Origin of the sequence: Phocaeicola faecium, from assembly GCF_014837055.1 — a bacterium.
Lineage (GTDB): Bacteria > Bacteroidota > Bacteroidia > Bacteroidales > Bacteroidaceae > Phocaeicola > Phocaeicola gallinarum.
Window position 1 is genome coordinate 57,672 of the sequence record NZ_JACSPQ010000017.1, and the last position, 57,671, is coordinate 115,342.

The 57,671-nt window shown below is 45.4% G+C and carries 44 protein-coding genes, 1 tRNA gene and 1 other RNA gene (1 of these 46 only partly in view); 20 read left to right on the forward strand and 26 right to left on the reverse strand.

Going from position 1 to position 57,671, the window contains the following annotated elements; translation table 11 throughout:
- The first annotated feature begins 48 nt into the window (after positions 1-48).
- The 5 genes from H9626_RS11470 (at position 49) to ssrA (ending at position 6,929) form a co-directional block, all read left to right on the forward strand.
- Positions 49-1,494: a CCA tRNA nucleotidyltransferase gene (locus tag H9626_RS11470; protein ID WP_191710546.1), complete on the forward strand. Its 1,446-nt coding sequence runs from the start codon at positions 49-51 to the stop codon at positions 1,492-1,494.
- 313 nt (positions 1,495-1,807) lie between these two features.
- The gene (locus H9626_RS11475) at positions 1,808-4,195 is read left to right on the forward strand and encodes an anaerobic ribonucleoside triphosphate reductase (protein WP_191710547.1); all 2,388 of its coding nucleotides are present in this window, start codon (positions 1,808-1,810) and stop codon (positions 4,193-4,195) included.
- A 17-nt stretch (positions 4,196-4,212) separates the two neighbouring features.
- Complete coding sequence (gene nrdG / locus H9626_RS11480) at positions 4,213-4,722, forward strand: anaerobic ribonucleoside-triphosphate reductase activating protein (protein ID WP_191710548.1); 510 nt, start codon at positions 4,213-4,215, stop codon at positions 4,720-4,722.
- A gap of 761 nt (positions 4,723-5,483) precedes the next feature.
- Positions 5,484-6,455 (forward strand): type I phosphomannose isomerase catalytic subunit, encoded by a 972-nt coding sequence (locus H9626_RS11485; RefSeq protein ID WP_178255511.1) that lies wholly within the window; start codon positions 5,484-5,486, stop codon positions 6,453-6,455.
- 77 nt (positions 6,456-6,532) lie between these two features.
- Positions 6,533-6,929, forward strand: a transfer-messenger RNA (tmRNA) gene (ssrA, locus tag H9626_RS11490).
- Positions 6,930-6,993: 64 nt separating this feature from the next.
- On the opposite strand, the gene H9626_RS11495 is transcribed toward ssrA, so the two are convergent.
- The 16 genes from H9626_RS11495 to H9626_RS11570 all read right to left on the reverse strand — a co-directional run bounded on the left by H9626_RS11495 (position 6,994) and on the right by H9626_RS11570 (position 25,903).
- Positions 6,994-8,217, reverse strand: coding sequence for a 3-deoxy-D-manno-octulosonic acid transferase (locus H9626_RS11495; protein ID WP_191710549.1), 1,224 nt, complete (start codon positions 8,215-8,217; stop codon positions 6,994-6,996).
- 18 nt (positions 8,218-8,235) lie between these two features.
- Entirely contained in the window at positions 8,236-9,753 is a 1,518-nt protein-coding gene (gene gltX, locus H9626_RS11500) for a glutamate--tRNA ligase (protein ID WP_191710550.1), read from the reverse strand.
- Positions 9,754-10,199: 446 nt separating this feature from the next.
- On the reverse strand, positions 10,200-11,621 hold the full coding sequence (locus H9626_RS11505; protein ID WP_178255514.1) for an NADH-quinone oxidoreductase subunit N: 1,422 nt from the start codon (positions 11,619-11,621) through the stop codon (positions 10,200-10,202).
- 14 nt (positions 11,622-11,635) lie between these two features.
- Positions 11,636-13,117, reverse strand: coding sequence for a complex I subunit 4 family protein (locus H9626_RS11510; RefSeq protein WP_178255515.1), 1,482 nt, complete (start codon positions 13,115-13,117; stop codon positions 11,636-11,638).
- 4 nt (positions 13,118-13,121) lie between these two features.
- Positions 13,122-15,011, reverse strand: coding sequence for an NADH-quinone oxidoreductase subunit L (gene nuoL, locus H9626_RS11515; RefSeq protein ID WP_191710551.1), 1,890 nt, complete (start codon positions 15,009-15,011; stop codon positions 13,122-13,124).
- Positions 15,012-15,030: 19 nt separating this feature from the next.
- Positions 15,031-15,342, reverse strand: coding sequence for an NADH-quinone oxidoreductase subunit NuoK (gene nuoK, locus H9626_RS11520; RefSeq protein WP_178255517.1), 312 nt, complete (start codon positions 15,340-15,342; stop codon positions 15,031-15,033).
- A 10-nt stretch (positions 15,343-15,352) separates the two neighbouring features.
- Positions 15,353-15,874, reverse strand: coding sequence for an NADH-quinone oxidoreductase subunit J family protein (locus tag H9626_RS11525; RefSeq protein ID WP_178255518.1), 522 nt, complete (start codon positions 15,872-15,874; stop codon positions 15,353-15,355).
- 8 nt (positions 15,875-15,882) lie between these two features.
- Positions 15,883-16,335, reverse strand: a complete 453-nt coding sequence (locus H9626_RS11530; protein ID WP_178255519.1) for a NuoI/complex I 23 kDa subunit family protein — start codon at positions 16,333-16,335, stop codon at positions 15,883-15,885.
- A gap of 61 nt (positions 16,336-16,396) precedes the next feature.
- Positions 16,397-17,497 (reverse strand): NADH-quinone oxidoreductase subunit NuoH, encoded by a 1,101-nt coding sequence (gene nuoH, locus H9626_RS11535; RefSeq protein WP_178255520.1) that lies wholly within the window; start codon positions 17,495-17,497, stop codon positions 16,397-16,399.
- Between the two features lie 35 nt (positions 17,498-17,532).
- Complete coding sequence (locus H9626_RS11540; protein WP_225230981.1) at positions 17,533-19,152, reverse strand: NADH-quinone oxidoreductase subunit D-related protein; 1,620 nt, start codon at positions 19,150-19,152, stop codon at positions 17,533-17,535.
- A complete protein-coding gene (locus H9626_RS11545; RefSeq protein ID WP_178255521.1) occupies positions 19,149-19,772 on the reverse strand; it encodes an NADH-quinone oxidoreductase subunit B in 624 nt (207 codons plus the stop codon). Before H9626_RS11545 ends, H9626_RS11540 begins: the two co-directional genes overlap by 4 nt.
- Positions 19,763-20,113, reverse strand: coding sequence for an NADH-quinone oxidoreductase subunit A (locus H9626_RS11550; RefSeq protein ID WP_178255522.1), 351 nt, complete (start codon positions 20,111-20,113; stop codon positions 19,763-19,765). Before H9626_RS11550 ends, H9626_RS11545 begins: the two co-directional genes overlap by 10 nt.
- Positions 20,114-20,842: 729 nt before the next feature.
- A complete protein-coding gene (locus tag H9626_RS11555; protein ID WP_191710552.1) occupies positions 20,843-21,763 on the reverse strand; it encodes a DMT family transporter in 921 nt (306 codons plus the stop codon).
- Positions 21,760-23,133: an aminopeptidase P family protein gene (locus tag H9626_RS11560; protein WP_191710553.1), complete on the reverse strand. Its 1,374-nt coding sequence runs from the start codon at positions 23,131-23,133 to the stop codon at positions 21,760-21,762. Before H9626_RS11560 ends, H9626_RS11555 begins: the two co-directional genes overlap by 4 nt.
- Positions 23,134-23,175: 42 nt before the next feature.
- A complete protein-coding gene (locus H9626_RS11565; RefSeq protein WP_191710554.1) occupies positions 23,176-24,531 on the reverse strand; it encodes a DUF6055 domain-containing protein in 1,356 nt (451 codons plus the stop codon).
- 193 nt (positions 24,532-24,724) lie between these two features.
- Positions 24,725-25,903 carry a phosphoribosylaminoimidazolecarboxamide formyltransferase gene (locus H9626_RS11570; protein ID WP_191710555.1) on the reverse strand — a complete coding sequence of 393 codons (1,179 nt, stop codon included), beginning with the start codon at positions 25,901-25,903 and terminating at the stop codon, positions 24,725-24,727.
- A gap of 103 nt (positions 25,904-26,006) precedes the next feature.
- Here H9626_RS11570 and H9626_RS11575 point away from each other — a divergent pair, with 103 nt between their 5' ends.
- Complete coding sequence (locus H9626_RS11575) at positions 26,007-26,561, forward strand: beta-class carbonic anhydrase (protein ID WP_191710556.1); 555 nt, start codon at positions 26,007-26,009, stop codon at positions 26,559-26,561.
- A 16-nt stretch (positions 26,562-26,577) separates the two neighbouring features.
- A complete protein-coding gene (gene lgt / locus H9626_RS11580; RefSeq protein ID WP_178255528.1) occupies positions 26,578-27,405 on the forward strand; it encodes a prolipoprotein diacylglyceryl transferase in 828 nt (275 codons plus the stop codon).
- A gap of 174 nt (positions 27,406-27,579) precedes the next feature.
- On the opposite strand, the gene H9626_RS11585 is transcribed toward lgt, so the two are convergent.
- Positions 27,580-28,164, reverse strand: coding sequence for a superoxide dismutase (locus H9626_RS11585; RefSeq protein ID WP_191710557.1), 585 nt, complete (start codon positions 28,162-28,164; stop codon positions 27,580-27,582).
- A 245-nt stretch (positions 28,165-28,409) separates the two neighbouring features.
- Here H9626_RS11585 and glmS point away from each other — a divergent pair, with 245 nt between their 5' ends.
- Entirely contained in the window at positions 28,410-30,254 is a 1,845-nt protein-coding gene (glmS, locus tag H9626_RS11590; protein ID WP_191710558.1) for a glutamine--fructose-6-phosphate transaminase (isomerizing), read from the forward strand.
- 120 nt (positions 30,255-30,374) lie between these two features.
- On the forward strand, positions 30,375-31,214 hold the full coding sequence (locus H9626_RS11595) for an outer membrane protein assembly factor BamD (RefSeq protein ID WP_178255531.1): 840 nt from the start codon (positions 30,375-30,377) through the stop codon (positions 31,212-31,214).
- Positions 31,215-31,511: 297 nt separating this feature from the next.
- Here H9626_RS11595 and H9626_RS11600 read toward each other — a convergent pair whose 3' ends face one another.
- The 4 genes from H9626_RS11600 to proB form a co-directional block, all read right to left on the reverse strand.
- Positions 31,512-33,173: an AMP-binding protein gene (locus H9626_RS11600; protein WP_191710559.1), complete on the reverse strand. Its 1,662-nt coding sequence runs from the start codon at positions 33,171-33,173 to the stop codon at positions 31,512-31,514.
- 19 nt (positions 33,174-33,192) lie between these two features.
- Positions 33,193-33,750: a helix-turn-helix domain-containing protein gene (locus H9626_RS11605; protein ID WP_178255533.1), complete on the reverse strand. Its 558-nt coding sequence runs from the start codon at positions 33,748-33,750 to the stop codon at positions 33,193-33,195.
- A gap of 175 nt (positions 33,751-33,925) precedes the next feature.
- The gene (locus tag H9626_RS11610) at positions 33,926-35,185 is read right to left on the reverse strand and encodes a PepSY-like domain-containing protein (protein ID WP_191710560.1); all 1,260 of its coding nucleotides are present in this window, start codon (positions 35,183-35,185) and stop codon (positions 33,926-33,928) included.
- Positions 35,186-35,350: 165 nt separating this feature from the next.
- Positions 35,351-36,433: a glutamate 5-kinase gene (gene proB / locus H9626_RS11615; RefSeq protein ID WP_191710561.1), complete on the reverse strand. Its 1,083-nt coding sequence runs from the start codon at positions 36,431-36,433 to the stop codon at positions 35,351-35,353.
- Between the two features lie 292 nt (positions 36,434-36,725).
- Here proB and H9626_RS11620 point away from each other — a divergent pair, with 292 nt between their 5' ends.
- The 3 genes from H9626_RS11620 (at position 36,726) to rpsT (ending at position 38,040) form a co-directional block, all read left to right on the forward strand.
- Entirely contained in the window at positions 36,726-37,508 is a 783-nt protein-coding gene (locus H9626_RS11620; protein WP_178255537.1) for a Cof-type HAD-IIB family hydrolase, read from the forward strand.
- A gap of 163 nt (positions 37,509-37,671) precedes the next feature.
- Positions 37,672-37,743, forward strand: a tRNA-Glu gene (locus H9626_RS11625).
- Positions 37,744-37,785: 42 nt separating this feature from the next.
- Positions 37,786-38,040 (forward strand): 30S ribosomal protein S20, encoded by a 255-nt coding sequence (gene rpsT, locus H9626_RS11630; protein WP_178256762.1) that lies wholly within the window; start codon positions 37,786-37,788, stop codon positions 38,038-38,040.
- Positions 38,041-38,128: 88 nt separating this feature from the next.
- On the opposite strand, the gene folE is transcribed toward rpsT, so the two are convergent.
- The 5 genes from folE to H9626_RS11655 form a co-directional block, all read right to left on the reverse strand.
- Positions 38,129-38,707, reverse strand: coding sequence for a GTP cyclohydrolase I FolE (gene folE, locus H9626_RS11635; protein ID WP_410553936.1), 579 nt, complete (start codon positions 38,705-38,707; stop codon positions 38,129-38,131).
- A 23-nt stretch (positions 38,708-38,730) separates the two neighbouring features.
- Entirely contained in the window at positions 38,731-39,189 is a 459-nt protein-coding gene (locus H9626_RS11640; protein ID WP_178256763.1) for an SPOR domain-containing protein, read from the reverse strand.
- A 118-nt stretch (positions 39,190-39,307) separates the two neighbouring features.
- Positions 39,308-40,063, reverse strand: coding sequence for a triose-phosphate isomerase (tpiA, locus tag H9626_RS11645; RefSeq protein WP_178256760.1), 756 nt, complete (start codon positions 40,061-40,063; stop codon positions 39,308-39,310).
- 34 nt (positions 40,064-40,097) lie between these two features.
- Positions 40,098-41,405, reverse strand: a complete 1,308-nt coding sequence (locus H9626_RS11650; RefSeq protein ID WP_191710562.1) for a BT_3928 family protein — start codon at positions 41,403-41,405, stop codon at positions 40,098-40,100.
- Positions 41,395-41,937 (reverse strand): DUF1599 domain-containing protein, encoded by a 543-nt coding sequence (locus H9626_RS11655; protein ID WP_178256758.1) that lies wholly within the window; start codon positions 41,935-41,937, stop codon positions 41,395-41,397. The genes H9626_RS11650 and H9626_RS11655 overlap by 11 nt, the downstream gene beginning before the upstream one ends.
- Before the next feature lie 350 nt (positions 41,938-42,287).
- Between H9626_RS11655 and H9626_RS11660 the strand changes: the two genes are divergently transcribed.
- The 8 genes from H9626_RS11660 to lacZ form a co-directional block, all read left to right on the forward strand.
- On the forward strand, positions 42,288-44,204 hold the full coding sequence (locus H9626_RS11660; protein ID WP_191710563.1) for a glycoside hydrolase family 43 protein: 1,917 nt from the start codon (positions 42,288-42,290) through the stop codon (positions 44,202-44,204).
- A 21-nt stretch (positions 44,205-44,225) separates the two neighbouring features.
- Positions 44,226-46,715: an alpha-L-arabinofuranosidase family protein gene (locus H9626_RS11665; RefSeq protein ID WP_191710564.1), complete on the forward strand. Its 2,490-nt coding sequence runs from the start codon at positions 44,226-44,228 to the stop codon at positions 46,713-46,715.
- A 13-nt stretch (positions 46,716-46,728) separates the two neighbouring features.
- Positions 46,729-49,071, forward strand: coding sequence for a beta-galactosidase (locus H9626_RS11670; RefSeq protein ID WP_191710565.1), 2,343 nt, complete (start codon positions 46,729-46,731; stop codon positions 49,069-49,071).
- A gap of 582 nt (positions 49,072-49,653) precedes the next feature.
- The gene (locus H9626_RS11675; protein WP_191710566.1) at positions 49,654-52,776 is read left to right on the forward strand and encodes a SusC/RagA family TonB-linked outer membrane protein; all 3,123 of its coding nucleotides are present in this window, start codon (positions 49,654-49,656) and stop codon (positions 52,774-52,776) included.
- A 21-nt stretch (positions 52,777-52,797) separates the two neighbouring features.
- Complete coding sequence (locus H9626_RS11680) at positions 52,798-54,309, forward strand: RagB/SusD family nutrient uptake outer membrane protein (protein WP_178256753.1); 1,512 nt, start codon at positions 52,798-52,800, stop codon at positions 54,307-54,309.
- A 105-nt stretch (positions 54,310-54,414) separates the two neighbouring features.
- Positions 54,415-54,693 carry a LysO family transporter gene (locus H9626_RS11685; RefSeq protein WP_178256752.1) on the forward strand — a complete coding sequence of 93 codons (279 nt, stop codon included), beginning with the start codon at positions 54,415-54,417 and terminating at the stop codon, positions 54,691-54,693.
- Positions 54,690-55,292: a LysO family transporter gene (locus H9626_RS11690; protein WP_191710567.1), complete on the forward strand. Its 603-nt coding sequence runs from the start codon at positions 54,690-54,692 to the stop codon at positions 55,290-55,292. The genes H9626_RS11685 and H9626_RS11690 overlap by 4 nt, the downstream gene beginning before the upstream one ends.
- A 12-nt stretch (positions 55,293-55,304) precedes the next feature.
- Positions 55,305-57,671, forward strand: partial view of a beta-galactosidase, LacZ type gene (gene lacZ, locus H9626_RS11695; protein WP_191710568.1) — the 5' portion only. Its footprint extends 804 nt past the window's final position; 2,367 of the gene's 3,171 nt are visible here — the first part of the coding sequence; the start codon lies at positions 55,305-55,307; its stop codon lies beyond the right edge, outside the window.

Here is a 57,671-nt window from a genome sequence, read left to right on the forward strand (position 1 = left end):
CGTTTTTTTGTAATTTTGTCGCCTCATATAATAAAGTTGAATATATACATGGAATTAAAGGAACACTTCAGCAGCAAGATATTCAGTTTAATCTCTCAGACGGCAGACGAACTCGGATTGGAATGTTACGCCGTAGGCGGATACGTTCGTGATATATTTCTGAATCGTCCTTCGAAAGACATTGATATCGTTGTTGTGGGGAGCGGAATCGAAATAGCGGAGGCATTCGGCAAAAAGTTAGGTAAAGGTGCGCGGGTGTCGGTTTTTAAAAATTTTGGAACGGCTCAGGTTAAGTATCATGATACGGAGGTGGAGTTCGTGGGAGCGCGCAGGGAATCGTACAGTCACGACAGCCGGAAGCCGGTGGTGGAAGATGGTACTTTGGAGGATGACCAGAACCGGCGAGACTTTACGGTAAACGCCATGGCGGTGTGTCTGAACAGTGAGCGCTTCGGAGAGCTGGTAGACCCGTTTGGCGGACTGGAGGACTTGAAAGAACGCACGTTGCGTACGCCGCTCGACCCCGATATAACCTTTAGCGACGACCCGCTGCGTATGATGCGTTGCGTACGTTTCTCGGCGCAGCTTAACTTTTACATCGACGATGAAACCTTTGCCGCGCTGGAGCGTAACCGCGAGCGCATTAAAATTATCTCGCGTGAACGTATTGCAGATGAGTTGAACAAGATTCTTTTGTCTCGTACGCCCTCAAAAGGCTTTGTGGAACTCGACCGCTGCGGATTGCTGGAATTGATATTCCCCGAACTGGTGGCGCTGCAAGGTGTGGAAGTGCGTAACGGACGCGGGCATAAGGACAATTTCTATCATACGCTGGAGGTAGTAGATAATATCTCGAAAGTAACCGATAATCTTTGGTTGCGCTGGGCGGCATTGCTTCATGATATCGGAAAGCCACGCACCAAACGTTGGGAGCAACGCGCCGGGTGGACGTTCCATAACCATAACTTCGTGGGCGAAAAGATGATTCCCGACCTGTTTCGCCGCATGAAGTTGCCGATGAATGAAAAGATGAAATACGTACAGAAGTTGGTAGGGCTTCACATGCGTCCCATTGTGATAGCAGACGATGTGGTAACCGATTCGGCGGTGCGCCGTTTGCTTTTTGAAGCCGGCGATGACATCGACGACCTCATGACCCTGTGTGAAGCAGACATTACTTCGAAGAACGAAACCCGCAAACAGCGTTTTTTGGATAACTTCCGTCTCGTACGTCAGAAACTGAAAGACTTGGAGGAAAAAGACCGTATCCGGAATTTCCAGCCGCCCGTAGACGGAGGAGAAATCATGCACGTATTTCAGCTTCAGCCTTGTCGGGAAATCGGAAAACTGAAAAGCAGTATTAAGGATGCAATTCTGGACGGGGTAATCCCTAACGAACACGATGCCGCTTTTGCCTATATGCTTGAGCAGGCTCGCGGTATGGGGTTGCAACCCGTGAATCTGCCCGAAAATTTCAGTAGTGGACAAGGATGACTGTTGATGCCCGGCCATGTATGGTGAAAATAGTTTGGGATAATTAGGCTCGGATTTGTTATATAAAACTTTTCTGTTTTTGCAAGATTAAAATGTAATATAAATAACAAGTTGTCCGTTTATCGCTCTCAGTGTACCTTAAAAGGTGTTTTTACTATTTGAAGTTGTCTAATTTAGATAATCCGATAAAAACTCTGTTTTATTTTCAGGAAAACTTGATTTATCTTTGTCTTGCCTTCCAGACGATGAATGTCCGTCATTAGGCAGGCAGAGATAAACCAATGTTTTACCCTTTCAGAGTAAGAAACGGATTATGAACCTATCAGAGATTTGCATCATCAAGCGCGACGGAAAACAGGAACGTTTTTCGGCAAGTAAAATAACAGGAGCCATCGGTAAAGCGTTCGAAGCGACCGGGTTGGACAAACACGATGAGTCCATCGAAGAAATCACCCGCCGGGTTATTGCTCACTTTACGGGGAATACCGTAGGAGTGGAGGAGATACAAGACCTTGTGGAAACCGAACTGATGAAGGTACAGCCCGAGGTGGCGAAGAAGTACATCATCTATCGCCAATGGCGAAATACCGAGCGCGAACGCAAAACTCACATCAAGCATGTGATGGATGGCATCGTGGCGATTGACCGTAACGATATCAACCTGAGCAATGCCAACATGTCGAGCCATACGCCTGCCGGACAGATGATGACTTTTGCTTCGGAAATAACCAAAGATTATACGTATAAATACCTTCTGCCCAAACCTTACGCCGAAGCACATCAGTTGGGCGACATCCATATCCACGATTTGGATTATTACCCCACGAAAACCACTACCTGCATCCAGTATGATTTGGACGATCTGTTCGAGCGCGGGTTTCATACCAAGAACGGAAGCATCCGTACCCCGCAGTCCATCCAAAGTTATGCTACGCTGGCTACCATTATTTTTCAGACCAATCAGAATGAGCAACACGGCGGGCAGGCAATCCCTGCTTTCGACTTCTTCATGGCGAAAGGTGTGCTGAAAAGTTTCCAAAAGATAGTTGCCTCCATGCTTTCGTTCTGCATCGAGATGAAAGGGCAGGCGGTAGACGAACGCACGTTGCTTGAGGTGGTAAGGCTTCACGTTGCTACCATCCTGCTTGGTGAGTCGGAAAAGTCGGCGTTAGTCTCCGTTCTGAACGGGCAGGGTTTCGACGTAACCACCGATGAACTGACACATATATTATATAAGGCGTATGCCCAAACGCGCAAAGATACTCATCAGGCAATGGAAGGGTTTATCCATAACCTGAATACGATGCACTCGCGCGGTGGCAATCAGGTGGTGTTCAGCTCCATCAATTACGGTACGGATACTTCGGCGGAGGGACGCATGGTTATCCAAGAATTGCTGCGTGCCACGGTAGAAGGACTTGGCACGCGCGGCGAAGTTCCCGTGTTCCCCATCCAGATATTCAAGGTAAAAGACGGTGTATCGTATTCGGATGCCGATTATGAACGTGCGATGAAAGACTTCGATGCGGCACTCGCAGGAGAAATGACGTTCGAAGCCCCGAACTTCGACCTTTTCTTGCAAGCCTGCCAAACAACGGCTAAAGCTCTTTTCCCGAACTTCATGTTTCTCGACACTCCCTTTAACCGGCATGAGAAATGGCGTGCCGACGACCCGAAACGTTACCGCTACGAGTTGGCTACGATGGGATGCCGTACGCGCGTATTCGAGAACCTGAATGGCGAGAAAACCTCTTTAGGCCGGGGAAATCTCTCGTTTACCACCATGAATCTGCCGCGCCTTGCCATCGAAGCACGTATCAAGGCAGAAAGTATGGCAGACAACCATACCCCCGACGCCGTGGAGCGTGAGGCGAAAGCAATCTTCCTTGACGCAGTGCGAGAAATGTCGGGCTTCATTGCCGAACAACTCTATACCCGCTACCGGTATCAGCGCACGGCGTTGGCACGACAGTTTCCGTTCATGATGGGTAACAACGTATGGAAAGGCGGCGGACAGCTCAACCCGAACGATGAAGTGGGCGACGTGTTGGATCAGGGTACGCTGGGCATCGGCTTTATAGGCGGGCATAACGCAATGGTGGCACTTTACGGGAAAGGACACGGACACAGCCGCAAGGCGTGGAATACGTTATACGAGGCCGTAGAGGTGATGAACGAAGTGGCGGATGCCTATAAGCAGAAGTACCGTTTGAACTATTCGGTTCTTGCTACGCCGGCAGAAGGACTGTCGGGACGCTTTACGCGGATGGACAAACGGAAGTATGGTATCATCGAAGGTGTGAACGACCGCGATTATTATGTCAACTCCTTCCACGTAGATGTGAAAGAGCCTATCAGTATTATCGAAAAGATAAAATGCGAGGCACCGTTTCATGCTTTGACGCGCGGCGGACATATCACCTATGTTGAACTGGATGGCGAAGCGCAGAAGAACGTGCGTTCCATCGCTAAAATCGTGAAAGTGATGCACGACGAAAACATCGGCTACGGCTCGATTAACCATCCGGTGGATACTTGTCATCATTGTGGCTATAAGGGTGTTATCTACGATAAGTGCCCGATTTGCCGTAGTGAAAACATCCTTCGTATGCGCCGCATCACCGGTTATCTGACGGGCGACCTGAATAGCTGGAACTCGGCGAAGCGTGCCGAAGAGCATGACCGCGTAAAACATGCCTGACTTTGTAGATAGCCGTTATGCTTCATTATTTATATACCTATCCTGAAACCATTGTCGATGGCGACGGCATCCGTTATTCCATTTATCTTGCCGGATGCAGTCACCGTTGCAGGGGATGCCACAATCCGGAATCGTGGAATCCGCAGGCAGGAAAACCGTTGACCACCGACGTGTTAGATGGAATGATAGCTGAAATCAAGGCTAATCCGCTGCTCGACGGCGTAACTTTTTCGGGCGGAGACCCTTTCTTTAATCCCGAAGAATTTCTCGTCGTGCTGCGCCGGGTGAAAGAACATACGGGGATGAACATCTGGTGTTATACGGGCTACGTGTACGAAGACCTGCTGGCAGACGCCTCGCGGCGTCCGCTGTTGGATTATATCGACGTGTTGGTAGACGGGAAATTCATCGCCGAGCTGTATTCTCCTTATTTGGAATTCCGGGGAAGCAGTAATCAGCGCATTTTGAAACTTGCCGGTTTGCTCCGGAAAAACGCTACCGTTAGCGTTACTCATCCCATGCGGTAGCGTTGCCCGGTTCTTCCCATAGCGTCAGACTGTTCTATGGGTAGCGTTTTTAGAGCCATCCCAAGAGCTTGTTCAAGCCTTCTTAAAATTAGGATAATTAACATTACCGCCCGATTGCGGCAAACGAGGTTGTTTTTTCGTTAACTTCGTTTGCCGCATTTTTATGTTGTAGCGCATCTTTTTTGTTTTTGCCCCTTCAGCAGGCAGATAGAAGGCATAGATAGGCGTCTCTTCTTGATATAAATCATGAAAACGCTATATTATCTAAAAAACAAGTACCTGCTTATTGCTATATACAAATAAATCCCTACCTTTGTATCGTGGTTGTGAAACCAGAAGATATAAAAGATACAAAAAGGTATTAGACTTTGATATTAAGGTAAATTAAGGTATTAGGTTTAAGGTAAAAAAGAAGATTTGTTTAGTATTAGCTTAAGGTTAGTAAAAGGTATTAGTTAAAAGAAAAAGGTAAAAGTTTTCAGGTATTAAGTTGAAAATAGGTTTTTAAGATTGTTTTTTAAGGTAGAAGAGAAAAGGATAACAAAACCTTTAATGATCAAATCTAAGATGAAAAAAGAACCCATTAATGGGGGTTCTTTTAAGAAGTCGGCGGGTCTCGATACGGTAGACACGCCTTTTTATTTTCCCTTATTTCCAAGAAGATGCTGTGCCGGTCGCTAAAAATTGTGACTGAAAACATCCGTTTTTACGGCGAAATGCTTACTTTTGTAACAGTTCTAACCCTAAAAACTATAAATAGTATGTATCCATTAAAATTTAATCCGATTTTAAAATCTACCATTTGGGGCGGAGATAAGATTATTCCTTTCAAACACCTTGATTGCCAGCAGGCACAAGTGGGAGAAAGCTGGGAAATATCGGATGTTCCGGGCGACGAATCAGTAGTAGCCAATGGAGCAGATGCCGGTAAAAACCTCACTCAGATGGTCGATGAATATAAGGGAGCATTGGTAGGAGAAGCAAATTACAAACGTTTCAACGGAAAATTCCCTTTGTTGATTAAGTTTATTGATGCGCAAGACGATCTTTCTATTCAGGTTCATCCTAATGATGAATTGGCTATGAAACGCCATAACTCAATGGGTAAAACCGAAATGTGGTACGTTATCGACAATGCCAACGGCAAGGCTCACTTGCGTTCGGGACTGAGCAAGCAAATCACGCCCGACGAATATGCAGCCATGATTGCCGACAATACCATCTGCGACGCATTGGCAGATTATGCTGTGAAGCCGGGTGATGTGTTCTTCCTTCCCGCCGGACGTATTCATAGCATCGGTGCCGGATGTTTCATTGCTGAAATCCAGCAAACCTCAAACATCACTTACCGTATCTACGACTTTAACCGTAAGGATAAAAACGGCAACACCCGCGAACTGCATACGGAACTGTCGAAAGATGCTATTGATTACAGCGTGGAAGCCGATTACCGTACACACTACGAGCCGAAGCAGAACGAGCCGGTAGAATTGGTAACCTGTCCGTATTTCACCACATCGGTATACGACCTGAGCGAAAACATGACGATGGATTACAGCGAGTTAGATTCGTTTGTTATCTATATCTGCATGGAAGGAGCTTGTTCGATAACCGATAACGAAGGCAATACGGTAGAGCTGCAGGCAGGAGAATCAGTACTTTTCCCGGCAACAACGAAGACACTCGAAGTAGTTCCGCAAGGAAAAGTAAAATTCTTGGAAACTTACGTATAAATGAATAATTCAGGCGCAAATTTTGGAGAATCGGAATAAAACTCTTAGCTTTGCGCCTGATATATACAAAAACATCCGGGGTTGTTTGGTTTTGACAGCGAGAGATGTGGTATGTAAGCATGCAGTGCGTCGGTGATTTGCACTATAATCTCAGTTACTCAACAATTATCTGGCAACGAAAATTACGCTCTCGCTGCTTAATCGAAGTACAGTAGATTAGCTTTATTTCCGTCACAGTGATGGAAACGAGACATCGCTCAAAAGCTCTTGTTCCGAAGCGTTTGATCCAGCGGTGCAGCAAATTCGGGAATAGTTCCGGCATAGTCCCGCAGTCGGAATGAAGTTTTAGGGACTAAGGTACAGGTTGGTGGCTCTGGTCTTGCCTGTACACGAAAACCGAAGGCAGAGATAAGCATGTAGAAAGCATATGGCTTCCTTGTTTGGACGAGGGTTCGACTCCCTCCAGCTCCACGGAAAATAAAATCCGCTTCATTCTATCAAGATGGAGCGGATTTTATTGTAAAATTAACTTGTCTCATTAAAACCTCAACCGATTCATGATTCTTGTTAAAGCGCCGGCATTATCTCTTACATAATTACCGGCTCGTTTTCCGGATTTGTCGAGAAAACTGTAATTGGAAAGTAGCTTATCCATCAGTTCGTTGAAGTCTTTTTTTCCATGTATTTCAAGTCCTCCGCCGCAGGATTTTAATCCTTGAGCCTCGCTGAACTTCTGATTGTTCGGTCCGAAAATAACGGGAATGCCATAAACGGCAGCTTCGAGCGTGTTGTGGATGCCTACGCCGAATCCTCCTCCGATGTAAGCTATTTCTCCGTAGCGGTAGATGGAAGACAGTAACCCGAAACAGTCGATGATGAGGCAGTCTGCCTGACGGATGTTTTCTGCCGTGGCGTGTGTGTAGCGTACGGCAGGGCGGTGCAGTTTGCTCATTATTTCTTTCAGATGACTTTCATCGATTACGTGCGGAGCGATGATAAGTTTCATTTCGGGGTGGGCATTGAAGTAGGGGATGAAAATATCCTCGTCCGGAGCCCACGAACTGCCGGCAACGAATGTTTTTTCGTTCGTTCCTTTAAATGCTTCTACCAAAGGAAGTTCTTTGGCTTGCCGACAGATGTCTATCACGCGGTCGAAGCGAGTATCGCCGGAGATGGTTACGTCGGTCACTCCGATGCTTTTCAGCAGGCGTACCGATTCTTCATTCTGAACGAACAGGTGGGTGAATGTTTTAAGCACTTTGCGATAACCCGTTCCGTACCAACGGAAAAAGATTTGTCCGGGACGGAATATGGATGATACGCTATATGTGGGGATATTTCGCCGATGCAGTTCATTCAGGTAGTTCTGCCAAAATTCATATTTGATGAAGAACGCCATGCAGGGCTGTGCAAGCTCGATAAAGCGTTTGGCGTTACGGGGCGTATCGAGCGGCAGGTAGCACACCACATCGGCACCTTTATAATCTTTACGTACTTCGTAGCCGGAAGGCGAGAAGAATGTTTGCAGGATGCGGTATTGCGGATATTGTTTGCGGATGGCTTCGATAAGCGGACGTCCTTGTTCAAACTCTCCGAGCGAGGCAGCATGAAACCAGATGTATTTTTCTCCCGTCTTGATTTGGCTTTTCAGGATAGAGAACGTTTCTTTTTCTCCTTTCACCATCCGGGATACTTTTTTATTGAAAAGTGCTGCCACGCGGACAGCACTTATATATAAGGTAATGATGAGATTATAAATCATAGTAGTTTCTGCTGAAGTTTATTTAAGCACTTCTATCGCACGGCGCATACGTCTTACGGTTTCTTCTTTGCCCAATACGGCAGAGATGTCGAACATGTGCGGCCCTTTTCCTTCGCCTACCAACGTCAGACGGAAAGCGTTCATGATATTTCCCAAATGATAGCCTTTGTCTTCAATCCATTTCATAACCACTTCTTCTTGGTGTGCCAGTGAGAAGTCATCAAGCGATTCCAGTAAGTCGGCAAGTTCGGTCATACGTTCTGCCGAATCCTCTTTCCAGCGTTTTTTTACTGTTTTCTCGTCGTATTCGGTTGGAGCCACGAAGAAGAATTTGCAGGTATCCCACAGCTCTTTGATGAAACTTACACGGCCTTTCATCAGTCCTACCACCGTTACCACGGTTTCCATCGGAGCTTCGATGCCGTGTTCGCGCAGAATCGGCATAAAGAGTGTAGCGATTTCTTCATCGCTCTTCATCAGAATGTATTCGTGGTTGAACCATTTCCCTTTTTCGTAGTCGAACTTAGCTCCTGCCTTGCTGCAACGATGCAGGTCGAACAGCTTGATTAGTTCGTCCATCGACATGATTTCTTGGTCGTTTCCCGGATTCCAACCCAACAGCGCGAGGAAGTTAATCACTGCTTCGGGCAAGTAGCCGGATTCGCGGTATCCTGAAGACACTTCACCTGTTTTGGGGTCGTGCCATTCCAGCGGGAATACGGGGAATCCCAGACGGTCTCCGTCGCGTTTGCTCAATTTCCCGTTTCCGTCGGGCTTCAGCAACAAAGGCAAGTGGGCAAATTGCGGCATTGTGTCTTCCCAGCCGAATGCACGGTATAACAATACGTGCAGCGGGGCAGACGGCAACCATTCTTCGCCACGGATTACGTGAGATACTTCCATCAAATGGTCGTCTACGATGTTTGCCAAGTGGTAAGTAGGCAGTTCGTCTGCCGATTTATATAATACCTTATCGTCGAGGATGGAAGAGTTTATAACCACTTCGCCGCGAATTAAGTCGTGTACGTGTACGTCTTCGTTCGGCTCTATCTTGAACCGCACTACGTATTGTTTGCCTTCGGCTATCAGTTGGTCGACTTCTCCTTTGCTCATCGTCAGTGAGTTGCGCATCGAAGTACGTGTCGAAGCATCGTATTGGAAGTTAGGGATTTCCTTGCGTTTTGCGTCCAGTTCTTCGGGCGTGTCGAAAGCGATGTAGGCTTTGCCGTTATCCAGTAATACCTGTACATATTTCTTATAGATGTCCCGGCGTTCCGATTGGCGGTACGGACCGTAATTACCTCCGAAACTTACCCCTTCATCGAACTTGATACCCAGCCATTTGAACGATTCGATGATATACTCTTCTGCTCCCGGTACGAAGCGGTTTGAGTCGGTATCCTCGATGCGGAATATCAGATCGCCTCCATGTTGGCGTGCAAACAGGTAATTATACAGGGCAGTGCGTACACCGCCGATATGCAATGCTCCGGTCGGGCTCGGAGCAAAACGAACTCTAACTTTTCTTTCAGACATAGTGGAGATTTTATCTAATTTCTTAAAATTCAAAATTGGTTGTTCCTTTAATTGCCACAAAGATAGATATTTCTTTTTTAATTCTTTACATATTTTAGGACAGGCTTTGTTTTCGGGTAGCAATTTGTCGGAATTTAAGATTTTATAGGCTGATTCGATGACTTCCGGATAGCTTCTTTATACTTTTATCCGGTTTTGTCAAGACCTGAAAACGCTTCCCATAGTGTAAGGTCGTTCTATGGGAAGAACAGGCAAACTCTACCGCATGGGATGAGTAACGCTAACGGTAGCGTTTTCGGAGGTGTTTCCTGAGAATTTTTTCTTTTGTTTTTGCAGGGGACGGGATAGTTTGAATGGCTTCACTGCGCAAAAAAATACCCGCACCTTATCGGGGTGATAAAGTGCGGGTATTTTTTAGTGTACCCAAACTAAACAACGGCAGCTGCTTAGAATGTAGCCACGTCGCTAAGCAACTGGTAAATGCTGCTGAACAAACCTAACACGATGATACCTGCCACGCACAGCAAGAGGCTGGTGCGCATCAGGGCAGAACTGCGGAAAGTGGGTACCGGATTGTCGTTCGGCGTGATATACATTGCTTTTACTATCAGCAGGTAGTAGAACAATGAGATGATGGTGTTAATCAACGCCAAGAACACAACTAACCAGTGACCGTCGTGGAAAGCGGCAGCAAACACGAAGAATTTAGAGAAGAATCCGGCAAACGGCGGGATACCTCCCAAAGAGAACAGTGCAAGTGTCATTACCAGCGTCAGGTGTGGATTCGTGCGATACAAACCTGCGTATGCCGAACGTTCTACACATCCGTTGGTACGCTGCTCTACGGCACTGATAACACCGAAGATGGCGAGGTTTGCCACAATGTAAACCACGATGTAATATACCAGTGAAGACATTCCCTGACCGTCTCCTGCCAGTGCGGCAAGCATGATGTAACCTGCCTGCGAGATACTACTGTACGCCATGAAGCGCTTCAGGTCGGTTTGCAGGATGGCAAAGATGTTTGCTATGGTAATAGTCACTACGATAACGATGCTAAGCAGCAGGCTCCACTGTTCGCACATTCCGCCGAATACTTTAACCAAGATGCTCATCAGCGCAAAAGCGGCTGCACCTTTCGAGATAACCGACAGATAACCGGTAACGGCAGTCGGCGCACCTTGATAAACGTCGGGCGTCCACATGTGGAACGGAACGAGGCTGAGCTTGAATCCCAGTCCGGAGAAGAAGAATACCATCGCCAAGATTTGGAGCGGTGTACCTGTCAGAGCCGAAGTAAGGTCGGCGAAATATACCGTTCCGCATGTTCCGTAAACCATTGAGATACCATAAAGCATCAGGGCAGACGAGAACATGGCGTTCAAGATGAACTTGGCTCCGGCTTCGGCGCTGTGGTGACGGTATTTGTCGAGTGCAACAAGACATGCCATCGGGATACTTGCCAATTCCAGACCTATGTAGAAAAGGATAAAGCTTCCAGAGCTTACCATGAAGTACATACCTAAAAGCGTGCTCAGTGTGAGCAGGTAAAATTCGCCCGATTTGCGGCGTGAGTCTTCACGTTCCAGCCATTCGCCTGACTGCAGGAAAACGAGCAACGTTCCGGCCGTCAGGATTGTTTTAACTACAGATGCCATTTCAGTGCTGTGATACATGCCTCCGAAAGCTTCTCCGGCGGTGGGCACGATATTCAACGCCAACTGTACTACCAGCAGGATGCAAGACACGGACTGCATCATCCGCGGATTCGATTCTTTCAGAAACAAATCCGTGAGAAGTACGATTATCAATATTGCCACGAGGCTGACTTCAGCCTGCATGGAAAGTAATGCTGTTGTTATATCCATAAGTTATGCTTTATCTAAAAACTTAATTGCGAAATAATCGGTTCTACGCTGCTGCTGATAACATTGCTTACCCAGTACGGCGCAAGTCCTAATCCGGCTACGGCTACGATTAAGCAGATAACGGCGAAACGTTCGTCCCACGTAGCGTCGGTCAGCTTCAAGTGTTCTGGATTCTTGCAAGTTCCGTAAAGAATCTTGCCCACAACACGAAGAATATAAACGGCTGTAATCACAATACTTGTAGTAGCGATAATGGTACAGATGCGGTGGAACGAATCTGTGTGTTGGAATGAACCTACGAATACCGTCATTTCTGCGATAAATCCGCTCAAGCCCGGAAGTCCGAGGTTGGCAAGACCGGCAATCACGTAACCTACTGCCAAGAAAGGCATAATCTTCATCAAACCGGAAAGTTGGCGGATGTCACGTGTATGTGTACGTCCGTAAATCATACCGATTAAAGCAAAGAAGAGGGCTGTCATCAATCCGTGGCTCAGCATCTGGAGGATAGCTCCGGTTGCGCTGACACGGGTCATCATCAATAAAGCAAACAATACAAGTCCGCAGTGGCTAACAGAAGAGTATGCGTTGATGTACTTCAAGTCGGTTTGTACAACGGCGCTGAAAGCTCCGTAAACTACCGAAATCGTAGTCAGAATCAGGAAGAGGTCTCCCCAAATTGCAGCTCCGGTAGGCATCAGATACATCGCAACGCGGAAACATCCGTAACCTCCCAGCTTCATCAATACGCCGGCGTGGAGCATACTTACCGCCGTGGGGGCAGAAGCGTGACCGTCGGGGCTCCATGTATGGAACGGGAACAAAGCTCCCAGTACGCCGAATCCGAGGAATACAGCCGGGAAGAAAATACGTTGGATTTCTGTCGGGATGTATTTGTTTGCTATTTCGAGAACGTTCATCGTTTCAGCTCCGGCTCCGTAATAGATACCCAAGATACCGATAAGCAAGAAAGCCGAACCACCCATCAACATCAGTGTAAGTTTCATTGCGGCATATTCCTTGCGTCCGCTACCCCAAACGCCGATAAGCAGATACATCGGGATAAGGGCAACCTCGTAGAACATGAACATGGTGAACAGGTCGGTCGAAATAAAGAAACCGAACACACCGGTACTCAATAATGTAAACCACAAGAAGTATTCTTTAGTAAGCGGCTGGAGCTTCCAAGATGCAAATGTTCCGGTAAATACGATAATGGCACTCAACAGAAGCATTACAACTGAAATACCGTCGACGCCGACCGAATAGCAGATATGGAGCGGAGCATACCACGAGATGCTGTCGGTGAAAAGCATTTCGTCGGTAGCGCCCGCGTTACGCAGACCAATATATGATACCGTGAGGTAGGCAGAAAGAATCAAAAGCAAGGTTGAGCCTGCCACCATCACTCCCCGTACCTGATTCAGGTTCCGGGCAATCCACAGCCCGAGGAGCATCAGCAACGGGATTAATACGAAAAGACTCAGTATATTCATTTTTTTAGAAAATTAATAAGATAATAGTGAGTACGACGATTCCTCCTAAGAACCATTGTGTATAACTCTGAATGCGGCCGTTCTGGATGGGCTGTGCACTTTCGCCTGCCGCATTTGTACTCCATGCCATGAAGTTCATGAACTGGTCTACCACGTGGCGGTCGAACCATGCCAGCGGTGTAGAGATGCAGCGGAAGATGATTCTCTTTGTTACGAACATCCAGATTTCATCCATATAGAAGCGGCGGTATGCGGCACGATGCAGGGTGCTGAAACGTTTTGCAAGCATTTCGGCAACAGGCTGCTTTTCGCGGGCGTACATCCATGTTGCAAGTGCAATGGCGATTACGGCAACCACGATGCTTGTACCCGCCACGCTCCAGTCGAGGTGAATGTCGTAAGCATGACCGTTAGAAGAAACGTAATGTCCGAACGGAATAAATCCGGCAACAAGCGTAATCAGAGCCAAGAACATCAGCGGGAAAGTCATAGACAGCGGACTTTCGTGCGGGGTATGATGTTCGTGCAATTCTTTGTTTTCTTTTCCCCAGAATATACCGTAGTACAAACGGAACATATAGAAAGCCGTCATTCCGGCAATGATGGTCATCACCCATCCGATAACCGGGCTGAACTGGAAACATGCAGTCAGAATTTCGTCTTTAGAGAAGAAACCTGAGAACGGAGGAATACCTGCGATGGCCAAACATGCGATAAGGAAAGTAATATGAGTAATAGGCATGTATTTCCGAAGTCCGCCCATTGTTTCCATCTCGTTGCTGTGGACTGCGTGGATAATACAACCGGCTCCCAAGAACAAGAGGGCTTTGAACATGGCGTGAGTAAAGAGGTGGAACATACCTGCCATATATCCCAAACCACCTTCATGCGGGTCGGCAGCAGTACAAACGCCTAAGGCTACCATCATGAAACCTATCTGAGAGATGGTAGAGAATGCCAACACACGTTTGATATCGCTTTGCGCACATGCAACGGCTGCGGCGTAGAATGCTGTGAAAGCTCCCACGTATGCAACCATGTGTAAAGCGTTCGGAGCAAATCCGATGAACAGCGGGAACATGCGCGCTACCAAGTATACACCGGCAACCACCATCGTGGCAGCATGAATCAATGCAGAAACCGGGGTAGGGCCTTCCATTGCATCCGGTAACCAGATGTGTAACGGGAACATGGCACTTTTACCTGCTCCACCTACGAACATCAATCCCAATGCCCACGGCAGAACCATGCCGGCGTGCATTAATTGTTCTTCGGTAGGAGTGAATGTAAACGTGTTCATGTAGTATCCGTAGATTAATATACCGATCAAGAAGCCCAAATCGGCAAAGCGGGTAACGATAAATGCTTTCTTGCTGGCTGCAATCGCTTCGGGTTTGGTATAGTAGAAGCCGATAAGCAGGTAAGAAGAAACACCCACCAATTCCCAGAATACATACATTTGGAAAATGTTCGTAGCTACAACAAGTCCCAACATTGAGAATGTAAAAAGAGAAAGGAAAGCATAGTAACGTTGGAAACCTACTTCTCCCTTCATGTAGCCGAATGAATAAATGTGTACCATCAAGCTGACGGTAGATATTACCACTAACATCATAACCGAAATCGGGTCAAGCAAAATGCCCATGTCGATATGAAGTGATGAAGTGAACGGAAGCCATTCAAAGTTCCACGGTTCAAGCGTGGGGTAGACGCCTTCGGATGTGCGCTCAGCAGTAAAGTAGCTGAAAGCCGTCATATAACTTAGTACAGCCACGATACCCAATGATAGCGTACCGAGCATACCAGCTACGCGGTGCGACATCTTCATGCCGGCCAAAGCCAGTACTAAGAAACTTAGTGCGGGCAATGCTAGTATCAGAATTGTATAGTCCATAATTTTTTCACTTTAATAGTTATCCTTTCAGATCAGTTATATCGTCAGTAAGCACTTGCTTAACGTTACGATATACGTTAATAATAATGGCGATGGCAACGGCTGTTTCGGCAGCGGCGATAGCGATACCGAACAGGCTGAAGAAATGTCCTTCTAATTGGTCAGGGAAAAGATAACGGTTGAAAACGGCAAAGTTTATGTTTGTCGCGTTCAGCATCAGTTCCACCGAAATCAGAAGGGCGAGTAAGTTTCTGCGTGTGAAGAATCCGTAGATTCCGCAGAACATCATCACCGTACTGATAATCAGGTAGTGTATTACATGTATTTCCATAATTCTCTTTTTAATTGTTTTTTTCTTTTCGGGCTATAAGAAGAGCACCTACCATACATGCCAGCAACAATACACTGACTACCTCGAAAGGCAGGATGAACTCATATTTATCTGTACCGATTAGCGCATGGCCGACTGTTTCCATCGGAAGTTCTACACCCTGCGGAATTGTATTTAAAACAAATCCGTTTGATAGAGTCAAGAATAAAACCAAAACAGCACCCACAATTACGGTTGCTAAGACACTAATCAGTTTAGCACGGTTTTGTCGATATTTCATATCCTTATCAGAACGTGTTAAAAGGATAGAGAACACGTACAGAACTACGATACCTCCGGCATAAACCATCAACTGGACTGCACCGAGGAAAGTATAGCCTAAAATTCCGTAAATGGCTCCTGTTCCGAACAACACGAACAACAGGTAAGTTGCTGCACGCAGTATTCGTCCCGTAGTTACCGCAAGTATCGAACACAAGGCGATACATGCACCTACGACATAGAATGCGATTTCTTGAAGTGATATACTCATAATCTTACTTATTTTATTTTATTCAATGTCAGTACGAGCTTTTCTTTCTGGAACACGGCATTTTCGAAGTCATTCGTGAAACGGATGGCGTCATGCGGACACGCGTTCACACACAGTTGGCAGAACATACATGAACCCAAGTTATATTCATATTTCACAAGGAATTTCTTTTTCTTTCCTTCTTCCGTTTCGCGCATTTCGGTTGTCAGGCGGATGGTTCCGTTCGGACAAGCCATTTGACACAATCCGCAGGCGATGCAACGGTTGTTTCCTTCTTCGTCATGAGGCATGACGAGCATGGCGCGATGGCGTTCCGGGATATGGAGGGTAGTGTGGCGGTTTTCCGGATACTGTTCCGTCACTTTCTTCTGGCAGAAAACCTTCATAGAAGTACGCATACCCACCAAAAGCGTCTTCGTACCCCAGAAGTATCCTTTTATATATTCGCTAAATTTACTCATCTTTTTTATTTTTTAGGCCACCGAGATGGTTATGTTTACCAATCGGTTTCCTGTCAACTGATTAAAACGTTAACCCTGCTACCTTGCATACAGTCATCAGTATCAATACTACTAAAGATGTAGGCATGAGGTATTTCCATTCGAATGTTAATACTTGATCGATACGCAGACGGGGGAATGTCCAGCGAATCCACATCAGCAGGAATACCACGAAGAATGTTTTTCCTAAGAACCATACGATTCCCGGAATGTAATCCATGACGGCGTTAAATCCGTCCAGACCTGATATGTGGAATGGCATCCATCCTCCGAGGAACAGTGTAGTGGCGATACCGGCTACGATGAACAAGTTCAGATATTCTGCCAGATAGAAGAAGCCGAAATGGATACCCGAATACTCGGTATGATAACCGGCTGTCAACTCTTGTTCTGCTTCTGCAAGGTCGAACGGACCGCGGTTGGCTTCAGCGTTACCTGCAATCAAATAGATGATAAAGCATAAAATGGCAGGGATATGTCCTTTGAATATATACCAACCGTTTGCTTGGTTTTCAACGATTGCCTGAATATCGGTGGTTCCGCTTAACACAACCATAGTCAGCACAGATATACCCACTGAGAGTTCGTAGCTGATAATCATGGCTCCGCTTCGTACCGCACCGATGAGCGTATACTTGCTGTTACTACTCCATCCGGCGAGCAGGATACCTAAAATACCGATGCTCGAAGCGGCAATAACGAAGAAGATACCGATATTCATGTGAAGGATTTCTCCGCCTTTGTGCCACGGTAAGCAAGAGAAAGTCAGGATAGAAGCTAAAATCACCAAGAAAGGAGCCAAATTATAAAGGAAACGGTCGGCATCTTTCAGTTTGATGACCTCTTTTATCAGAATCTTGATTACGTCGGCAGGTACTTGGAGCAAACCTCCTTTTCCTCCTACACGATTCGGACCGAGACGGCATTGGAAAGCTGCGCAGACCTTACGTTCCATGTAGATAAGGATGATGGCAAGCACGGCATACAATACCAAAATAATGACACCTACAACAACGCACTCAAGGAAAATGGCAAGGCCTTCGGGCATGATGCCGCACAACCACGAGTGGATGGCTGTCAAGAGCGGTTGTAGGTTATAATAATCTAAAAATGCTTGGTTCATATTTGTAATAATTGGTTTTGAACGTTGTGTTTATCTTATCGGTCGATGTCTGGAATCACAAAGTCTGCCGAAGCACCGATGGCAATCAGGTCGGCAAATTTCCATCCGCGACACAGGGTGTCCATTGCTTGTACCAATGGCAGACCGGTAGACCGGAAGTGCATACGGTACGGCGTTTTGTCTCCGTGACTTTCTATCATCACGCCGAATTCTCCACGGCTTGATTCTACTGCCGATGTCCAGATACCTTCGGGTAACTTGATGATGGGTTTAGTCTTCACGCGGAATTCACCTTCCGGAATGTTATCAATCAATTGTTCGATGATGCGGCATGATTCCATGATTTCGTTCATACGAACCATGTAGCGTGCGAATGTGTCACATTCAGTCAGGGTGATTTCCTTGAAGTCCACTTTATCATACAGTCCGTACGGATGACGTTTACGTACGTCGTTAGCCCAGCCTGTGGCACGTCCTGTACCTCCGGTACATCCTAACGAGATGGCTTCTTCTTTCGTCAGTATGCCCACGCCTTTCATACGGGTGTCGGCGATGACATTGTCTGTGAAAATAGCATGGTAATCTTTGATGACACTACGCAAGTGCTTGATGAATTCTTTCACTTTCTGGCAGAAAGTGGGGTGAATGTCATCCTGTACGCCACCTATCACGTTATAATGCTGGATGAGTCGTCCGCCGGTGGTTTCTTCGAAGATGTCAAGTATCATCTCTCTTTCACGGAATCCGTAGAAGAACGGTGTCATGGCACCCATATCCAATACCAAACAAGAATAGAAAAGCAAGTGCGAATCAATTCGTTGCAATTCGTCCATGATGGTACGGATATATTTGGCACGTTCGGAGATTTCGATACCGGCAGCTTGTTCGATACACATACACAGGGCATGACGGCTTTGGTGTGCGCTCAGGTAATCCAAACGGTCGGTCATACCGAGAGTCTGCGGATAAGTCAGGCTTTCGTTCATTTTTTCGATACCGCGGTGGATGTATCCCAATATCGGATCTACTTTTTTCACAATTTCTCCGTTCAGGGCAATACGCATACGCAATGCACCGTGGGTAGACGGGTGTTGAGGACCCATGCTCACTACGAAGTCATTCTCGCCGAATACTCTGTGGTCAATGCCTTTTAATGTTCCGTCGGGCAGCAGGCGGTATTCTTTTGTAATATCGCTGTTGTATTCATTGTCCAAACGCAGCGGGTTCGAATTCATGTCGTAATCCTTACGCAGCGGCCATCCTATCCAGTCTTCGCGCAAGAAGATGCGGCGCATGTCGGGATGTCCTTCGAACAGGATTCCGAAGAAATCGTATGCTTCACGTTCTTTGATGATAGCAGTTTTCCACAGGTCGCTCACCGTGGGCAGTACGGGTTGTTCGCGGTCGGTCGTTGCAGTACGGATGGCAACGGTGTCGCCCGTCACAGTCGATTCCATGAAATAAACAGCTCCCAAACCTTCTTCTCCCCAGTCCATACCTACTACGTCGCGCAGGAAATCCATAGGGCTTTGTGGGTCATTTCTCAGTCCTTCGGCAACCTTGCGGAAAGCGCTCAAAGGTACTTTGATTACTCCGGCGTTTCCCGGGCAAACTTCAGCTCCTTGTATGTTTTTTATTATATCGTCACGTTTCATTGGTTACCTCCTTTCGCCTTTTCGGTATCGTTGCCTTCTTCGTCGTGTGCATGGCTGCGGTTCAAGCCTCCCAAGTAGCGTTCTACCTTCATCTTGCGTTGTAACTGCATCAGTCCGTAATAGAATGCTTCAGGACGCGGTGGACAACCGGGGATAAAAACATCGACCGGAATTACCTTGTCGATACCGTTTACTACGTTGTAAGACTTGATGAACGGACCGCCCGAAATGGTACATCCTCCTACGGCTACCACATATTTCGGTTCTGCCATCTGGTCGTACAAACGTTTCATTACGGGAGCTGTACGATAGTTGATGGTTCCCATAACCACCAGAACGTCTGACTGGCGAGGAGAGTTACGTGTTACTTCGAAACCGAAGCGTGCCATGTCATAACGTGCAGCACCCAGCGCCATAAATTCGATGGCACAGCAACTGGTTCCCAACAACAAACTCCATACCGAGTTGCTTCGTCCCCAGTTAATCAGTTCGTCGAAAGTAGTCAGAATAACGCCTGCTCCGTCTTGGTTCACCTGTTCTACGAGTTGTTCCAAGTAGTCGTTGTTCTTAAATTCGTCGTATTTCATCGAACGAATCTTCGTACCTTTTTCTACTTCCATTCCAATGCTCCTTTCCGCCAAGCATAAGCAAGGCCTAAAATTAATACTACAAGGAAGAAACTGACGCTGACAAGTGCGTAAGTTCCAATCTGACTTGCCACTACTGCCCACGGAAACAAGAATACTGTTTCGATGTCGAACATCAGGAACAGAATGGCGAACAAGTAATATCCCACCTTAAACTGAACCCAAGAGTTACCGCGGGTAGGGATACCACATTCATACGGCTCGCCTTTTTGCGGGTTAGACGAACGCGGAGATATAAGCTCTGCAATCGCCAACGCTGCAACCACAAGGGTTATTGCCGTCAGAATTACTACTATGATAAATGTGAAAAACATATATAGAAAGATTTATAATAATGACATTTTCGGGTGTGTCTGATGCGGGTCTCATCGTTTTGTCCGGACGGCTAAATCTGAATTTTCTGAAGCCGGTAAAGATAATTGACCGAACTGTGAGTATGGTGAGACTGAATAAGACGTATCGCTGTTCTTATTTGTCTGAATAGAAAACGGTATATTCGGAAAACGCTGTTTTCTATTCGCTTTTGGCTGGTAAACTGTTGTGATTCAGCTGCTGATGGCGAAGTGAAAAGGAATGAAACAAGGGCATAGATGAACCTGACTCTTATTGAAACGACAAGAGCTACCCTAAACGTTAAAAGTTGTTTTATCCCTTTTACCATCCTCGAAATATTAAAAAGCGTGGCAAATTTAGGCATTTATTTTTATTCTTTACCATAAAATTAGTTCAAAAAATAAGCAATCATGTAGATTTTAAAGCAGACGGCAAAAGCTATAAAAACGGGCAGGGTGATACATTAATAATAAAGAGAAAGAGCAGACGGGAGTGTAAGTTTTTATGAATATCGAAGTAGAAGATTCCGGTTTTTGTAAGAGCTTGAAAATGTGTGTGTAACGACTTTCGGCGGATGCTGCCGGAATTTATCCGCATGTGTTGCTGAAAATTAGCCGTAGTGTTGGTTAACGCTACCCATAGCATACCGCTGTGCTATGGGTAGCGTTTTTTATGTATGTTTATATTGAAAAAACGGCGGTAATATTGTTTTATTTTTGAGAGGTGGAATTACTCGTCGTCTGAGCGTTTCCTTTTACGAAATATTGGTTGAATATGATGCCGACCACAATCAGTATCAAACCGATATAGGTAGTGAATACGATTTTTTCGCCCAATACCACTGCGATGAAAAACAGCGACATGAACGGCGAGAGGTAACACAGTTGGTTCACCAAAGCAGGGTTGCTGGTTTTCCGCATTGCCAGCCCGAAGAAAATAAACGGAATACCCATTTCGAACCCTCCCACGTAGATTCCTGAAAGGATGCCCGGAAGTGTGTTTAGGTCAACCCCGACAAAAGCGGCTCCTATTACCAAGTAGACCGACCCGAACAGGAATGTCATAAATAAAACCACACTGCTGTCTGTCTCATTTTTTTGCTTGTTGTTAATCAGCCAGTAACTTGCCCATAACACGGCACTGAGTGCGGCAAGCAGCAATCCGACGGGGGCTATATTCATTCCGCTTGCATTGCCTGTTCCGAGTGAAATCAGAACAACACCTGCCAAAGAAACAAACATGCCGATGTATTTCTTTTTCGGAATGGGTTGTCCGTCGAATAGAGCCAGCAAGATGAGCAGTACGATGGGCCATGCGTAGTTGATGGGCTGGGCCACCTGTGCCGGTAGGAAGGAATACGCGCTGAACAGCGTAAGGTAATAGGACACCGGGTTAAGCAGTCCCATTCCCGCAAAATATCCCCATTGTTTGCGGGTGAGCCGGGAAACGAGCCGCCATTTCCGCTGAACGGTGAGCAAAATGGTAAATATGACGAGCGAGGTAAGGCTTGCCACCAACAGTAATTCAAAGTAAGTAAGATTCTTTAAAGCTATCTTAAAGGCGGTAGCTACGGTCGACCAGCTCAATACGGCGAGACAGGCGTATACAATCGCTTTGTTGTCGTTTTTCATCGCAGTGCCTCCACTTCTTCGGTTGTCAACGGAATTTTCTTACCCAAGCGGCGTGCTCCGGTTTCGGTTATCAGATAATCTTCCTCGTTACGCAGTCCGGTGAAATCGCGGTAACTTTCCAGCTTATCGTAGTTAATGAAATCGGTGAAGCGTTTCTCTGCTTTCCAGTAATCTATCAGTTCGGGGATGAAATAAATGCCCGGTTCGATGGTCAGAACGAATCCCGGTTCGAGCGGGCGTGCCAAACGCAGTGATTTGCGTCCGAACTGTGTGCTTTTAGGTTCTCCGTTGTAGCCTACCCATACTTCGCCGAGGTTTTCCATGTCGTGAACATCAAGCCCCATCATGTGTCCCAGTCCGCAAGGGAAGAACATGGCGTGCGCTCCGGCAGCCACCGCTTCGGCTGGGTCTCCCTTCATCAGTCCTAACGCCTTCAGTCCCTCGCAGATTACGCGGCATGACAATTCGTAAACCTCTTTAAACGGTACGCCCGGCTTTAACGCATCGACGGCAGCCCGGTGAGACGCTACCTGTATATCGTAAATTTCTTTTTGGCGCGATGTAAATTTCTTACCCGCGCAAATCGTAGACGACATGTCGCCGGCGTAACCCATAGCGGTTTCTGCTCCCGCATCTACCAATAACATATCGCCCTCTTTCACGGTATGTCCGTGATAATGGTTGTGTAAAGTCTGTCCGCATACCGTTGCAATCGTGGGGAAAGACAAAGAGCAACCGTGTGCCTGAGCCACTGCTTCGAGGGCGGCAGACACTTCGCATTCTTTCATCCCGACGCGCAGCGTACGCATGGCGGCAAGGTGCATTTCGGCGGTAACGTCGCAAGCCCGCTCGATTTCAACGATTTCTTCGGCTGTTTTATAGTTTCGTAAGTTTACGATTGCTTTGATGAACGTAACCGAAGGCTGTTCGGTGCCCGGTTTGATACCCAACAGGTCGAGTAGCTTCAAGCGATGTTCGGCGCGATAAACGGGCAGGTAATGAATCGCCTGTCCCTTTTTCCGTGCTTTTTCAAGATACGTTTTCAGGTCGGCAGAGGGGCGTGTCTCGCCGATGCCCACCCGTTGCGCCTTTTCGTGCAAAGTAGGTTGCGTTCCCATCCACACGATGTGGTCGATGGTCAACTCGTCACCGAATATAATTTCACGGTCTTCATCAATGTCAATGATGGCATTTAATCCGGCATACGGAAGTCCGAAAAAGTATAAAAAAGAAGAATCTTGACGATACGGATAGGTGTTGTCTTCATAATTCATTCCGCTTTCATCGTTTCCTAAAAACAGTAAAAGTCCGGAGCCGACACTCTTTTTGAGCGTATTTCGGCGGTTCATATAAGTTTCTTTTGCAAACATGGTTATAATAATAAAAAGTGATGCGACAAAAATAGTGAAAAATCAATTCTTGGGCGTAGTGCCTTTCAGTTTTATACGATAAGGCCATTGGGCATCTTTCTCTTTGCTCTCAGGAGACGGGTTCATCCAATGTTCGGTAGGCGCGCCCATAACCACCAGCCAGAGGTAAGACAGTTGGGCGTTATCGGGTGTTTGGAAACTTAGTTTCCCGCTTGGAGCTGACTCCATGTCTCCGTAAATGCTTTTCCCCTCGGCAGTCACTGCTACGAATCCGTATCTCCATCCTGCTTTGTCAGAATTGACGGCGGTGTACCCCTCAATGGGTTGGCTTATTCCTTCGAAAGTGACTTCCACTTTTTTACCGCTTTCGGGCACAACAAGCGGGATGGCATTGAAACCATAATTCTCCGGACAATTTTCAGCGGCTACCTGATACCATCCTTCAGGTTGCGCTATCAGTCGGCAAGTGTACTGATTCGCATACGGCCGGCTGTTTTTCCATACCCGGTCGAAGTCCCAGTTGATGAAATGCCGGCAAGCATCAAACATCTCATCACAGAAGTCGCCTTGTGAGAGTTTAGTCATGCGCTTGTAAGTAATCACGGGGTCTTCTCCACGTTTTCCCTGACGAAACATTTCAGCTATAAACGGCTTGCCGTGTTTGGTACTCCAGTATTCAAGTACGTAAGGAGAGTGGTAAATATTCTCCAAATGCAAGAAAGCCTTGTGGGATAGTTTGGTGAATGCTTCCCAATGGTAACGCTCATCGGTCTGCCAGTCGGGGTTTACTTGCCAAAGCATCCATTGCGATGCCATTTCAAAAAATCCGCATCCTCCCCATGCTTCTCCCGCACCGTCGCAGGTAATTTGCGACTGGAAACTATGCCCCAACTCATGTGCCACACAGTTCAGTTTTTCATCCTGAATACGGTTTGGTGCTACCCATAAGCCCCCGATAACCCCGTCATAGTCTCCGCCGTACGCTGTTCCTTCGAGCGAATAATTCAGCATCACCATCATCCGGTACCGGTCGCTGTTTGAACCGGGCTTGGTAAATTGAAGGGTATCTCGGAAGAACGTGTAGAAATGCTCCAACTTCTCGGTAAGGTTTTTCATGTCTACTTTCATTTCCTGCCCTTCTAAGCGGGGAGGGTTGGATAAATCATTGCCGAAGCCTTTTTGCCAGAATATAGCCAGATTATCTGTACAGCACAAGCGGTGGTAACTCCATACCGAAGCCGTGTCTGTTAAATCCATTCCCTGCAAGTCTTTTGGAATGTATATTTCTTTGCCTTTGAAGTTTGCACACGCTTCTTTCGGGCAAACATGCTGCGCTGCTGCCGGCAAGGTGAGCGCCGCGCATAAGAATGACGATAATAATAGTGAGGGTGTTTTCATAGAACCTATGCTTTTTTAAGGCAAAAGTAGGCGAAATGAAACGGAAGGAATGAAAGAAAAGTCTAAAAAGATGACACTATGGTATATTTTAGGCAAGCAGATATGCCGGGGAGGGTTTGGGGGATAAAAAAGACACGGAACCAACAACGTGTCTGAGCTATGGTTGTCTGTTGGTTCCGTGTCCGGATTACTATTAATGATGGAACAAGCGGATTCCTGTAAATGCCATCGCAATTCCGTACTTGTCACAGGTTTCGATAACATTGTCATCGCGTACCGAACCTCCGGCTTGCGCTATATATTCTACACCGCTTTTGTGTGCACGTTCGATGTTGTCGCCAAATGGGAAAAATGCATCCGACCCCAGCGATACACCCTTCAGTGTGTCCAGCCATGCTCTTTTTTCTTCGCGAGTTAAAACTTCGGGTTTCTCGGTGAAGAATTGCTGCCAAACGCCGTCAGACAATACGTCGTCGTGGTCATCGCTGATGTAAACATCAATAGTGTTGTCGCGGTCGGCACGGCGGATTTTCTCTACCCACGGCAGGTTTAATACCTTCGGATGCTGGCGTAAATACCAGATATCGGCTTTGTTTCCGGCGAGGCGCGTACAGTGGATGCGGCTTTGCTGACCTGCACCGATACCGATAGCCTGTCCGTCTTTAACGTAGCAAACCGAGTTCGATTGTGTATATTTCAGCGTGATGAGAGCAATCATCAAGTCGCGCTTGGCTGCATCGGTAAAATTCTTGTTTTGTGTAGGGATGTTTGCAAACAATTCCGGCGTATTCAGCTTGATATCGTTTCTTCCCTGCTCGAAGGTTACACCGAATACGTCTTTGTGTTCGATGGGAGCCGGTTTATATTCCGGATCTATCTTGATAACGTTATAAGTCCCTTTACGTTTGTTTTTCAAGATAGCCAGTGCTTCGTCGGTATATCCCGGAGCGATAACTCCGTCAGACACTTCGCGGTTGATAAAGCGGGCGGTTGCTTCGTCGCATACATCGCTAAGTGCTATAAAGTCGCCATAAGAAGACATACGGTCCGCTCCGCGGGCACGTACGTATGCGTTGGCAAGCGGGGAAAGCGGCAGACCGTCGACGAAATAAATCTGTTTCATCGTATCATCCAGTTCAAGACCGATAGCAGCTCCCGCCGGACTAACATGTTTAAAAGAAGTAGCAGCAGGCATTCCCGTAGCTTCTTTCAGTTCTTTCACTAACTGCCATCCGTTTAAAGCATCCAGAAAATTAATATACCCCGGACGTCCGTTTAATACTTCAATAGGCAGTTCGCCTTCTTGCATAAAAATGCGTGCCGGCTTTTGGTTAGGATTACAGCCGTACTTAAGTTCTAATTCTTTTGACATAATTCGCTTGTTTGGTTTGAATTTTCTACAAAAATACAGATTATTTGTTTTTTGTCAAATAAAGTATGTACTTTTGCCAAAAACAGGAAAGAAAGGAGCAATTATGATAGACGATTTGTTGGAATACAATAACGCATTTGTCTCTCAAAAAGGATATGAAAAGTATATCACCAATAAATATCCGGATAAGAAAATAGCTATCGTAACGTGTATGGATACACGCCTTACGGAATTGCTTCCGGCTTCGTTAGGGATAAAAAACGGCGATGTGAAGATGATAAAGAATGCCGGTGGGACGATAACTCACCCTTTTGGCAGTGCAATGCGGAGTCTGTTGGTTGCCATTTATGAACTGGGGGTGAAAGAGGTGATGATTATCGGGCATTCCGACTGCGGAGCACAACACATGGACAGCGAAACCATGCTGAACCACATGCGCGAGAGAGGCGTTTCGCAAGATCATATTGACATGATGGAATATTGTGGGGTGGATTTGCGGGCATGGCTGAGCGGTTTTGACGATGGCTGCGAGGCTGTTCGCCGCAGTATGCACATTGTTGAACATCATCCGCTTATCCCGAATGATATTGTGGTGCGTGGTTTTATTATAAATTCTACCACCGGAAAATTGACAGAAGTAGAACATTCAGACAAGTAATTTATAGAATAAAGTTATGACATTGGCAAGCATTGTATGGGATGTAGACCCTGTATTGGTTCATTTAGGCTCTTTGGAAATCCGCTGGTATGGACTGATGTGGGGATTGGGATTTATCTTTGCGTACGAAATGGTATCGCGCCTGTTTAAAAAGGAAGGTTATCCCGATAATTGGGCAGACAAACTTTTTATTTATTGTATTGTGAGCAGTGTGATTGGTGCCCGATTAGGACACTGCCTGTTTTACGAATGGGATTACTATGGCGCACATCCCGCCGAGATCTTCAAAATATGGAAAGGTGGACTTGCCAGCCATGGCGGAGTATTTGCATTGATTCTGGCACTTGTCTGGTATTCGAAGAAAGTCACGAGGAAAAGCGTGTGGTGGCTGTTCGACCGCATGATACCTGCCGTAGCTGTGGTATGTATGTGTATTCGGTTTGGTAATCTGATGAACTCTGAAATATTCGGTTATCCTACTTCATTGCCGTGGGGATTTGAGTTTGTCCGTTCGCGTGAGTGGCAGGAGCTATATAACCAGAACGGAGCATCGTTACCCTGCCATCCTACTCAAATTTACGAAATGCTTTATTGTTTCGTTGCCCTGATTGTTTCGTGGGTGATGTATCATAAGTACAGTTTACAGCGGCACGTGGGATTGATAACGGGCGTTTCGTTATTGATTTTCTTCGGTGCACGTTTCGGATTGGAATTCATGAAAAATCCGCAAGTGGCAGAAGAAGTAGGCATGACCTTGAATATTGGTCAGTGGTTGAGCGTGCCACTTATTGTTTTAGGTCTTTATCTGATACTGACAAGCAAAAAGCGCAAAGAGGCTTTCTGAGAAGATAATCATCTGTTTTTCTGAAAAAAAATAACGCAGGGGCTTTCCTAAACTGATGTTAGGATAAGTTCCTGCGTATTCACTCTCTCATTTATTACCCAATAGAATAAAATTTTTAGCCGACAAGCTATTCGTTGCTATGAGTAGAGTTGACCTGTTTGTCGGGTAGAATTTTTATAGTACCGCTTGTAATTTTGCGGCGATATATTCCCAGTTAACCAGTTCCCAGAATGTTTTAACAAAATCGGCGCGTCGGTTGCGATAATCAATGTAGTAAGCATGTTCCCAAACGTCGATAGTCATTATAGGAGTCAAGCCGCGTTTCAATGGATTACCGGCATTGGATTCGCTGATAATTGATAAATGTCCGTCTTTATCTGCCACCAGCCATGTCCAGCCCGAGCCGAACAGTCCGATTGCAGCTTTTGTAAATTCTTCTTTAAAAGCATCTACCGAACCGAAATCGCGTGTAAGCGCATCTTTTAGTGCAGCAGGCATTTGAGGCTGATGAGGCGTCAGGCTTAAGAAGAAAAATGTATGATTCCACGTTTGAGCCGCATTGTTGAAAATGCCTCCATCGGCTTGCCGGATGATATCTTCCAGTGTCGAATTTTCAAAAGGAGTACCTGCGATAAGTTTGTTCAGGTTGTCTACGTAAGTCTGTAAATGTTTTCCATAATGGAAATCAAAAGTTTCTTTGCTCATTTTCGGAGCAAGTTCTTCCGTCTTATACGGAAGTTCCGGCATTTTATGTAACATAATTGTATGGTTTTAAGTGATTATTACTAAAAATAAAACACGCTATGCTATCGGAAAGTTTTCCTTATCTGCCTATATTTTCCTAAAGTTATAAAAAATAGTTCAGATAGCCTCTTATATTGGGAAATAAATTAATTTTGCAGCAGGATGGTTTGTTTCTTTTTGATACAAAATAAATAGATAACCAGAATATATGATGCTATTATGTAATTATTTATAATATTTGGTTAAATAAACAGCGTATTATGTGTGGAATTGTAGGTTATATAGGAAGGCGGAAGGCTTATCCGGTATTGATTGACGGATTACGCCGGTTGGAGTACAGAGGTTATGACAGTGCAGGCGTGGCATTGATAAATGAGAAAGACGAGTTGAATGTTTATAAATCGGTAGGAAAAGTAGCCGATTTGGAACGGGAGACAGAAGGTAAAGACGTGTCAGGGCATGTGGGAATCGCACATACGAGATGGGCTACCCACGGCGAACCGAGTACAGCGAATGCGCATCCACATTGTTCTTGTCATGGTAATCTGGCTTTGGTGCATAATGGGATTATAGAAAATTATGCTACGCTAAAAGAGAAACTCTGCGCAAAAGGTTATGTGTTTAAGAGTAACACCGACACAGAGGTGTTGGTACAGCTTATTGATTACATTCAAACCCACGGCGCACCCGATTTGTTGACCGCAGTACAGTTGGCTTTGCGTGAAGTCGTAGGGGCATACGCCATTGCGGTTATCGACCGTAACCGCCCCGACGAGATAGTTGCCGCACGCAAAGGCAGTCCTTTGGTAGTAGGCATAGGCGAGGGGGAATACTTTTTGGCATCCGATGCCACTCCGATGGTGTCTTATATTAATAAGGTGGTTTATCTGGAAGATGGCGAGATAGCTGTGCTTCGGGCAGGCGAAATTTTGAAGATTGTCGATTTAAATAATGTTGAGTGTGCTCACGAAGCACAAACCGTAGCCATGAATTTAGGGCAGTTGGAAAAAGGAGGATATGCTCATTTCATGCTGAAGGAAATCTTCGACCAGCCTGATTGCATCAGCGATTGTATGCGCGGAAGGATTAACCCGAATACGTGCGAAGTTCTATTGTCGGCGGTAGATACGCACAAAGAAAAACTGGCTGAGGCCAAGCGTTTTGTGATAGTGGGCTGCGGAACTTCATGGCACGCCGGACTGATAGGAAAGCAGTTGATTGAAGCATTCTGCCGTGTCCCGGTAGAGGTAGAATATGCTTCAGAGTTCCGTTATTGCAATCCGGTTATCTCGTCGGATGATGTGGTGATAGCCATTTCGCAAAGTGGGGAAACAGCCGACACGCTTGCTGCCATCGAACTTGCCAAACAGCGTGGGGCTTTTATATATGGCATCTGCAACGTAGTGGGTTCTTCTATCGCACGTGCCACTGATACAGGCTCTTATATTCACGTAGGTCCGGAAATCGGGGTGGCTTCTACAAAAGCCTTCACAGGTCAGGTAGTAGTACTGGCTTTGCTGGCACTCGCTCTCGGTAAAGTAAAAGGTACGCTTCCTGAAAAAGAATACCACGATACGGTTGCTGCCCTGATGGAAATCCCCGGTAAAATGAAACAGGTGTTATCGGAAAATGCTTTCATTGCCGACTTGTCTAAAATGTTTACTTATGCGCGTAATTTTATTTACTTGGGACGTGGTTATGCTTATCCGGTGGCATTGGAAGGAGCCTTGAAACTGAAAGAAATATCTTATATTCATGCCGAAGGATATCCTGCCGCCGAAATGAAACACGGCCCGATTGCGCTGATAGATGCGGAAATGCCGGTGGTGGTAATCGCTACTCAATCGGCACTTTATGAAAAAATAGTCAGCAATATTCAAGAAATCAAGGCACGTAAGGGGAGGGTAGTGGCCATTGTTACGCAGGGCGATACCGTGATTCGCAGCCTTGCCGATTACAGTATCGAACTTCCGCCGACGCTGGAGTGTTTGAATCCGCTGATAGCCGCTATTCCGTTACAGTTGTTGGCATATCATATTGCAGTTTGTAGGGGCATGAATGTTGACCAGCCTCGTAATTTGGCAAAATCCGTGACCGTAGAATAAAAAGTGTCTGGTGTTTGCGTTTTTTTATAACTTAAAACCTGATTACGTATGAAGTTCTGCGTGAATCTTATTACCTTTGTCCGGTACTCATTTATATAATGTATTCTATTTTATTCCGTTATGAGAAAAAATATCTTGTTTGGAGTCTTGGCGTTAACTGCGGTGCTGACGGGTTGTAACAGCGATGAGCAGAAAGCGGGACAGTTATTTCAACGTGCCGAAATAGCTTATGCTACCGGAGATTATAATTTGGTAAAACTTCAGATAGACAGCATTCGTACGCTCTATCCGAAAGCATTTGAAGTTCGTAAGGCAGGAATTGCATTGATGCAGCGTGCCGAACTGGAAGAACAGAAGAAAACATTGGCGTATTTAGACAGCATGATGGCAGTCAAGCAGGCATCGCTCGACTCGATTAAAGGAAATTTTGTTTTGGAAAAAGATACGGCTTATCAGGAAACGGGTAATTATTTTTATCCTACTCAGGTCGTTGAACGGAATATCGGGCGTTCGTTCTTGCGCGGACAAGTAAGCGAAGCGGGTGAAATGTCTGTTACTTCTATATATTGCGCTGGAGGAAGTATCCATCATACGGCGGTGAAAGTCAGTGTTGGCGACATGTTTGCCCAGACTCCTGATTCGCCGGACAGCTATGAAACTACCGATTTGGGGCGGAATATCGAAAAGGCTGACTATAAATTGGGTAATGACGGTGGCGTAATTGCCTTTATAACAGCAAACCGTGATAAGAAGAATATACGTTTGGAGTTTATTGGCGACCGTAACTATACCACTTATATGCAGCCGAATGATGTGAAAGCAATAGCTGAATTAAGTAATCTCGCACGTATTTTGTCGGGTATTGAAGAAATAAAGAAAGAACAGAAAGAAGCCAATCTGAAAATTCAGTTTGTAACCCGTAAAATGGAAGAGCAAGAAAAAAATGAGGCAAACGAGTAACCGAAAATGGATAAGCGGAGAGTGAACCTGCTTAAACGTTCTTGTCTTGCACGGTCACAGGAAGAAATACTTGGTCTGTATATCTCCCTAAAAAACGCAACCGTTAGTTTGGCATATCTCATGCGGATGCGTTAACCATTTCTATTCGGAGAGTTACTGGGTTTTACCGTTAGTGTTTTTCAATGTTCCTGACTAAACCGGAAAGCGCTGAAAACAAGTCTGTTAAAAGTTGGAGTCACTTCAATAAAAAAACGGGATGTAGAACAAATGCTGCATCCCGTTTTTTTATGTATCAAGTTATTCGCTTCTCTCGTCTTTTTGGCGAATTTCTACGCGGCGGATTTTTCCGCTGATGGTTTTCGGAAGTTCGTCGACAAACTCAATCACCCTCGGATATTTGTAAGGAGCCGTTACGCGCTTAACGTGGTCTTGAAGCTCTTTTATCAGTTCGGGGCTTGCCTTGTCTTTATAATCCTTAGCCAAAACGATGGTTGCTTTAACCACCTGACCGCGTATTTCGTCGGGCACTCCCGTGATGGCACATTCAACAACTGCCGGATGAGTCATCAGTGCGCTCTCTACTTCAAACGGTCCAATCCGGTAGCCCGAACTTTTAATCACATCATCCGCACGTCCCACAAACCAATAATAACCGTCTTCATCGCGCCAAGCCACGTCGCCCGTATAATAAACATTATCGTGCCAAGCCTCGTGAGTAAGTTCAGGGTCGCGATAGTATTCTTTAAACAAGCCTAACGGTTTTCCTTTATCGGTGCGAATCACAATCTGTCCCTGCTCGCCGTCTTCTGCCGGACGTCCGTCGGGTTTCAGCAAATCAATGTCGTATTGCGGATTAGGTACGCCCATGCTTCCCGGTTTCGGTTCCATCCACGGGAAAGTAGCCAGTGTCAGTGTCGTTTCTGTCTGTCCGAAGCCTTCCATCAGGCGTATGCCCGTTATCTTTTTAAAAGTCTCGTAAACCGAATAGTTCAATGCCTCTCCTGCCGTAGTACAATACTCTAATGATGATAAATCATACTTCGATAAGTCTTCACGTATCAGGAAGCGATAGATGGTTGGAGGCGCACAAAGCGATGTAATACGATAATCATGTATTTTTTTCAGAATATCTGCCGGGGTAAACTTCTCATGGTCGTACACGAAGATGTTGGCTCCGGCTATCATCTGACCGTAAAGTTTTCCCCATACAGCCTTGCCCCATCCCGTGTCGGCAATGGTGAAATGCAGGCTGTCTTCATGCAGGTTATGCCAGAAGCATCCCGTAGAAATATGTCCTAACGGGTAAGTAAAGTCATGAGCCACCATTTTAGGCTCACCCGTAGTGCCGGATGTGAAATACATCAGCGAGATGTCATCGTTTGTGTTTACTTGAGCCGGACGTGTGAAAGGAGCAGCATGTTCGATGCCCGTGTGGAAATTCTCGAATCCTTCCGGATATTCCGGTCCTACGCTTACCAGTTTCTCTACCGAAGGAGAGTCCGCCATTGCGTCTGAGATATGTCCCGTGATGACCGGTTCTCCGGCTGCGACGATTACTTTTATATCGGCAGCATTACAGCGGTATACGATGTCTTTCTTTGTAAGCAAGTGAGTGGCAGGTATTGTTACCGCCCCCAGTTTATGTAAGGCGATGATGGAAAACCAGAACTCATAGCGACGCTTCAGGATAAGCATTACCTTGTCACCACGTCCGATGCCGAGGCTTTGAAAGTAAGAAGCCGTCATGTCACTATACTTCTTCAAGTCGGCAAAAGTGAATTGGATATGTTCTCCTTTATCGTTTGTCCAAAGCAATGCTTTCTTATCCGGACATTCTGCTGCCCATGCGTCTACTACATCGTATCCGAAATTGAAGTTTTCGGGTACTTTTATTTTAAAGTTCTTTATGAAATCCTCTTGTGAGGTGAAATGGGTCTGTTCTAAGAATCTTTCTAACATGGATGTATCAAGTTGTTTGTTATTGCATAACGATAGCTAAAAATTTAACCGTTTTCCCGTCTAATGCTTTCATGCCGTGGGGAAGGGAAGAGTTGAAGTAAAGGCTGTCGCCGGGATTTAAGACCAATTCTTTTCCGTTGATGCTGAGTAACAGCCGTCCTTCTATAACTAAGTTAAATTCCTGTCCGCTATGCGTATTGTAATACATTGGTGTATCATCGGGTTTAGGCTCTACTGTAACGATAAACGGGTCGGCTTTCCGGTTGCGGAATCCCGAAGCCAGCGACTCGTATTTGTAGGCTTTGGTGCGTTCTACAGAGATGCCTGTTCCTTTGCGTGTGAGGAAATACGAACTCATTTTCGGTTCTTCACCGAACATCAGTACATCAAGGGGAATGTCAAACCGGTGAGCTATGCGCTGCAAGGTACTTACCGAGATGTCACTTTCGCCCGACTCGATTTGCTGATATTGTTTCAAATCAAGCTGACAATCTGCTGCCATTTCTTCGATGCTCAAGTCTAAAGCGTCACGCAATCCGCGTACTCGTTCGCCTATTTGTTTTATTTGTTCGTCCATGGTGTGATTTAGTTTGTTTCGTCAAAAATACGAAAGATTTCGATAAATACCACAAAACAGGCACGGATTTCACTCTAAATACATTCGCTTTTGTAAAAAAAACGTGTATCTCAGTAATCCGTGCCTGAATGATTTGAGGTATCAACCTCGTATGTCAGTAATGACTTTTCAATCGTTAATCGTCAATGCGAAGGATTTCGCCGGTTTCATCAAGAAGGACATCCATCTCATCCCATACTTCTACTTCATAGTAAGTTCCTTTGGGTGTTTCGTAACATTCGGCATCTTCGTCAAGGTAAGAATGTGTGCCGTACTTGTTGTTCAACGTTGACTTAACTGCTTCCGGAAGCTGGCTTGAACGAATGTCGTAGTTGGTATATACCCAAGTTTCATCGCTGTGGGTAAAGTATACATCTTTTTCTTTACCGTCATGGCGGATTTCTATTTCAATCAGTCCGTCGTCGAAATCTCTGTCTGTGATGCGGTAGCCCGGATACTTTTCATTCAGTACATTCTCAATGCCTTTGAGCGTACCTTGCGAGTCTCCGCCATCGGTGGGGATGTCGCTTACCGGACGTTGGATTTCATTGCCGGCTGCATCCATATAAACCTTATGTTCGCGGTCGCCTTGCTCTAATTCGATACAGTAATATCCTTCCGTGTTGTCTGGTGTGAAGTATTGGTCCACATCATCGATTCGGTAGTTCGGATAATTAGTATTGACAAACGTCGTTACTACATCGGGGATATTCCGCTTTCCGTATTCTCTCTTAGTCCGTTGCCATGTTTCCGACTTGTCGAACCAGATTTCATACTTTGAGTTGTCATAGATGATTTCCACTTCCGTTCCGTTATCTTCCTTGTCGATATCCACGATTCTCGCTCCCGGATAGTTTTGTTCTATCCAACTGTTGATACCGGTTGTCGGAGCTTGAGGCAGGTAACCTGTGTAGTCGTTCGGCTTGCCGTCCGAGTCCACCTCTTCGCTTATCATAATGCCATCTTCTGTGTAGCAGATATCGAATTCCAATCCGGCGTTATTCACTTCAATCACGTAGAGAGTGGGAACGCCGTTTCTTTCCAATACATCCACGGTGTCGTCGTGCGTCCACGATGCGTAAGTACTGCTACTGAACGCTGTGTTCACAGCCTCAGGCAGCGAAGCAAACGGGATTTCAGTTTTCGTCATTCCCCAGCTTGCGCTGTTCAGTTCATACCATGCCGTAGCTTCTCCTCCGTCATCCGTGAAGTTGGCAACGGCATATCCGTCTTGTATCGACCAGCTTGCACGTGTATCTCCAAATCGGGTTTGGAAATCGTCTAATACAGCTTGTGGCACGTTACCATCGTTGTTTGTAGGCTCATTGTCATTGCTACATGCAGCCAATGTGAGCATTCCACTGATTAACAGTGTCCAAAAAGATACTTTTTTCATAACCCAATCCTTTTTATGTTTCTGCGGCAAACTTATCATGCAATTCTGAAAAGAAACTGAAAACTATCCATCAATTTATTTTTTAATGCGAATCAGGAAGCCAATTTCTGATTCGCATTATAAATTATTGAGTAAAATCAAAACTGTTTCTTAATGCAAGCTCAGTTAATCCAAATACAGATAATCGTAATGCACCAGCGGACGCTGACCGTGTTTACCCAACTGTTTGCGGGCTTCTGCCGAGTCGGTAGCAATACGTCCTACACCGATAGGTTGCCCCTCGGCATCCATTATTTTTACGATGTCATCCTTCTCAAAGTCGCCTACGATGCGTTCTACCCCGATGGGCAATATACTCACCGCCTTGTCGCCCCGGATAACCTCTGTGGCATGTTGGTTCAAGTGCAGTTCGCCTTTGGCGAAGCCTTCGCTGTGGGCTATCCACTTCTTAACGCTCGAAACCTCTTCCGATGCGGGAATGAACCGCGTGTGTACCGTTTCGTCGGGGCGCAGCAGCAAGTCGGGCAGTATGTTGTCTCGCTTTCCGTTGGCTATGATTACCGTAATACCCTCGTCGGCAACCTTGCGGGCAATGGTGGTTTTGGTCAGCATACCGCCCCGCCCGAAACCCGACTTCTCTGTGCGGATGTAGTCCGACAAATCCTTGCCCTGTTCCACCTCCCGGATAACCGACGTACCCGGTTCGGAAGGAGAGCCGTTATAAATACCGTCAATGTTGCTCAGAATAATTAACGCCTGCATGTCCATCATCGAAGCAATCATGCCCGACAGCTCATCGTTATCGGTAAACATCAGTTCGGTGACGGAGATGGTATCGTTTTCGTTGACGATGGGGATAACCCCGTTTTCCAACATCACCCGCATACAGTTCCGCTGGTTCAGGTAATGTCGGCGCGTGCCGAAACTCTCTTTCGTGGTAAGCACCTGCCCCACAGTGATGCCATGTTCGCGGAAGAGTTCGTAATAACGGTTAATCAGTTTTGCCTGACCCACGGCGGAGAAAAGCTGACGCTGCTCCACGCTGTCTAACCGGCGTTGAGGCTTCACCTCGCTGCGTCCCGAAGCAACCGCTCCCGATGAAACCAACACCACTTCGACGCCCCCCTTATGAAGCTCTGCCACTTGGTCGACCAGTGCCGACATCCGCGTAACGTCCAGCGTCCCGTCGCGGCGTGTTAATACATTGCTGCCTATTTTTACGGCAATTTTATGAAACTGATAGTCCATCGTTTTTCCTGTTTTTTTTGATGTGTATGCAAAGATACAATTTATTGTAAAACAAGTACCTGAACCTCCCGTAAAAAACTACCGCATGTGTTTGCCTGCGCATCCCATAGCGTTGGCCGGTTCATGCGGTAGTTTTTTACGGTTCTACCCCATGCGTTTTTTGAGCATGTTGTTACCGCCCGTAACGTGTAGTGGAGCGGCAAAATGCTTTGGCATTTTATTCCCATCGCTCACATTGCGGATAACGGATTTTGTGGTAAATTTGCAGCGGAATCTAAAGCTGTTTTTTCTTATGGTAAAAGCAATTTTCTTTGATGTGGACGGGACACTGCTTTCGTTTAAAACCCATAAAGTACCTGCGTCTACGCGCGAAGCGTTGAGGCTGTTGCGCGCAAAAGGCGTTAAAGTGTTTATCGCTACGGGGCGTCCGAAGATGCTGATGATGGAGGCTGTGGGCGACCTTGAGTTCGACGGTTATGTTACCCTGAACGGTTCGCACTGTTTCACTGCCGACCATCAAGACATTTATAAGAACTGTATTCCCAAAGACGATATCGAACGCCTCACATCCTATTGTCGCCGCTATCCGGAAATCCCGTTCGTTTTTGTAGACGAAAGCGGATGGTATATTACACATATTAATGACGATGTGGAAAACGTGTCCCGTCTGCTCGAAGTATCAGTTCCCCCGCTTATGTCCGCCGAAGCGATGCGTAATAAAGACGTGTTGCAGATAATGGGCTATTTTGGCGAAAGCGAAGAACCGAAATTTTTCTCAGAAGTGCTGACACACTGTGTACCCATGCGCTGGCATCCTCTCTTTGCCGATATAATCGTGCGGGGGAATAGCAAGAGCGAAGGCATCGACCGCGTGTTGGCTTATTACGGCATTGACCTGAGCGAAACAATGGCATTCGGCGATGGGGGCAACGATATTCCGATGCTGCGCCATGTGGCGTTGGGCGTGGCAATGGGAAACGCGGCAGAACCGGTTCGCAGCGCGGCAAATTATGTGACGACCTCGGTAGACGATGACGGCATACTGAACGCACTGAAACACTTCAATGTATTGTAATCCCGCCCGCTCAAACATGTTCTTCTGAGCCTTGACATACAGAAAGTATAAAAAAAACCTTTAATATTTTGGCGGAATAAAAAAACTTACTACCTTTGCATCCGCAAACGAGAGATGTGTGTCCTCGTTTCAAAAAGAGGGATTTCCTCTGGGCTTAAGGCTTGGCCCGTTCGTCTATCGGTTAGGACGCAAGATTTTCATTCTTGAAAGGGGGGTTCGATTCCCCCACGGGCTACAAAATAAACAAAATCAAGAACAATATTAAAGATTAGTCGAGATGGCAAATCACAAATCATCTATTAAGAGAATTAGACAAGACGAAAAGAGAAGACTTCACAATAGATATTATGCAAAAACCATGCGTAATGCAGTGAAGAAACTTCGTGCTACAACTGACAAGGCAGAAGCTATTGCCATGTATCCGAAAGTGCAGAAAATTTTGGATAAGTTAGCTAAGCGTAACATTATTCACAAGAATAAAGCTGCTAACTTGAAGTCAAAATTGGCTGTACATATCACAAAATTGGCTTAATAACTGCTTTATTTGCAAAAGATAATAAGGTCGGATTTAAAATCCGGCCTTTTGTCGTTTTAGGGTTTTTGTTTATCTGATGCCCGGATCAGAGATGACGGGCACGGATCAGATTCATGAATTCTTCGCGGGTTTTGGCTTGGTTGAAAGCACCGGTGAAGTCAGAAGTTGTGGTTACAGAGTTTTGTTTTTCTACTCCTCTCATCTGCATACACATGTGTTTGGCTTCTATCACCACCATTACACCTAATGGATTCAACGTTTCCTGAATACATTCTTTGATTTGTAACGTCATGCGTTCCTGCACTTGCAGGCGGTGTGAGAAGATGTCTACCACGCGGGCTATTTTGCTCAGTCCTGTAATGTATCCGTTAGGGATGTATGCCACGTGTGCTTTGCCGTAAAAAGGCAGTATATGATGCTCGCACATGGAAAAGAAGTCTATATCTTTAACGATGACCATTTGGCTGTATGGCTCCTTGAATTTGGCAGCATTCAATACCTCTTTGGGGTCCATTTCATAACCTCTCGTTAGTGTCAGCATGGCTTTGGCTACCCGTTCAGGAGTTTTTATTAATCCTTCTCTCTCAGGGTCTTCACCCAGCAGGGACAATATTTCTTTGTAATGCCCCATCAGTTTGCTTATTTTCTCTTCATTCCACTCCATTGGATTTTGGTTCATCGTAATCATTAGTCTAAAGGAATATTAATTTGTTCGCGTACGATGGATACTTCTTTAAAGTTTCCCGTACCTTTCAGTTTCCGCATGGCTACATGTGCTTCTTCCATGCTTTTAAAGTCTCCCACCCGGCATAGCCAGCGAGGTGGTTGGAAATAGGTATATACCGGCATGTCAGGAAATTCTTCTTTTACTTTTTGGGCTACTCTGTTCGCCTCGTTACGTGCCTGACGGGAGTTGTTCCCGGCATAAACTTGTACACGGAACCCGCGTGCTTTTAACGTGCGTTGCGGTTCTGCCGTACTGGTAGGTATATAGCGTTTTCCTATCAGATTGGTAATCTGTTTGTCTTGATGGATGGTTACGACACCTTCTCCGGGCTGGCGGATTTGTAAACTTTCCACGATGCTTTGCTGGGCGTTTGCCATGCCTGCCGTAAGCAAGAACGCAAGAATCAGAAGATTTTTCATCATGACCGGAACGATTAATATGATGTGGTTATTGATAATAGTTACCGCTCAGGTAAAGAATCCGACAAATGTAAACATTCATCGGACTCTTCTTTCCTATGCGGGATGGTTAGAATTATTATTTAAAAGCGTCGATAATGCCTTTGAAGTCTGCTGCTTTCAAAGCTGCGCCACCAATCAGACCGCCATCAACGTCCGGATTAGCGAACAATTCTTTTGCATTTGAAGGTTTGCAGCTTCCGCCGTACAAGATAGAAGTATTGTCTGCTACTTCCTGACCATATTTAGCAGCAACCAAAGAACGGATGTGAGCGTGGATTTCCTGAGCTTGTTCGGGAGTTGCGGTTTTGCCTGTACCGATAGCCCATACCGGTTCGTAAGCCAAGATTACTTTGCTGAAATCTTCGGCAGACAAAGAGAATACAGAAGCCAACTGAGCTTCTACTACTTCGTTCTGTTTGTTAGCTTCGCGTTCTTCCAATACTTCGCCGATGCAGAAAATCGGTTTCAGGTTATTAGCCAGAGCCAGTTTTACTTTTTCTTCAAGGATTTCTACTGTTTCGTGATAATAAGCACGACGTTCAGAGTGACCCAAGATAACATATTGTGCGCCCGTAGAAGCTACCATTTCAGCTGAAACTTCTCCTGTATATGCGCCAGAAGCCTTGTCTGCACAGTTTTCTGCACCTACGCCGATGATGTTTTTGTCAACAATCGGAGTTACAGAAGCCAAGTGGATAAACGGAGTACAGATAATAACGTCGCAGTTCGGTTTGTCGGCGGTTAAAACTTCGTTTAATTCTTTTGCCAAAGCGATACCTTCTTGCAGGTTCTTGTTCATTTTCCAGTTACCTGCTACAATGTTCTTTCTCATTTTATTTAATTTTTAAAGGGTTAATATATAAATTTTAGTTGCTTGCTTCTTGTTCTTTCTTTTGCCGTCGGTTGCGTATCTTTAGCCATATCAGATCGCCCACAGTAAGTACGAGCAACGGAGCAATAAACCAGATAAACACTTCCAGCAGTTTATGTATCGTGGTTTTTTTGTTCAAGTGTCCGAAAGGAAGTTCGTCAAGCGGAGCTTTCAGTTGATATTCGTCCGGAAGGTTAGATACGCTCCATTTTTGCAGTACCGTTCCTTTTTTCAGCAATACCAATCCCGGATTGGAACGCACGATGGTTTTTAGTGTAATTTCATCCATGAGTGCAAAGGGATATTCGGCTCCGGTATTTTCTTGCCACGCGGCAATGTCTTCCTCGGTCGATGCAGTGAGGCAGAGGAAACGATATCCGTGTTCAATGCTGTAATCATATATTTCATTGATTAAGTCCATGCCGCTGTCGTCTGCTATATGAAGCCACGGGGCAATGAGCAGGAATGTATAACTGCTGTCATTCAATATTTCTTCGGTAAGATCGGTTCCGTCTTCCATCGAAGTTATGGCAAAGTCGTGAATAGGAGGTTCGTATCCCTTTTCTTTTACAACCGTTTGAGAGCTGACAAACGTCCACGTCGTATCGCTCGGAAAGTTTTCGATGGTAAAATCTTTCTTTTCCCCGTTTTTTTCGTACGTAAATATGGTTTCATACGTGGTAGGCTTTTCCCCTTCGGGGATTTCCATGCTTTGAGGAATGTTTGCACCGATGTGGTAGGGGCGAAAATCGAATATGGGTAAATATTGGAGGCAGAACAGCGAGAAGAAAATGATAAATACGGCACTATATAGCGATATGAGCCAATCGACTTTCCGTGTTACGAGCTTGAACAGACAGTCGTTATGCTTGAAAACCACGATGGCGGCGGCAAGCAGAACGATGTTTTTAAAAAAGGTTTCCCAGTTGGTAAGCACAACGGCATCGCCGAAACACCCGCAGTCTGAAATCGGGTTGTCGATAGCCAGCCACAGCGTAAGCGGAGTCATGAACGACATGAACAGCAGCGTGAGTAAAGGCGCTACCCTCCGGCGGATTCCGAAAAACAAATAAATGCCGATAAGGAACTCAAGCACTCCCATGGCTAAAGCAAAAAGATAGGGGACAACACCGGTACTCAGGCTGAACAATCCCCACGCTTCCAGATAGTCTTGTACTTTATATACAGTACCTAAAGGGTCATTTGCCTTGACAAAACCGGAAAACAGAAACGTTCCTGCCAGTAAGAATCGGCAGACGTTTGTTCCTATAACCATTGCTTTATGTAAATGTTTACTCTCCAAATTCCAATTTGATTAGTCCGAATACGGCATAGTTAATCATATCCATGTAGTTGGCATCAATACCTTCGGATACCAGCGTTTCGCCACTCAGCGATTCAATCTGCTTCGTGCGGTATATTTTCATCAGAATCAAGTCTGTATACGAGGTGGTACGCATACTGCGCCATGCTTCGTCATAATCATGATTCTTTCGTAACATCAGTTCAAGCGTTTGCTTGGCATATTTATCATAAAGCTCCAATGCACGTTTCTCATCCATATCGTCGGTTTCGGCATATCCCAGCTCCAACTGGATAAGTCCGATGATTCCGTAATTCACAATACCTATAAGCTCCGGACGTATTCCTTCGTCTACTAAAGTTACACCTTTTACTTCGATGCTTCGTATTCGGTTTGCTTTGATAAACAGTTGGTCGGTAACCGAAGACGGGCGCATGATGCGCCATGCAGCGCCATAGTCGTGCAGCTTTTTTGCAAACAAGTCGCGGCAAACCGTCATGACATGTTCAAACTGTTGCTTGGTATCTTTCATGTGTTATACTTTATATATAATATATGGTTGGGCAAAGTTACTTATTTTTCGGGGAGCACGCAATAAAAGAATAGCTAAATTACGCACATTCGTTTTACCCTGTTTGAAGGGGGGCAAAACGCTATGGGATGTTTTCCCTATTCCATCCGCTAGTTTGCTGTAACGCATCCGCATGTTTTGGGTAACACATGCGGATGCGTTTCAGGCGGTTTTTGCCTGTTTGGGAAGGTTTGTTTCATTCAACCCCGTTTGTGCTGAATTTTTGATGCTTTTTGCATGATTTACCATTGTGATTCTTCTGTCGAAGGCTTATCTTTGCAACTGTATATAACGTTAACACATAATAATATATGAAGAACAAATTTGCATTTTTGCTCCTTTTGTTTTCTTTCCTTTCGTGGGGGACTTCTGTCCGTGCGGCAGAAGAAAAAGACTACGTGGCTTATCTTTTTACGTATTTTACGGGAAATCATATCAGTGAAGAAGCTGTCTGTTATGCGGTGAGCATGGATGGATACGCTTATTGGGCGCTGAACGATAACAAACCGGTACTCGATTCGAAAATAATCAGTTCGACGGGAGGCGTGCGAGACCCTCACATCTTGCGTTGTGAAGATGGAAAGACCTTTTATATGGTGGTAACCGACATGGTAAGTGGGAACGGATGGGACTCTAACCGTGCTATGGTGATGTTGAAATCTACCGACTTGGTTAACTGGACGCATTCAATCATCAACATGCAGAAACGGTATCCGGGGCAGGAAAAGCTGAAACGTGTATGGGCACCTCAAACTGTTTTCGACCACGAGGCCGGAAAATACATGGTGTATTGGTCGATGCTTTACGAAGGTGGGGCAGATGTCATTTATTATGCCTATGCTAACGATGATTTTACCGACCTCGTAGGCGAGCCGAAACCACTGTTTATCCCTGAAAACAAATTGTCGTGCATCGACGGGGATATTGTGTACAAAGACGGAGTTTACCATCTGTTTTATAAAACGGAAGGTCACGGAAACGGCATCAAAGTGGCAACAACCCGTTCGCTTACGTCCGGACAGTGGACCGAGGAGCCTGATTACAAACAGCAAACCAAAGAAGCTGTGGAAGGTGCAGGCACGTTTAAATTGATAGGGCAGGATAAATATATACTGATGTATGATGTATATATGAAAGGCAAATACCAGTTTACCGAAACTACCGACCTGAAACATTTTAAGGTAATAGATAGCGAAGTAAAGATGAATTTTCATCCGCGCCACGGAACAATTATTCCGATTACACGTGCGGAGTTGAAGCGCATCACCGATAAATGGGGCAAACCAGCCGAGTTAGGCGAACTTCCCAATAATCCTGCGCTTCCCGGTTTTCATGCCGATCCGGAGGTGCTTTACTCTCATCAGACAAACAAGTATTACATTTATTCTACTACCGACGGTCAGCCGGGATGGGGAGGCTGGTACTTTACCGCATTTTCTTCGCCCGACTTGAAAGAATGGACATACGAAGGAGTTATGCTCGACCTTCGTTCGCCACAGGTAGCGTGGGCAAACGGGAATGCTTGGGCGCCTGCCATCGAGGAAAAACAAATAGACGGCAAGTATAAATATTTCTTTTATTATAGCGGAAACCCCAAAACCGGGGGAGGCAAACAGATAGGCGTAGCGATAGCCGATTCGCCCACAGGCCCGTTTGTCGACATGGGCTATCCTATCGTAACCGAATCGCCGGCTGGAGGAGGTCAGCAAATAGACGTAGATGTGTTTACCGACCCTGTTTCCGGAAAGTCATACCTTTATTGGGGAAACGGATATATGGCAGGTGCTGAACTGAATGCCGACATGGTTTCAATAAAAAAAGAGACTCTGAAGGTGATGACACCCAAAGGCGGAACGCTGAAAGATTACAATTACCGTGAAGCTCCGTACGTGTTCTACCGCAATGGACTGTATTACTTCTTATGGTCGGTAGACGATACGGGTTCGCCCAACTACCATGTGGCATACGGAACATCAGACTCTCCGCTCGGTAAAATAAAGGTAGCCAAAGACCCGATTGTGTTAATCCAATCTCCCGAACAGGAGATTTATGGGCCGGCTCACAACGCTGTGGTATGTAAACCGGGTACAAACGAATGGTATATCGTATATCACCGCATCAATAAGAACTATCTGAAAAACGAGCCGGGTATCCATCGCGAAGTATGTATCGACCGTATGGAGTTTAATCCCGACGGCACCATCAAGCGTGTGAAACCTACCTTATAATCTTATTAAAATACGAATGGTATGAACGGATTAAAACTTTGGGCAGCTTTAGGCTTTTGCCTTTGTGCTTCATCGGCAGCGGCACATGTAGAAGATGTGATGAACGAGCCGGATTCAGTTTATTTGTTTTCGTATGCCACGGTATCCGACGACGGACGCAGCGGACTTAAATTTGCATGGAGTCCTGACGGAAACAAGTGGTTCGGCATCGGTAACGGTTACGGTTATGTAAAGTGCGATTACGGAGCATGGGGCGCGGAAAAACGTATGTTGAAGCCCGAACTCCGCCGCGATGAAAACGGGGTGTGGCATTGCATCTGGCAGTTGAACGGAAACGGGAAAGAGTTTGCTCATGCTGCTTCTGAAGATTTGATGAAGTGGAAACGCCAGTCGTATTTTACGGATAAGCAGTTTGCAACATACGTTCCGGAAGAATGGAAACAATACCCTGCACAAAGTGTCCTGATAGACGGAGCGCAGGAACACGGAACGGTTCAGAAAATAGCATGGGGCGAAGTCAACCGGTTGATTCAGTTTGCCGACTACCGTGCGTACAAGGCTCAGTTGCATGACGAACGTACGGAGCAAGATGCGCAACGGTTTGCCGGACTCAACACTGTAAATATGACACTGACCGCCTGCCCTGATTCGGCGAAAAATATAAGCGACAAGCTGATAGGTATTTTCTTTGAAGATATTAATTATGGAGCAGACGGAGGTTTATATGCAGAACTGATTCAAAACCGCGATTTCGAATACAGTCTGAACGATCGCCAAGAGTGGAACTCCACCTACGCATGGACGTTGAAAGGCGAAGGCACGAGGATGGCTGTTGAAACCGCTGAGCCGCTTCATGCCAATAATCCGCATTATGTAGTGTTAGATACGAAAACTCCCGGAGCTTCGTTGATTAATTCCGGCTTCGATGGTATTGTGGTGCGTAAAGGTGAGAAGTATGATTTCTCTGTCTTTGCGCGTACGCCGGGTAAAAGCGGAAAAATAAGAGTTAGCCTGCAAGATGGTAAAGGTAATGAACTTGCCTCGGAAGTCGTAACGGTTGCTTCTCGAAACTGGAAGAAACAAACAGCCGTGTTGATACCCCAAGCCGATGCCGATGATGCCGTATTGGTACTGTCTCCCCAGAAACAGGGGAAATATGTATTGGATATGATTTCGCTCTTCCCACAGCATACGTTTAAAGGGCGTAAGAATGGTTTGCGTGCTGATTTGGCTCAGACGCTTGCCGATTTGCATCCGCGCTTCGTGCGTTTTCCGGGAGGTTGCGTGGCTCATGGTAACGGAATCGACAACATCTACCGCTGGAAGAACTCGATAGGTCCGTTAGAAACTCGTAAGCCCATGAGGAATCTGTGGGGATATCACCAGACAATGGGATTAGGATATTATGAATATTTTCAGTTCTGTGAAGATATTGGCGCAGAACCTCTGCCGGTGCTGGCTGCCGGAGTACCCTGCCAAAACTCAGCTTGCATTCCGGGAAAACTCTTGAGCGGAGGGCAGCAGGGAGGAATCCCAATGGAAGAAATGGATGAATATGTGCAAGATATTCTGGACCTGATAGCTTATGCCAACGGTGATCCGAAGCAAAACAAATGGGCAAAAATGCGTGCCGAAGCCGGACATCCCAAACCTTTTAATCTGAAATACATAGGCATTGGCAATGAAGACTTGATTACAGATGTGTTTGAAGAGCGTTTTACCATGATTTATAAGGCGATAAAAGCGCAGCATCCGGAGATAACCGTAATCGGAACAGTGGGACCATTTTATGAAGGAACCGACTATGAAGAAGGATGGGAATTGGCTACACGTTTAAATGTACCGATGGTAGACGAACATTATTATAATACGCCGGGATGGTTTATCAATAACCAAGATTATTATGACCGTTACGACCGTTCCAAATCGAAAGTTTATTTAGGTGAATATGCTGCTCATTTGCCCGGTCGTCCGAACAATATTGAGACGGCATTGGCTGAGGCTTTGTATTTGACGGCAGTAGAACGGAACGGCGATGTGGTTTCGATGACTTCTTATGCTCCTTTGCTGGCGAAAGAAGGGCATACGCAATGGAATCCTGACTTGATTTATTTCAATAATAAGGAAGTAAAGCCTACTGTGGGGTATTATACGCAACAGTTGTTCGGACAGAATTCGGGCGACACGTATATCCCTACGGAGCGGAAAGTTGACAATACGCGGATGGATGTGCAGAAGCGTATTGCTTCATCGGTGATTCGTGACAGCCGTACGGGAGACCTGATCGTGAAACTGGTAAATCTGCTTCCCGTATCGGTCAAAACTGCGGTTGAATTTCCCGGTTTGGCAAACAGCAGTGCAGTGTTGCATGTCTTGTCGGGTAAACCAGCCGATCAACACGCCAAGCCGCAGGAAAGTACGATAAATGTATCCGAAAAGTTTGATTATGAGATGCCGGCATATTCGCTGAGCGTAATCCGCATACCTTCGCAATTAAAAAATAACAGATAAAACCGTAATACAAATGAAAAAGTTATTGAGCATCGGGCTTTCTTTGCTTTTCGCATTGGGAGTCGTATCCGCCCTTTCATCCTGTTCGTCTTCTCAAACAGGAGAAACTTTTGAAGTGGGCAAAAATACCTTCCTTTTAAATGGTAAGCCATTCGTGGTAAAGGCTGCCGAGATTCATTACCCTCGCATTCCCGAACCTTATTGGGAACAGCGCATTCAGTCTTGTAAAGCGTTAGGCATGAATACTATTTGTCTGTACGTGTTTTGGAACCTGCATGAACAGAAACCGGGTGAGTTCGATTTTACAGGGAATAAGGATATTGCCAAGTTCTGCCGGTTGGCGCAGAAGCACGGGATGTACGTCATCGTTCGTCCCGGACCGTATGTTTGTGCCGAATGGGAGATGGGCGGTTTACCGTGGTGGCTGCTGAAAAAACAAGATGTACAGCTCCGTACTCAAGACCCGTACTATATGGAGCGCGTAGGCATTTTCATGAACGAAGTGGGTAAACAGCTTGCCGACTTACAGATTACGCGCGGAGGAAACATCATCATGGTGCAGGTAGAAAACGAATATGGTTCATACGGGATAGATAAACCATACGTTTCGGCTATCCGCGACATGGTGAAAAAGGCGGGATTCACTGATGTTCCTTTGTTCCAATGCGATTGGAGTTCTAATTTTACGAATAATGCGCTCGATGATCTGCTTTGGACCGTGAATTTCGGAACAGGAGCGAACATTGACGAGCAGTTCCGCAAACTGAAAGAGCTGCGTCCTGAAACGCCGTTAATGTGTAGTGAGTTTTGGAGCGGATGGTTCGACCACTGGGGACGCAAGCACGAAACCCGCGATGCGGCTACGATGGTGAGCGGTATTAAAGACATGCTCGACCGGAATATTTCTTTCAGCCTTTATATGACTCACGGAGGAACTACTTTCGGATGGTGGGGCGGAGCGAATAACCCGGCATATTCGGCAATGTGTAGTTCGTATGATTACGATGCTCCTATCAGCGAAGCCGGATGGACTACTCCGAAATATTTCCAGCTTCGTGATTTGCTGAAACAGTATCTTCCCGACAGCGTTTCGCTTCCCGAACCTCCCGAAGCATTCCCGGTTATTGAAATTCCGGCGATTACTGAATGGCAGGTTGCTCCGCTCTTTGCCAACCTTCCCGAACCGAAACAAAGTGAAAACATCCAACCGATGGAAATGTTTGATCAGGGTTGGGGTAGCATTCTTTACCGTACGACGCTGACCGAAGACTTGAGTGGGATTCTCCATATTGATGAAGTGCATGACTGGGCACAGGTTTTCGCCGACGGCAAACTGCTGGGACGCTTAGACCGACGTCACGGTGAATTTACGCTTCCGCTGAAAGAAGCGTTGAAAAAAGGTACGCAGCTTGATATTTTGGTAGAAGCTATGGGACGTGTGAACTTCGACAAGTCTATCCACGACCGCAAAGGTATTACAAAGAAAGTCGAGGTAGTGAGCGGCGACAAAGCTACCGAACTGAAAAACTGGACGGTTTATAACCTGCCTCCTTTCTACGATTTTGTAAGCAAGAAAGCGTACAAACCCGGCAAAGCGGTAGAAGCGCCGGCATATTATCGGGCTACGTTCAACTTGGATAAGACCGGAGATACTTTCCTTGATATGCAGACATGGGGAAAAGGTATGGTATGGGTAAACGGACATGCGATGGGACGCTTCTGGGAAATCGGTCCTCAACAGACCCTGTTCATGCCGGGATGCTGGTTGAAGGAAGGAGAAAACGAAATCATCGTCCTCGATTTGAAAGGCCCGGCAGAAGCAAAAGTGGTTGGATTGCAGAAACCCATCTTAGACATGCTTCGCGAAAAAGCTCCGGAAACCCATCGTAAGGACGGACAGAACTTGAACCTTGCTGCCGAAAAGCCGGTTCACAGCGGAACTTTTGCACAGGGTAACGGTTGGCAGGAAGTAAAATTTGGTGCTCCTGTAACCGGACGTTATTTCTGCTTGGATGCGACTTCGAATTACGACGGAACAAACATTGCCGCCGTTGCCGAAATGGACGTGTTGGGAGCGGATGGAAAACCTGTTTCTCGCGAGTCGTGGAAAATTATGTATGCCGACAGTGAAGAAACACGCAGCGGAAACCGTACAGCCGATAAAGTGTTCGACTTGCAGGAAAGCACCTTCTGGCAAACCGTCGACAATACGGCATATCCTCACCAGATTGTTATCGATTTGGGTAAGAGTTATCAGGTAACAGGCTTCCGCATGTTGCCGCGTGCCGAAGCAGGTGCCCCCGGTCAGATTAAAGATTATAAAGTATACGTAAAGGCATCGGACTTTAAATACTAACATTCGTTTTTCATACTTGTAACCCCGGATTTTCATTGGCTTCCTTAAAAAATCAAGCCGATGGAAGTCCGGGTTTTTTCTATCTTCTTTTTTCCTCTTGTTCGATTCATCGGAATAGCTTATTTCAATTTGGTCCGGCTCGGTAAGAAGCCCGAAAAAACGCTACCCATAGAACCGGGTAACACTATGGGTAGAACCGGGCAACTCTTCCCATAGAAATGACCAACACTAACGGTAGCGTTTTTGGGGGATATAACGGCAGAAAATTCTTGCTCTGTCTGACACGCGGGAAAGTTTAAATCAGTTCATTTTTATGATATTCGGTTAATGTCCGTTGGTATATATTTCGGATAAGTATTGATTTAACTGTGGTTTGCCAAATATTGCCCATTGTAGATATGTTAACAATAATTTGTTGCTGATTAATAGTGAGTTATTGTTTTTGTTGTAGATAAAATACCACCTTCCTTCAGGCTTTTGTAGACAAGAAATCAATCCTTTTATTTCCCGCTCAGAAAAAAATACTGTTAGGTTTGCAACAGAAGTTATCAATTTTTAGTGTCAATCAACCTTAAAAGGCTTATGGAAAATAAAAGAAGTAATTTTAAAGCATGGCAATGGGCATTGCTGTTTGCTTTTATGTTTCCGGTATTGGGGTTCTCCCAAACCATCAAGGTAAGAGGAACCGTAGTTGACGCCACCGGCATGTCAATTATCGGAGCAAGTGTATTAGAAAAAGGAACTACCAACGGTGTGATTACAGATATCGACGGTAACTTTGAACTGTCTGTATCTGCCAACGGAACTTTGCAGATTTCTTATGTAGGTTTCCAGACTCAAGAAATCCCGGTAAACAATCAGACCGTATTTAAAGTAACCTTGAAAGAAGATGCGGAAGTGCTGGACGAGGTTATTGTGGTAGGTTATGGTACGATGAAGAAAAGCGACATGACCGGAGCGATTTCATCGGTAGATGTGGATGAATTGACAAAACGCACGACTACTAACCCGGCAGAAGCATTGCAAGGCAAAGTTTCTGGTGTAAACGTATTGAAAGCCGGAGGTAATGCCGGAGCAGGGATTTCGGTTAAGATTCGTGGTGTAAAATCGTTTGGAGACAATGAACCACTTTATATTATAGATGGATTTCCCGGTGATATTAACAACGTAAATCCGGTTGATATAGAATCAATGGAGATTTTGAAAGATGGTGCAGCAGCGGCTATCTACGGTTCAGTGGCAGCTAATGGTGTGGTTATCATTACAACGAAAAACGGAAAGAAGGGTGAAATGAAAATAGATTTTAATACCTATATCAGTTTTACGAATGTTGCCAAAAAACTGGAATTGCTTAATGCATCAGAATATAAGCAGGTACATAAACAGATGTTTGAGAATTATAATGCCCAATATCCTGAAAGTCCTGTATTGATACCTGCCTTTGTTACAAATGAGACGGGAGTGGACACGGATTGGCAAGATGCCATGATGCGCAGCGGATTATCTCAAAATTACATGGTAAGTATTCGTGGCGGTTCGGACAAAGCCCTTTATTCTATATCTTATAACCATGCAGACGAAAAAGGTATTTTTCTTGGCAATGATTATACGCAGGATAATGCCCGTTTGAAATTGCACATGAGCAAATATATATTCGATTTTGACGCTAACTTGAATTTTAAATATACCAATAGTTTGCAGCCTCAATATTCGTTGAAAGAAATGTATGGCATTTCTCCGTTGGTTCCTATTTATGACGATACGAAAGAATCGGGTTTTGGTTTGACGGATTTTGACGGATTGCCTAATAATCGCAACGTGATGGCGGATTATTATTATGAGAAAGCTACAGACAAGAAATATCATACGAGCGGTAATATTGCCATTACAATGAATTTTACAGATTGGTTGAGCTTTAAAACCAGCTATTCTTATCGCGGTGAGCATGAGAGACAGACTTATCACGCCCCGGCATATACCGCAGACCCTAAAGCAAAACGCGATTATCCCTATAATAGTGAAACAACAGCTTATTGGGAAGAACAGGTTTTCGATAATGTTTTAAATTTCAATAAAGAGTTTAACAAACATAGTCTTAACGTAATGGTAGGTTCTTCTATTACAGCGCGTAAATATACATGGAATTCGGTAGGAGTAGAAGGGAAAACAACCACTTATAAGGTAGAAGATGGAGTTTTGGTAACAGGTGAGACTGCCGCAGGATTCTTAGATCCGTCTTTTACTACGATTGGTGCAGGAGCAGGAGGAACGTTTGACGGCTCTGGAACAAAATGGGATTATAACAGAGCTTCTTTTTTCGGGCGTTTGAATTATAATTATAACGATCGTTATTTGATTCAGGCTACGGTTCGTTGGGATGGCTCTTCTAAGTTTGGTGCAGATAACCGTTGGGGATTCTTCCCGTCTGTTGCTATCGGATGGAGAATTAGTCAGGAAGAGTTTTTCCCGAAAGATACTTTTGTTGATAACTTGAAGCTGCGTGCGAGCTGGGGGCAATTAGGAAACGAAAATGCTTTAGGATATTATGATTTCTTGGCTTTGGTAAGTACATATAATGAAATGTATCAAGGTTATGTAAGAGGGAATGGTGATAATGCGTGGACAGGAAGTATTGCTCGTGCGTTGGAAAATCGTTCTTTGAAGTGGGAAACGACAGATACAAAGAATATTGGTCTTGATTTCGGCTTGTTTAATAATCGTTTGAACGGTAGTTTTAACTATTATTATAGTGAAACCAGAGACTTGTTGATAACTAAAGTATTGGCTCCGTCGGCAGGTTTAGATAATCCTATTTTGAATGTAGGTAAGATGCGTAACTGTGGTATCGAAATTGAATTAAACTGGGCTGACCGGATTAGAGATTTCGGTTATTCTGTTGGTTTCAATCTTACTACAACCAAGAATAAAGTATTGGAATTAGCAAATGAAGGACAGACTATCTACGGTGAGGGATTGAAATACGGAACCGAACACTTCCCTACTCAGACCCGTGTAGGTAAACCAATCGGTGCATTTTATTTGTATCGCACAGATGGAATATTCCAGTTAATGGATGAGGTAAATGCCCATGTAAATAAAGATGGAGAGTTATTACAGCCTAATGCGAGACCGGGTGATATCCGTTTTAAAGATATTAATAACGATGGTGTAATAGATGAAAACGATAAGGAATATTGTGGTTCGGGAATTCCGGCTCTTGAAGCTAATTTGAGCTTCTCGGCAGATTATAAAGGTTTTGACTTGTCTTTGTTATTAGGAAGTGCTTGGAATTATGATTTGTATAATGGAAACAAATATTTCTATGAAGGGATGAACTCAAGCACCAATATGTTGAAATCTACATTGGATGCTTGGACTCCTACTAATACGGATACGGATGTACCACGGGCTGTGTATCAAGATCCTAACGGCAACATGAAAGAATCAGACAGATATTTGGAGAAAGGAAACTTTGTTCGTCTCCGCCAATTACAGTTGGGCTATACTTTGCCGGCTGATCTAACTCGTAAGATTTATGTAGAAAAGTTGCGTTTTTTTGTAAGCGGTGAAAACTTGTTTACAATTACCGGATATGATGGTGTTGACCCGGAATTTTCAAGGAGCAGTGTATTGAATACAGGTATTGATAAACTTATTTATCCGTTCACTCGTTCGTTTACGGTTGGTGCGCAGTTAACTTTTTAATCATTCAAATGAAGGAGTAATATGAAAAAATATATTTATATAGCAGGTTTGATAGGAGCATTTTTATGTAGTGCTTGTGATGATTTCTTGACTGTAGAATCTCCGGACCAATTAAATTCGGAAAATTATTGGAGAAATCAATCGGATGTAGAATCAGGATTGGCAGCTACCTATTCGCAAATGTATTTGATGACATATAGTGGAGACCAATGGTCTTTTCCCGAAGTAAAATGGCCGGTTGAGGCATATCGTGAAGACATAATATCGATGGGTAATGATGCAATGAATTATCCGAACTGGGTAGAATTGGCATATTTTACTTATACGAACGGTAACTCTCAGTTTACTTCCATGTGGGATTCTTATTATAGAGGAATCAGTTTTGCAAATCAAGTGATAGAGAAAGCGGGAGCTATGGATGAAAGTTTGATTAATCCGGAGGTGAAAAGCGATTTAGTAAACGAAGCGCGTTTTTTGAGAGCTTTCTATCACATGCAGTTATTGTTGAACTGGAAAGAAATCATCATCAGAGACAAATATCTTACCGATTCCAATGAATTGAATAAAGAATTGTCACCGCGTGAAAGTGTTTGGAAATTTATCATTGAAGATTTGAAAGCTGCAACTGCGCTTCCTGCAAGTTATGATGCCGAAAATGTAGGTAGAGCAACGCGAGGAGCGGCATACGCTTATTTGGGTTTTGCTTATCTGACAATGGCTTATGAAACGCCGGAAAACGAAAGCACTTATCTAACTGAGGCTTTAGCCGCTTTAAATAATGTGCAGGGATATGAATTGGTCGATGACTTTAAGAGTATGTTCGACGGTTCAAACAAAAACTCTAAAGAATCAATCTTTGAAATACAGTTCTCTATGAGTTCTGCTAATGGAGCGGTTTACAGAACACAGTTACACCGTTGGATGGGTTGTTCCGAATTAGGCGGATGGGATGAAATTTTACCGAGTCAAACGCTTATGGATGAATATATGAAAGAAGGAGAAATCGCATCAACCGGCCTCTATGATTCACGTTTATACGAAACCGTATTCTTCCAATGCGATTATTTTAATGACGGAACGGGAAAAGTTTACGGACATAATTACGATGATTTATTTTCATATAACCGTCCTGCATTCAGGAAATTTATGCCTGCTACCGTAGAAGAGTTGAATCAGAATTATTCAGCTATCAATATCCCATTAATGCGTTATGCTAATGTTCTGTTAATGAAGGCAGAAATATTAAACAAACAAGGACATCCTGAACAAGCAATACCATTGATAAATCAAGTCAGAGAAGTTCATGGCGATATGCCGGCAATGAAAGGAACTTCGCAAGCCGAAGTACAAGCGCAAATCGAACATGAACGCATGATAGAATTTCCGTTAGAGAATTACAGATGGTATGATTTACGTCGTTGGGAGAAATTGTCGGAAGCTCTTCAGGCAGCAGGGCGTTCGGGATTTGAAGAAGCGAAAAATGCGTTCTATCCTGTTCCTCAAACGGAATTAAATGCAAATGAAAGCTTATAACGAATGGTAAGGATAGAAATCAGAATAGAAAATTTCTATCCTTATTAATTCTGTGATATTTGTTTTTTACATATATTTTTGCCTATCGAAAGACAAAACAGAACTATGTTTACAGTTATCAGTTTGATGTTAGGAGGTATGTGCATCGGCTTTTTGTTGCGCAGACAGCAGTTTTCGTGGATACACCGGGTGATAACCACGCTTATCTGGATTTTGCTTTTCCTGTTGGGCGTAGAGGTAGGAGGTAACCGTCAGATTATCGAAGGACTGGCCACGCTGGGCTTGGAAGCATTTTCCATCACCATAGCGGCAGTTATCGGCAGTTGTATGGCGGCGTGGGCTTTATGGTATCTGTTATATAAAAAGAAAGGAGGCAAGGCATGAAAGGCAGTTTGATTATTGTCGGATTTTTTGCTTTGGGGTGCGTTTGCGGGATATTCCATGTAATACCTGTCGACATCGCTAAGACGGATATCAGTTTTTATGCGTTGTGTGCCCTGATGTTTAGCGTTGGGTTAAGCATCGGCAGAGACCCGCAGACGCTGAAAAACTTCCGCTCGCTGAATCCTCGGCTGATCTTTTTACCGGTCATGACCATCTTGGGTACGGTATCGGCAGCGGCATTGGTCAGCTTGTTGCTTCCCCATCGTACGCCCGCAGACTGCATGGCAGTAGGAGCGGGATTCGGTTACTACTCACTGTCGAGTATCTTCATCACCGAGTACAAGGGAGCCGAGTTGGGAACAATAGCATTGCTCTCTAACATCATGCGCGAGATTATCACCTTGCTGTGTGCTCCGCTGTTAGTCCGATGGTTTGGTAATTTGGCACCCATATCGGCGGGAGGAGCTACCACGATGGATACAACCCTGCCCATTATTACACGCTATGCAGGACAACAGTTTGTTGTCGTATCTATTTTCCACGGCTTTGTGGTAGACTTCAGCGTTCCGTTTCTGGTAACTTTTTTCTGCTCGATTTAAAAAACATTATCCATGAAAAAAACACTTTACATTACTTCATTTATTCTTACGATTGCTTGTGCGTCTGCTTGGGCTGATAGTAATCAGCCGTGGCAGGATGCACGCATCAATGAAATCAATCGTGAACCCATGACGGCACACTTCCTGCCGTTTGTCTGCGAAAAGGCTGCGCTTAATCAGCAGGCGTTGCCCGATGTAGAACGTTTTGAGGTTAATACGAAGACCGAGCGTCGCGTGTCGTTAAACGGTACATGGAAGTTTCTTTATTCTAAAAACAATGATGCTTGTCCTGCTGATTTCTATCAGTCGGACTATAAGATAGACGGATGGAAAGATATCGAAGTACCGGGCAGTTGGGAGATTCAAGGTTTCGATGCTCCCATTTATACCGATACGCGCTATCCGTTTCCGCCCAATCCGCCTTATGTCCCTACGGACTATAATCCGGTGGGTGCATACGTACATGAGTTTGCTGCTCCCGATGGATGGGATGGAATGGATATATTTTTAGATTTTGAAGGCGTAGAGTCAGCATTCTATTGTTGGCTGAACGGTGAACTGGTTGGATATAGCGAAGACAGCCGGTTGCCCGCACATTTCAATGTTACCAAGCTGTTGAAAAAGGGAACGAACCGATTGGCGGTTAAGGTATTCCGTTACAGTGACGGCTCTTATCTGGAAGGACAAGACTATTGGAAATACAGCGGCATAGAGCGCGATGTATATCTGTACGCCCGTCCGAAGAGCCGCGTAAAAGATTTTAAATTGACTTCCGAACTGGTAAACGGTTATAAGGATGGCGATTTTAACTTGAGCGTGATTCTGAATCAGCCCCGGAAAGGACAGCGTGTAGAGGTAAAAGTATTGAATGCAGATAATTCCGTATTGTTTGCCAATGAGAAAAAGATTTCGGGTTCAGCCGATACGTTATTTGCCATTAAGCAGTTATTCAACGATGTACTTCCGTGGAATGCAGAAACTCCCAACCTTTATACGCTTGTAGTCAATACATTCGATGCGAAAGGTAATGCGATGGAGTCTTTTGCACATCCGTTTGGTTTCCGAACCGTAGAGATGAAATACGGCCAGCAACTGATAAACGGTGTTCCCGTCTTGTTTAAAGGAGTGAATCGCCATGAGCATAATCCTTACAAGGGGCGCAGTATTGATGTGGCAAGCATGGTGGAAGACATTCGGCTGATGAAGCAATTCAACATAAATGCCGTGCGTAACAGCCATTATCCCAACCATTACCAATGGTACAGCCTGTGCGATAAATACGGATTGTATTTAGTGGATGAAGCTAACCTTGAAAGTCACGGAATGATGTTCCATAAAGATGAGACACTTGCCAATTATCCTGATTGGGAGGGGGCTTTCATGCAGCGTATGAGCCGCATGGTGAAGCGCGACCGCAACTATACGGCTATCGTAACATGGTCATTGGGAAATGAATCCGGTTACGGCAAGAATTTTGAAACGATTTATCATTGGACGAAACAGTTCGACGGTACTCGTCCGGTACAATACGAAGGCGGAGGCTATGAGAGTGTATCGGATATCTATTGCCCGATGTATGCACGCATTTGGGCGTTGCGCCGTCACGTGAACCAGCGGGATGCCCGCCCGTTGATTCTTTGTGAGTATGCACACTCAATGGGTAACAGTACCGGCAACTTGCAGGATTATTGGGACTTGATTTATAAGTACGACCAACTGCAAGGAGGTTTCATTTGGGATTGGGTAGACCAGACTTTTGCTATCAAGGATGAAAAAGGACATGATATATGGGCTTACGGCGGAGATATGGGCTATGTAGGAGTTCATAACGATTCTAATTTTTGCTCGAACGGACTGATTGCTTCAGACAGGAGCTTGCATCCACACATTTGGGAAGTGAAGAAAGTGTATCAATATGTTCACTTCAAGCCGGTTGCCTTTACTCCCAATCGTGTTCAGGTGATAAACTGGCATGATTTTATCGACCTTTCCGATTATCAGCTTCGGTGGACCGTAGAGACAGACGGAAAAGCGGTGCAGGGAGGAGTTATGGACTTTCCGAAGATAGCGGCCCGCCAGTCGGGAGAAGTTACTTTACCCGTGCAACCCATTCAGGCAGGCAATAAAGAATATTTCCTGAAGCTGGAGGCTGTAACCCGTAACGAGGCACCGATGATTCCGGCTGGTCATGTGGCTGCAATGGAACAATGGCAGCTTCCGGTAGATAAAATTGTTCCGGCGATGGAAACGGTTAACGGCACGTTGAAAAGTCGGCGTACGAAAGATGCTCTGATGCTGACGGGAGAGAATGATTTCCGCATCGGTTTCAGTACAGAGAACGGCGAGATGACCGTATTGGAATATCAGGGAAAGAATTTG

Bases quoted from the DNA above. Each gene is read 5' to 3' on its own strand.
- H9626_RS11485 (WP_178255511.1), top strand. From the start codon at position 5,484: ATGTATCCATTAAAATTTAATCCGATTTTAAAATCTACCATTTGGGGC.
- H9626_RS11545 (WP_178255521.1), bottom strand. From the start codon at position 19,772: ATGGAAGTAGAAAAAGGTACGAAGATTCGTTCGATGAAATACGACGAA.
- H9626_RS11610 (WP_191710560.1), bottom strand. From the start codon at position 35,185: ATGAAAAAAGTATCTTTTTGGACACTGTTAATCAGTGGAATGCTCACA.
- tpiA (WP_178256760.1), bottom strand. From the start codon at position 40,063: ATGAGAAAGAACATTGTAGCAGGTAACTGGAAAATGAACAAGAACCTG.
- H9626_RS11505 (WP_178255514.1), bottom strand. From the start codon at position 11,621: ATGGATATAACAACAGCATTACTTTCCATGCAGGCTGAAGTCAGCCTC.
- H9626_RS11475 (WP_191710547.1), top strand. From the start codon at position 1,808: ATGAACCTATCAGAGATTTGCATCATCAAGCGCGACGGAAAACAGGAA.
- H9626_RS11680 (WP_178256753.1), top strand. From the start codon at position 52,798: ATGAAAAAATATATTTATATAGCAGGTTTGATAGGAGCATTTTTATGT.
- folE (WP_410553936.1), bottom strand. From the start codon at position 38,707: ATGGAGTGGAATGAAGAGAAAATAAGCAAACTGATGGGGCATTACAAA.
- nuoL (WP_191710551.1), bottom strand. From the start codon at position 15,011: ATGGACTATACAATTCTGATACTAGCATTGCCCGCACTAAGTTTCTTA.
- H9626_RS11605 (WP_178255533.1), bottom strand. From the start codon at position 33,750: ATGGACGAACAAATAAAACAAATAGGCGAACGAGTACGCGGATTGCGT.
- rpsT (WP_178256762.1), top strand. From the start codon at position 37,786: ATGGCAAATCACAAATCATCTATTAAGAGAATTAGACAAGACGAAAAG.
- glmS (WP_191710558.1), top strand. From the start codon at position 28,410: ATGTGTGGAATTGTAGGTTATATAGGAAGGCGGAAGGCTTATCCGGTA.
- H9626_RS11685 (WP_178256752.1), top strand. From the start codon at position 54,415: ATGTTTACAGTTATCAGTTTGATGTTAGGAGGTATGTGCATCGGCTTT.
- gltX (WP_191710550.1), bottom strand. From the start codon at position 9,753: ATGTCTGAAAGAAAAGTTAGAGTTCGTTTTGCTCCGAGCCCGACCGGA.
- H9626_RS11510 (WP_178255515.1), bottom strand. From the start codon at position 13,117: ATGAATATACTGAGTCTTTTCGTATTAATCCCGTTGCTGATGCTCCTC.
- H9626_RS11575 (WP_191710556.1), top strand. From the start codon at position 26,007: ATGATAGACGATTTGTTGGAATACAATAACGCATTTGTCTCTCAAAAA.
- H9626_RS11555 (WP_191710552.1), bottom strand. From the start codon at position 21,763: ATGAAAAACGACAACAAAGCGATTGTATACGCCTGTCTCGCCGTATTG.
- H9626_RS11495 (WP_191710549.1), bottom strand. From the start codon at position 8,217: ATGATTTATAATCTCATCATTACCTTATATATAAGTGCTGTCCGCGTG.
- H9626_RS11525 (WP_178255518.1), bottom strand. From the start codon at position 15,874: ATGAGTATATCACTTCAAGAAATCGCATTCTATGTCGTAGGTGCATGT.
- H9626_RS11595 (WP_178255531.1), top strand. From the start codon at position 30,375: ATGAGAAAAAATATCTTGTTTGGAGTCTTGGCGTTAACTGCGGTGCTG.
- H9626_RS11565 (WP_191710554.1), bottom strand. From the start codon at position 24,531: ATGAAAACACCCTCACTATTATTATCGTCATTCTTATGCGCGGCGCTC.
- H9626_RS11570 (WP_191710555.1), bottom strand. From the start codon at position 25,903: ATGTCAAAAGAATTAGAACTTAAGTACGGCTGTAATCCTAACCAAAAG.
- H9626_RS11640 (WP_178256763.1), bottom strand. From the start codon at position 39,189: ATGAAAAATCTTCTGATTCTTGCGTTCTTGCTTACGGCAGGCATGGCA.
- H9626_RS11675 (WP_191710566.1), top strand. From the start codon at position 49,654: ATGGAAAATAAAAGAAGTAATTTTAAAGCATGGCAATGGGCATTGCTG.
- H9626_RS11550 (WP_178255522.1), bottom strand. From the start codon at position 20,113: ATGTTTTTCACATTTATCATAGTAGTAATTCTGACGGCAATAACCCTT.
- nrdG (WP_191710548.1), top strand. From the start codon at position 4,213: ATGCTTCATTATTTATATACCTATCCTGAAACCATTGTCGATGGCGAC.
- H9626_RS11540 (WP_225230981.1), bottom strand. From the start codon at position 19,152: ATGAAACGTGACGATATAATAAAAAACATACAAGGAGCTGAAGTTTGC.
- H9626_RS11670 (WP_191710565.1), top strand. From the start codon at position 46,729: ATGAAAAAGTTATTGAGCATCGGGCTTTCTTTGCTTTTCGCATTGGGA.
- nuoH (WP_178255520.1), bottom strand. From the start codon at position 17,497: ATGAACCAAGCATTTTTAGATTATTATAACCTACAACCGCTCTTGACA.
- H9626_RS11600 (WP_191710559.1), bottom strand. From the start codon at position 33,173: ATGTTAGAAAGATTCTTAGAACAGACCCATTTCACCTCACAAGAGGAT.
- H9626_RS11620 (WP_178255537.1), top strand. From the start codon at position 36,726: ATGGTAAAAGCAATTTTCTTTGATGTGGACGGGACACTGCTTTCGTTT.
- H9626_RS11665 (WP_191710564.1), top strand. From the start codon at position 44,226: ATGAACGGATTAAAACTTTGGGCAGCTTTAGGCTTTTGCCTTTGTGCT.
- H9626_RS11660 (WP_191710563.1), top strand. From the start codon at position 42,288: ATGAAGAACAAATTTGCATTTTTGCTCCTTTTGTTTTCTTTCCTTTCG.
- H9626_RS11560 (WP_191710553.1), bottom strand. From the start codon at position 23,133: ATGTTTGCAAAAGAAACTTATATGAACCGCCGAAATACGCTCAAAAAG.
- H9626_RS11655 (WP_178256758.1), bottom strand. From the start codon at position 41,937: ATGAAAGATACCAAGCAACAGTTTGAACATGTCATGACGGTTTGCCGC.
- H9626_RS11470 (WP_191710546.1), top strand. From the start codon at position 49: ATGGAATTAAAGGAACACTTCAGCAGCAAGATATTCAGTTTAATCTCT.
- nuoK (WP_178255517.1), bottom strand. From the start codon at position 15,342: ATGGAAATACATGTAATACACTACCTGATTATCAGTACGGTGATGATG.
- H9626_RS11690 (WP_191710567.1), top strand. From the start codon at position 54,690: ATGAAAGGCAGTTTGATTATTGTCGGATTTTTTGCTTTGGGGTGCGTT.
- lgt (WP_178255528.1), top strand. From the start codon at position 26,578: ATGACATTGGCAAGCATTGTATGGGATGTAGACCCTGTATTGGTTCAT.
- H9626_RS11585 (WP_191710557.1), bottom strand. From the start codon at position 28,164: ATGTTACATAAAATGCCGGAACTTCCGTATAAGACGGAAGAACTTGCT.
- proB (WP_191710561.1), bottom strand. From the start codon at position 36,433: ATGGACTATCAGTTTCATAAAATTGCCGTAAAAATAGGCAGCAATGTA.
- H9626_RS11530 (WP_178255519.1), bottom strand. From the start codon at position 16,335: ATGAGTAAATTTAGCGAATATATAAAAGGATACTTCTGGGGTACGAAG.